Genomic DNA, 48,754 nt, shown 5'->3' with positions numbered 1-48,754 from the left:
CCGGATAACGCTTGCACCCTCCGTATTACCGCGGCTGCTGGCACGGAGTTAGCCGGTGCTTATTCCTCTGGTACCGTCAACCACATAAGAATATATGGATTTCTTCCCAGATAAAAGGAGTTTACAACCCAGAGGGCCTTAATCCTCCACGCGGCATGGCTGGTTCAGACTTGCGTCCATTGACCAATATTCCTTACTGCTGCCTCCCGTAGGAGTCGGACCCGTGTCTCAGTGCCCGTGTGACTGGTCGTGCTCTCACACCAGTTACTGATCGAAGGCTTGGTGGGCCGTTACCCCGCCAACTACCTAATCAGGCGCACGCCCATCTTTAACCGCCGGAGCTATAATATTAATAAGATGCCTTATCAATATGTTACGGAGTATTAATCCCTCTTTCGAGGGGCTATTCTCCAGTTAAAGGAAGGTTGCGTACGTGTTCCGCACCCGTTTGCCGGTCGCCAGCATGTATTGCTACACCTGCTGCCCCACGACTTGCATGTATTAAGCCTGCCGCTAGCGTTCATCCTGAGCCAGGATCAAACTCTCCATTGTAAATGTTGTTTGATCTGACTATAAATTTTCTCATCGAAAATCAACGTCAAAATTCTAATTTGTTACGCTAAACTTTACCTTGTAGAATTTAAAAAATTCTGTGCTGTTACTTCCAAACTTTCAAAGATCTTTTGGCCTTTTTTTGACCACCCATTTTTATTTGGGAGTGCAAAAGTAAGAGCCTTTATTTTACCCACCAAATCTTTCTGTAAAAAATTAGAAATATGTTGGTGATTGATGGTATTTTTTAGAGAAGAACTTTTGCCTTTTTTCAAAAGCGGACCGCAAAGATAGTATGCGATATTGTTTGCTGCAAAATTATTTTAAAGAAATTCTGTTTACATCAACAAAACACAGTAACGACGACAGTTGCAGCAATAATTTTTTTTCAACTTGCCTCAATAAAAAGACGAAAGACGAATCATTTGAAACAAAAAAACTAAAACAACGGATACTTTACCGCTACTCAAAAAAGTGCATACGAGGCAATAGAAAAATCTGCATTATTCATCTTGTGGCTTTCTATGATTGCAATAAATTCCTTCAAGGAGATTTTGATGAGGCAGTTTTAAGCATTGTACCAACCGGCTTCCTTTGCAGCTACCGTTCTAAGGCCAGCATGAGCTCATACCTGCTAATATAAGCATCTTTTCAATACGGCACAAGGTACTATCGTCAACACACAAAGCCAGGCAACCAAACTTTGCGCCAACGCAACTCCCTGTATACCTGGACGAAGATGAGGAGGATGCTTTCATAGTTTCTTTGCAGTGTCAAAACTGGTATTGTCTGAGCATCCGCCAGGTCCATCCAATATAGTGCCTTTTACCCCGGTCGGAGAAGTGAGAGCATATACGACAGCGTTATCTCCGGGATTGGAATCTCCCTGAAAGTGGTAAGCTTCATCTAAATGAAATTCTTCTTCGTATAGCCGCACATCAAGGTTGCTGCAGTAGAGGCAATTTGATTGCGGTCCAAAGTCTGCGTCATAACCTCTTTTTTTAAGGTCATCCAAAGCGTCTACGGGTGATTGATAGTTTTTCATAATGATTGTATTTTTTGATTTTTTAATTGAGTTTATATTTCTTCGGGCAGTTCGGATTCTGTAATGAGTTCTGCTGCCATCCGGTTACGACGCTTTCTTCCATATACAGTAATGGCTGCTCTTTCATTCGAATGGCATCATCAAGAAACTCGCTGCCTTCATTCGTATTATGTTCTTGATTTTGGAGCGGAACGAGTATATGTTTACCTGCTTCGCTTTCTGCATTTTTTGCTGAATGGTATATGAAGAAAAGGTTCATGATGTTTGAATTTGATACATGAATGATTTGTTTTTGCAAGCGATGAAATTTTGATCTGCTACCTGTTGACTTGCCGTGTTGTTGACCGGTTTTCGTAAGGACCACATACGCCGGCGTAGGGATATCCTGGTGCACGAACAGGTGGAAAGTGCATTCCCGTTACAACTGCCCCGGCAAGCTGTCACCCGTCATCTTCGTTCCAACAGGTGGCAGATCATTTGCCGTCAGGCTTTTTGTAATTGATTATCCCACCATTTTTCAAAGTTGATGGCTCCCAACTCTGCCTGCCCGGCCGGTACCAATGCGGTATGCGTAATGGCTCCGCCGTAGTAGGTTGGTTTGTTATTAGCTACCACTTTGCGTGGGTCTTCTGAATGTTGCAGGTAGCGGGCAACAAATTCATACATCCCTAAACGTTCCGGCCCTGCTATTTCTACCCTGCCATTCAGGGGGGCGGCGAGAGCATACTTTGCTACAAAAGCGGCTACATCATCTGCAGCAATTGGCTGAAATTGTACATCCGACAGATGAACTTCGTTTCCCTCGGTAGCCTGGTCGGCAATGCCTTTCAGGAATTCTAAAAATTGTGTGCTGCGGATAATGGTGTAAGGAACGCCTGATTGTTTAATAAGGTCTTCCTGAACTTTTTTTGCACGCATGTAGCCAATATTTCGCATGACGTCTACCCCAACAATGGAAAGTGCGACATGATGTTTTACGCCGGCATTGATCTCCGCTGCCAACAGGTTGTGACCTGCAGTCTGGAAAAATTCCATAACTGCTTTGTCTTCGAACGATGGTGAATTGGCGAGGTCAATAACGATATCCGTGCCCCTCATAGCTTCTGCTAATCCTTCCCCCGTAATAGTATTGATACCCGTGGCCGGAGAGGCGGCGATTACCTGGTTACCTGAACGACGAAGCAGGTTAACTACTTTTGCTCCAATGAGGCCAGAGCCTCCGATTACTACGATCTTCATAATTTGATTTTTTAATTGTGATAGTGTTTGCCCAATATAGGCCAACCAAATGCCAATTGATCAAATTATTGAAAATCAGTACTATACCCGTGAACAGCATAGTTATTTTTCACTGTATTTCGTGAATGCACTTCTTATTTCACTTTATAAAGGGAGAATGCAAAGCCTTGTGAGATTAATTATCAGGCAAAATAATCGCTCTTGCTGATGCGTAACTTTTTCATTTTGGAATGCAAAGTATTGCCGGGGATTTTCAATACTTCAGCAGCGCTGCCGGTGCCTGAAATTTTGCCGGCACAACGTTTCAATGTTTCAATAATATGACCGCGTTCAACTTCTTCCAGCGAACGGTTTAAAAGATACGCCTGCTCTTGTTTTTGCGTATCGGTATTCTCGGGTATATGTACATCATCTAATACATCATTAGTTGTCAATAATATGCTGCGTTCTATTAAATGCTCCAACTCTCTTATATTACCGGGCCAGGTATAGCTGCGCAACTGTTGTATAACTTTTGGTACCACCTTTTTGATTTTGCGACCGGTATTCCTGCCATATTTCTGTACAAAAAAATGAGTAAGTGGTTCAATGTCTTCTGAACGATCACGAAGAGGTGGCAGGATGATAGGAAATACATTCAGCCGGAAATAAAGATCCGCACGAAAACGTCCGGCCTTTACTTCATCTTCCAGGTTGCGATTGGTGGCAACAATTAACCGCACATCTATCTTTATAGTTTGTCTACCTCCCAGCCGTTCCAGTTCACGTTCTTGTATTATACGCAACAACTTTGACTGTGCCTCAAGTGGCAGTTCTCCAATTTCATCAAGGAACAAAGAGCTATGGTTGGCTAATTCAAATTTACCTATGCGCCGGTCAATGGCCCCGGTAAATGCGCCACGTTCATGGCCGAACAATTCACTTTCGATAAGATTTGCCGGTAATGCTGCACAGTTAACCTTCACCATCACCTTGTCTTTACGGGGCGATGCATTGTGGATAGCCCTCGCGATGAGTTCTTTACCTGTGCCGGTTTCGCCCAATACCAACACAGTTGTAGTTGAATCTGCCACCAGGGATATCAGCCGGTATACTTTTTGCATTGCGTCGCCATCACCAATAATTTCCGAGAAATTATAAATGGTCCTGATCTGCTCTTTCAGGTAATCATTTTCTACCTCCAGTTGCTTTTTATAAGCCAGTAGTTTTTCATTAGCCTGTATGTTAGCGATGGCAATAGATATCTGGGCACATATACCTTTTAGCATTAATTGGCTCAGGCGGTTTGCCAGCATCCAGATGGTACCGATATTTTTTTTGCCCACCCGCATAGGCAGGCCGTACATATTTTTCAGGCCGGTTGTTTTCCACAGTTTGGCATATGCATTGCCACTTTTTAATTCTTCTTCCACATTAAATACCATTCCATCCTCACTTGCCAACACCTGCGCTGTATAAGGTTCTTCGATAGTGATCCGGTTGGCGGACATTTTATCAAAATCCGCTTTTGCCTGTGCAAACAAAGTCCTGTCAAACATAAATGTGTTCATATGCAAGCCATCATCATCTACAACCCGGATCATGGCGAGTTGAGTATGCATGGTTTTGTCTATTACTTTCATAATAGCGGCCTCAAGCTCCTGCTTTGTTCTTACCTGTGTAATATCATTACTGAAATCCAGCAGGAAGGCCTGCTCCTCCTGTTTTTTATGAATTTGCTCGTTGGCCATTATATTAGCCATGGCGATGGATATTTGTGCACAAATACCTTGTAACAACGGCACATTGATCTCTTCTATATCGAGGAACAAAATTCCATGATTCGTTTCCCCGTTGCGCAAGCGGATACCTAAAAAGTTTTTGAATCCCATTGTTTTCCAATTCTGCAAATAGGGTGAGGTGATGCCGCGTTGAATTTCTCTCTCTACATTAAACAATAATGGAATGGAGCTATTCAGTACACGGTTCTGTACCCCGTCATTGATGGGATAGCTGGCTTTCTCCAGGGCACTAACTATCTTTTGATCATGCTGCTGTACACCGAGATCGTAAACATAAGGACTCATTGTCGTATTATCTTCATTGATCCTGCGAATGACGTAGCCGCTCTTTTGATTTAATTTTCCTATTGCGGCGCGAACGGCTCGGGCAAGGTCCTCTTTGGTTCTTACCGTTGCGATGTCGCTGCTAAAATCAAGAAGGAATGATTTTTCTTTTTCCTTATTAAGCACCTCCTCATTTTTGATAATATTGGATACGGCGCTCGATAACAGGGGGGCAATCCCCTTCATAATACTTCTGAATTCGTTGATGAAACCGCCCGGCATATCGGTATAAGTATGTATAAAGCCCATTGGCTTACCTTCTTTCATCAGCCGGGTCATTAGAATTTCTCTCACGCCTTTTTCATAATTAACGCGGAGAAAAGCAGGGCTTTGCGGCTTGTCCATTATTTCTTCCAGTATAAAAGATACAGGTTCATCTGCATGCAACACTGCCTGTGCAAAGGGTTCGTTTAGGGGAAAACGAGATTGTACCATTTCTGCATATCTTTCATGCGAACGGATGGGAGAACCGTCGTTATCCAACAAAAAGGGAACATAGGTTTCGTCTTTGTAATCAATCAACGTAACGATCGTATGGGTAATGTGAAATAGTCCTTTGATCCGTTGTTTAAATAGAAGGATAAGGTCATTCTTTTCCCTTACCCTGGTAATGTCATTGCTTAAAGCAAGAAGGATATCTTTTTCTTTTTTGTAAGCATCAAGTTGCCCGGGGAGTGAATTTATACTTTGATCCGGCGGGCCTGGCAGCTTCTGCCTTTTCTTATTTTCTAAGTTTTCGGTTTTTTTCAAGTGAGATTATAAATCGCTCACAAACATACAAAGAATTGGAGGATAAAGGTGTGATAGAGGAACCCTTAAGCGGCTAAGAAGGATACGACGTCATGCACCATTTGTGTCGTTACAAGCCGGAATTATGAGAATTTATATTTACGGCTCATACGTGCTAATATAAGCATCTCTTCAATACGACACGACTTGTCCCGTTCTACGGGAAGTATTGCTAACGCACTTGGCTAGACGACAAAACTAAAGGCCAACGCAACTTTCTTTATGACACAACCAAGAGAGTGGTGATACCTTGCGCCATGATGGGGGCTAAGTTTATGCTGATGATAGGATGCGCTTGCACCAACAGTGGGAAATACAACCTTCTAAATACTGGACGAAGAAGGGAACTGATATGAGTAAAAATTATTCAAACTATATTTACTGTTCTTACCTTTAACAAAAACTTTTTAGCCATGATGTTAAAAAATGACAATCTCGGAAAACTTTTCCTTCGTATTGCTGTGGCAGTAATCATTCTGTTTCACGGATGGTTTAAATTGACACATGGCGTAGGATGGATACAAAGTATGCTAGGAGGAATGGGCTTTCTGGCCTACGGCATAACAGATTTCCTGACGGTGAAGATAAAAAAGAACAAACCAATTCTAGAATACACATAGCTACTGCTATAGGGGCCGGTACATCAAATCCTTGGGGAAAATGAGTGATGGCTTTTTAAACTTTAAAAAAGAAGCTGTTGATATTAATAAACACTATGAGAAGTTAACGTTTATAGAAGTCGAAGGTGGAGCGCCATATATTGCTGGGGAACTAGAATTAAAGGATGAGGGAGGTATATTAATTGATAGTTACTTTATACGAATACTGCCAACGCCTAATTATCCACTTCGCTTTCCTCACGTGTTTGAAACAAACGGAAGAATTCCCATTAATATCGACTGGCATGTATTTCATGATGGGCATTGTTGCGTAAAAGCTATTCCTGAAGAAATATCTATTTGCAGGCAAGGCATAACTCTCCTGCAGTTTATAGCAACTCAACTCATTCCTTACTTTTTTAATCAGAAGTACAGAGAACTTCATGGCTTTTTTTTACATGAGCGCTCACATAACATTGAGGGAAATATTGAGTTTTTTAACGATCTATTTAAGACTGATAATTTAGATATAATTGCAAGAGGTTTACTTTTTATCAAAGAACGGAGTGAGCCTAATCGAGTACAAAAATGTTTTTGTGGAAATGGAGCTAAGTATAGGAATTGTCATAAGGTTGCATATAGATTATTAAGCACATTTTCCGATGAAGAACTATATGATTATTTAAAATTAATTATGTATTATAATGCTACATTGAAGCCAACCTCTTTTTAAGTATTTCTATTAGAGATTCAAATATATTGAATTAACAATAAAATATTAAAGCTGGAGTTACATACGAATTATGGGGCTATGATTCTAATTGTGAGATTACCCCTTCCTTCCCTTCGATATACTCAGGGTAAACTTGCTCAGGATAAACTAGCAGGGAGTCTCTAAAACTTTAAAGGGTATTCGTGTGCCCCGCAATGGCGTAACGATGGCGACAATAGTAATCCCGCACTATTTGCTTATGTCCATTTACGATATGTTGCCGCTATGTATTCGATATGTATCCGATCTATAGGAGCGAACTGATTACGTAATAAATAAGCTTTCTTTTCGTTTATTGATATAAGCAATTATTATAAAATCAGTTGGCAATCTATTGACCAATCAATCTAAACAATAACTATGGCACGAATTATTAACGGCATTAATGGCGGCTTCACCGGCAAGGTGGGCACCGTAACCGGCTATATAAGAAATGGTGGAAGCTTTATGCGCAGCAGAACCAGGAGAAAAGATACCGTTACAAGTGAAAAGAGGGCGGTGCAACAGCAAAAAATAAAAGTTTGTAATGAATTTACGAAACCATTTTCCGGCTCAGGCTTTTTTAATACCAGCTTCCCCCCAAACGGAGCTACCAGCACCGGCTACAACAGGGCTACCAGCGCCATCATGAACCGGGCAATTGTAAAAGAACCTGCAGTATCGCTGCAGTACCCGTTGATCCTGGTCTCTATGGGTATGTTGCCAGGCGCCGTGTATGCGTCTGCGTTAGCTAACGATGATGGTGATGTAGTATTTAGCTGGGTTGATAATACCGGGACCGGCACCGCTAAAGAGGAAGATAAAGTATTGATGGTTGCTTATTTTCCGGAAAGCAAAGAAGCCATGTATGAAATAAGCGCCTTCATAAGAAAAGACGGCAAGGCTATGCTGCCAATGAAATCAATGAAGGGCAATGCGGAAACATGGATAGGCTTCGTAAGCGCCAATGAAACGCTTGCTGCAGATAGTGTATATACGGGAAGGATAATTTTATAAACCCGGGAATTATTTTTTAAAAATATTTTGCTGCAGCGATGTAAACATTAAAAACCGGGATACTTTACTTCCACTAAAAAAAGTGCGTGTGAAGGAACAGAAAAATTGGCATTGTGCACATTTTTGCTTTCTACGATAGTAATAAATTCATCCATGGAGATTTTCCCGGTGCCTGCCTTAAGCATGGTACCCACCAGGCCCTTCACCATTCCGCGTAAAAAACGATTGGCTGCCACATTATATATTAAAAGATCATTTTCGAATATCCATTCACTTTTGAAAATTGAACAGAAAAAATTATTCACCTGGGTGTTTTTTTTGGAGAATGAGGTAAAATCCTTTGTATGTAGGATAATGGCTGCTGCCTTTTGCAGTTTTTCAAAATCAAGGGTATAGGGATAGAAGTAAGCCCTGTCGTTGTAAAACGGATTTTTCTTACGGCAGATATAATATTTATACTCACGGCTTATGGCATCGAAACGGCAATGAAGCCCTTCATCCACTTCCATAATATTCTTAATAACAATATCTTCATCCAACATAGAATTTAAAGAATAAAGGATCTTCTGCATGGCAGTTTCGCTGTTGCCATTTTCATTAAATAAATCTACGTCTGTGTCAAAATGAAAATAGTTCTGTAAAGCATGAACCCCTGCATCTGTTCGCGAAGCACCGGTAAGTTGAAATGGTTTGCCGAATTTGATTGCCAGGGCTTTTTCTACTTCTGATTGTATAGTGATTCCATTCTTTTGCACCTGGAAACCCGAATACCTGGTGCCTTTGTACGCAACTTCAATAAAATATCGTGGCATGTAAAGCGATGGATTATTTATGAATCATAGCCTTAAACCTGTTAATGTAATAGCTGTCGGTTAACTGGGACTGAAGTGTTATGTATTGATTAGAATCTGAAACAAATGCGTATGCCTCATCGAAAAACTTATATTTTCCTTCGTCAGTAAGAAATAAAAACGATAGGTTTTTAATCTGCTCTGTACTAAAGCATTTGGAATGAAACACTTTCTTCGCAGCCTTGATCATGTTATCATCAGAACTTTCGGATGCCATTTTTTTACGCAATTTTAAAAAGTCTCCATTATCGGCAAATGCTTTGCAATCAGAATTAGTTGCAGATGATTTAACCACTTCGGGCAATACTTCGAAGCTTGCATTTTTTGTCTCTGCGGGTTTTATAGCTTCTTTTGTTGTTGAATCCTGCTGAATAAATGAGGGTGGCGGTGGTTTTACTTCATCCGCCTGCTGCTTAATTTCTTCGTCCTTTTTCACCAAATTGCTATCGTTATTTCCCACGGGATTTTTGTTTTCAGATACTAAAGGTGGCACAGGCGCAGTTGTATCAGAATCAATCTTTGTAGCACTTGCGGACTTGTTTACCAATGCCGTGTCTTTCGTCCCAACGCTATCATTCATCGCGGTACTCTTTTTAAGATCAGACGTATCCCTAATAAGAGTAGTGTCCTCACGCGGAGATTCGATGGGCTTTTGGGTAAGATCAACTGTTTTAGGCGTTTCATTTTTTGCCATTTCTTTTTCCGCCGGAATAAAAATTCTTATCGTATCATTTCCATTTTCAAAAGGATCTATATACACCATTTCCATTCCGTCTTTATTCTTCTCACTTAAAAGCTTTTTTGCAGGGGAAAGTGAGATCGGTTGGGGTTCAATAACTGCAGCGACGGAATCTTTTTTGGTTGGAGAAACTACTTCTTTTGTTGGTTCTTCTTTTGGTTCGTTTCGCTGCAGAATAGATGAATCTTTTACAACATTTGCCAGCATCTTCGCAAACGGGTCGCTTTGGAGATTTTTCGCAACGGTATCCGGGGCATTGGTACCTCCACCCATTACAATGCCAAATGATTGCATATTAAACAGCCCCCATCCTTTTTCACCAAAATTCTTTAATAAGAACCCCTCGTTTTTTTTATCCACAACAATTTGGAAATCTTCTTCGGGGAATTCTTTTTTAGGAAAGCCAACACTCAGTTTATAATTACCATCAGTCAATTTTGGGATGATCAGATAACCCGCTGCCGAAGAGCTCACCACTTGTTTATCCATTTTAACGTAAAAGGGCTGGCCATTTTCTGTTTGTAAATAAACAAAATGAACTTGTTGGGCTTTAACAAAAAGCGACGAGTTGACAATAAAAACTAATAAAAGAATCCGTTTTAAAGTAGTGATAACCATATTCAGCAAATCTATTTAATAAAACAACAAATTTTGCCATCTATCCAAATTTTGATTTCTTTTTACAATATCAATTTACTTTTGCCGCCACTAAAAATTCAATATGAAAAAACTTTTGTTTGCTATTGTATTGGCCGGCTCTTTTGTAACTGCCATGTCACAGGATGATGATCAACCACAGGATACCGCATGGAAACATTTATACAGAGCTACCGCCACACGCATTAACGATCTTGTGCATACGAAGCTTGATGTTAGCTTTGATTATGATAAGGCCTGGATGTACGGAAAAGAATGGGTTACCCTACATCCGCATTTTTACCCAACCGATTCCTTAACCTTGGATGCGAAGGGAATGGAAATTAAAGAAATTGCTTTAATGAAAGGCAATTCGAAAGTCCCGCTAAAATATTCTTATGACAGCCTGCAACTAAAAATTACACTCGATAAAACATATAAGGCAGGCGAGAACTACACTATTTATATTAATTATGTCTCAAGGCCAAATGAACTGAAAGAACAAGGCAGCGAAGCGATTACTGATGCGAAGGGTTTATATTTTATTAATCCAAAAGGGGAGGATAAAAACAAGCCCATTGAAATCTGGACACAGGGCGAAACGGAATCCAACAGCGCCTGGTTTCCCACAATAGATAAACCCAACCAGAAAACAACCGAGGAAATCTCAATGACTGTTCCATCAAAATATGTGACGTTAAGTAATGGCCTGCTTAAGAGTCAAAAGAAAAATGCGGATGGAACGCGAACGGATTATTGGAGAATGGATTTGCCGCACGCCCCTTACTTGTTCTTTATGGGAGTTGGTGATTATGTAATTGTAAAAGATCATTATAAAACTTTACCGGTTGACTATTATGTTGAAAAAGAATATGCACCTTTCGCTAAAAAAATATTTGGAGAAACACCTGCGATGATCGGCTTTTATGAAAAAATAACGGGTGTGCCTTTCGCATGGCCAAAATACGACCAGATAGTTGGAAGAGATTATGTAAGCGGCGCTATGGAGAACACAACTGCTACTTTGCACCAGGAAAGTGCGTACCAAAATGGAAGACAACTGATAGACGGCAACAGGTGGGAAGAAACTATAGCTCATGAATTATTTCATCAATGGTTTGGCGATTTGGTAACTACTGAAAGCTGGAGCAACATAACTTTAAATGAATCTTTTGCCGATTATAGTGAAACACTTTGGGATACCTACCGGCATGGTGTAGACGCAGGAGATGCGCATATAGAAGAAAACAGGGAAACCTACCTCCGCAATCCTGCTGATGAATTAAAAGACCTGGTAAGGTTTTATTACCAGGACAAGGAAGATGTTTTCGACCAGGTCAGCTACCCTAAAGGAGGCGCCATATTACACATGCTGCATAATTATGTTGGCGATAGTGCCTTTTTCAAATCACTACATCTTTATTTAAATACCTATAAATTCAAAAGTGCCGAAGTACCGGAATTAAGGCTCGCTTTTGAAGCAGTCACCGGCCAGGATTTAAACTGGTTCTTTAATGAATGGTATTACGGTAACGGACAACCAGACATTACGATCAACTATGATTATAACAATAAAGCGGAAAGAGTAATTATTGATCAAACTCAAACTAACAGCGGCATTTTTAAATTTCCATTAGCAATAGATGTGTACAGCAGCGGAACAAATAAAACGAGATACAAAGTTTGGGTGCAGGATAAATCAGATACATTTTATTTCCCAAGCGACAACAAGCCCTCATTGGTAAATGTGGATGCAGATAAAGTTTTGCTTTGCAAAAAAACGGATAATAAGACAGCCGATGAATTTGAACAGCAATACAAATATGCCGGCAACTACATGGACCGTAAAGAGGCTTTGGAATATTTTGCAGACAATAAACTAAGCAACCTGGCAATAGGCCTTAATGATAAATATCATGGATTGAGATTATATACCTTACAAAAAATAGACCAGGCGAAAAGCTCTAGTGTGCCTGCTGTTTTAAGTGTGATAGAACAAATTGCAGATAAGGATCCCAACAAATTAGTTCAGGCCAAAGCACTTGAGATATTGGTAAAACTCAACGATAAAAAATATGAACCATTATTTACAAAATACGTAAATGATTCATCTTATTCAGTTTCAGGTGCGGCACTTGACGGACTAACCAAACTTGAACCTGAGCAAGCCTATAACCTCGCAAAAAAATATAGTAATGATGCAAAAGGAAAATTAGGAGAAGTGGTTGGAAAAATTATAATGAAAAATCCAACCGAAGATGATTTTGATTTGATACTGGAAAATTATAAAAGCCCTATAACCTCGCAGGAAGAAGCAACGGATAAAATACGTGGTACGACGACATTTGCGGACTATCTTTCTAAACTCAGGAATAATGAACATGTTAGACAGGGGGTAGACGAAATTATGAATTTCAGAAACCAGATACCTCCAAAATACAGAGGTTATATTGACCCCATGTTTAAAAAAGCACTCGATAAAATAAGCACTGCAAAGCGTTCTGAGGGAAATACTCAATTAGCAGATTATATAGATGGACTTTTGAAGTAAAATCATTTCGTCAAAATAAAAAAGCAGGAAAATTAATCCTGCTTTTTTTATGAAATTTTAAAAGTTACCAACCACCACTGGCTCCGCCGCCGCCGCCGCTTCCACCGCCGAAGCCGCCGAATCCACCTCCGCCACCGCCAAAACCACCACCCCCAAATCCACCACCTCTTCCACCACCACCCAAGCCACCACCTAACAGATTACCCATAAGAAACCAAGGCAAGCCTCCAAGACCAGTTGAACCGCGACGACTCATATAGTTGCCGCCTCCACCACCACCTCTGAAGAAAGATAGCAGGATGATAAAAAGTACAACGAGAATGATAATAGTTTTAACCGGTGGTCCTGTTTTTTTGTTTGACGGCGTGGCCTTATACTCGCCGGCTGCAGCCTGAATTACCGCATTTACTGCATTATCAAATCCACGGTAATAGTCATTTTCCTTAAAGGCCGGTATCATCTTGTTATCAATAATATCTTTGCAGGTTATATCCGGCAATACTCCTTCCATTCCATAGCCGGTTTCAATTCTTGCTTTATGGTCTTCTTTAGAAACAAGAATTACAACACCATTATTTTTTTCTTTTGTGCCTACGCCCCAATCTCTTAAATATTTTAAAGAAACATCCGCTATATCGTAGCCGTCAAGATTGTTAACTGTGATAATAACTATGGCTGAAGATGTGCTATCATTATAAGCATCCAGTTTTTGTTCTAACTCATCCCGCTGAAAGGGCGCCAGCATATTCCCAAAATCATTTACAGCTCTTGGTGGCACCGGTCTCTTCTCAATATTTTGGGCAAACACAGAGTGAAAGGAAAAAACAAAAAACAGTACTATGATTTTTTTCATGAATAGTCGCAGATATTACTTTCCAAAAATGATTTCATCAGGAAGCTCATTTTTGTCAATATTGTTGTCGTAAGGGAAATTATTTTTCAACGCCTCTCCTATTTTTGTAATGCACTCTTTAATACCAAGTGCATAATTTTCTTTATTGAAGAATGTAAGAATATGCTTCACAACATCTTTCCAGTATTGTTCACCAACAGCCTCGTGTATGCCGCTATCAGCAAATATTGCCAACTGTTTGTCTTTTAACGCAACATAAAACAAAACACCATTCCTGTGTTCTGTCTCGTTCATCTTAAGTTGAGTGAAAATTTCATAAGCCCTGTCCAACGGATCAATAAACCGGCATTTACTTTCAATGAAAACCCTTATTTCTCCGCTGGTTTGCTTTTCAGCGTCCCGAATGGATTGGACAATTAACTCATTTTCTTTTTCAGAAAAAAAAGGTTTCTTTTTAAAAAAGTGGAACATTTGTTTTCCCGATTTATTTTATATCAAAATTTATATCGGGATTCTTTTCGCTCCCGGCATCTGCTTTATAGTAAGCCCTTACATGATAGCCAAGGATGCCCGCGAATAAATTGTTTGGAAATAATTTTACCTTGAGGTTATAACTATTTACGGCGGTATTGTAATCCCGTCTTGCTACATTTATACGATTTTCAGTTCCCTCGATCTGTGCCTGAAAATCCTGAAAACTCTTAGTGGTTTTCAAATCCGGGTAGGCTTCTGCCACAGCCATTAATCGACTAAACGAACCTTGCAACTGAGCCTGAGCCTGTTGATATTGCTGAAGACTTGTGCTGTCGTTAATATCAACATGTACAGAAGTTGCTTTTGATCTTGCTTCTATTACTGCTGTTAAAGTTGACTTTTCGAAATTGGCTGAACCCTGGATGGTTTTAACAACGCTGCTATACAGGTCGGTTCTACGTTGATAATTTGTTTCAACATTGCTCCATGCGGTTTGCACATTTTGGTCAGCAGTTGCTAATCCTCTTTGCTGATTGCATCCCCAAAAAAACAGGATAACAATAACGCCAATAACTATCAAAAGAACAGGACTACGTTTCATTTTTTTAAAGTTTAATTTATAAAAGTATAGTTTCTCAAAACCGATACCAAAGCATTTATCACTGCTAATTTGTCTATTTATAATTTATTTAGAAATAATTAAGACTGAATGGCTGCAATTCCGGGCAGGACTTTTCCTTCAAAATACTCCAGCAATGCTCCACCGCCGGTTGAAACGTAACTTACTTTGTCTGCCAAATTAAATTCGTTTACGGCTGCTACGCTATCACCTCCACCAACCAGGCTAAACGCACCGTTAGTAGTTGCTTCGGCGATAGCTTCAGCTACAACCCTGGTGCCATGTTGAAATTTTTTCATTTCGAAAACACCCATCGGCCCATTCCATAAAATGGTCTTGGAATGATGAATCACTGCCGAAAAAGTCTCGCACGCAATTTCACCAATATCAAGTCCCATCCAGCCATCGGGTATATCATTGCTTAATGCACCGGAGACATTTGCAGCATTATCAAATTTATCAGCAATAATTGAATCAGCAGGCAAATGGATACAAACGCCTTTTTTTTCGGCCTTCTTAAGCAACTCATTAGCTTTATCTAACCTGTCGTCTTCGCAAAGAGAACTTCCGACTTTGCCGCCCATCGCTTTCATAAATGTATATGCCATCCCTCCGCCAATTATAATATCAGTGGCTCTCTCCAGCAAATTCTCAATTATGAGAATTTTATCTGAAACCTTTGCACCGCCTATAATTGCAAGGAATGGTTTATTGGAGTTATGCATCACTTTTTCGGCGCTTGCAACTTCTCCTTCCATCAATAATCCAAACATTTTTTTATCAGCAGGAAAAAATTTAGCAATAACTGCTGTGGAAGCGTGTGCCCTATGAGCTGTGCCAAATGCATCATTTACATATACATCTCCCAGCTTACTTAATTTTTCTGCAAATGCTTCATCACCTTTTTCTTCTTCTTTATAAAAGCGAAGATTCTCCAATAATAAAACCTCGCCCGATTGTAAAGCTTTAGATTTCTCTACTGCATCGGCGCCAATGCAATCATCTGCAAATAAGATTTTCGTATTGCCCAATAATTCCTGCAAATGGTTCACAAGATGTTTAAGGGAATATTTTTCTTCGGGTCCACCCTTTGGCCTTCCCAGGTGCGACATCAGAATTACACTTCCGCCATCAGAAAGAATTTTTTTTATAGTTGGCAATGCCGCACGAATTCGGTTATCATCGGTAATGTTGTACTCTTTATCAAGTGGAACATTGAAGTCAACTCTTATTAAGGCCTTTTCATTTTTAAAATTGTGTTCTGTGAATTTGTTCATACCAGATAATTTATTTTTTGCAAAAGTCGGGTTTTCCTGTGAAGAAGTGATTGAATGCCGATTGTGATATGATACAAAGAAGGAAAATCGTTTGAAGCTTATAAAACAGGCGGACAGGATCTAAATAACCAAACATTTTATTTTGTGTCAATTTCAGAATTGCTCAATATTATTTTGCAAATTCAATTGCCCCCGCTACCGGGTGGTTAGCAATAAAATTATATCCAAGTAAATTTGAAATAGTTGCCGCAATCTGCTTTTGAAAGAATTTGCCAGGTATTTCAATTTCTCCTTCTGCCTTTGTATCCGGACCAATAATAGCCAGCCATGCATTGCCCGAGCCTTTAATTAAAACATCGTGATCCTTCCAGTTATTAGCTTTTTTCCCGCGGCCATGATCTGTTGTAATTATTAAAGTTGTCTTATCCTTATATTCTGGTGTTGATTGAATGTAATACCAGAGCTGCTGAATCATTTTATCATCAGCATTTAAATGTTGAAGGTATTTGTCATATGATCCTCTGTGCGCATCTTCATCGCATTCGCCAAAACCTATAAATACCACTTTAGGCTTGTTGGCTATTATATACTCAGATGCTGCAATAAACGTGAGAACATCACGGCGGGTGCCCGTTTTATTCCGAATAAGATTTTGTTGTACTTTATTAAATATCGCCAAATCTGCATCTCCGTTTGCTTCTATTGAATCATAGCAACTATAGACCGGCATTGCATTTCGTTCTTTATTGAGAATATAAGGAAAGATATTCCAGGATGTAAACGCAACGACATTGTTTCTGAACTCGTCGAACGTATTAAGATATTCAAGTACATTAACGTTCGGGTTATTTTTTGCTGCATTAGAATTAACATATAGATCAGGATAACCTGTAAATATCTCGTTATATCCCGGATACGAAAATTTATAGCTGTTAGAAACATTTACTTTGTTGCCATACAACCTGTTTCCATACAGCTGGCCTTTTTGCTGAATTACATTCCAAAAAAAAGGAAGTAATTTTTTACGGTTCTGTAAAGTTGAAGAATCCAGGTAAATCAATTTTGCCAGGTCAACATCAGAAGTATAACGGTGATTATTGATGACATCGACATCGGCACCCTCAAAGATTTCCTGCCATCTTATACCATCAATAGTAACTATGAAAATGTTTTTAGTTTTAGGAGCTAACTGTCCACTTGTGGTAACAAAAGAAAATAAGTACAGTGCGATCAAGCTGTGTTTCATGCCTGGAGGTTTTGCAAAGAAACATATCCAGTATAACCTTTATACAACTAAATCATTAACAAATTGTAAACGGATTTTTTATCCCGTGCACTTATTATATTATTAATTTTATACCCCCCATAACTGAAGAAGGGTTACTTTTAAAAAAGATTTGATTATATGACTAAAACCCTACTATATTTGTGGGGTAACTAAAATGGCAAATACTACTACCATAATTTTTCAAGCTCTTGTACCCACAAATATGATTATGTGCGGACGTTGTATGCCGTAAGGCATCATTCAATCTATATTACCATTCGGGGCTTTGCCTTTCTATCCTTAGGAAAACATTCTTAATTATTCATTTTAAAACAAAAGTTATGAGCAATTTACATTTCGAAACGCTGCAGCTTCATGCAGGACAACAAGCCGACCCTTCCACAAAATCAAGAGCAGTTCCTATTTATCAAACCACCTCTTATGTTTTTAATAATTCTGAACATGCTGCTAATTTATTTGGACTGAAAGAATTTGGAAATATATATACTAGAATAATGAATCCTACCACTGATGTTTTTGAGCAACGCATGGCAGCATTGGAAGGCGGCGTTGCAGCGTTGGCAACATCTTCAGGACAGGCAGCACAGTTTTTAGCACTGAATAATATTATGCAGTCGGGCGATAATTTTGTTTCAACAACATTTCTGTACGGCGGCACGTATAACCAGTTTAAAGTTGCCTTTAAACGTTTAGGAATTGAGGCAAGATTTGCCGATGGAGACGATGTAGAAAGCTTTGTGAAACATATTGATAAAAATACAAAAGCCATCTATTTGGAAACAATCGGAAACCCAAGGTTAAACATTCCTGATTTTAAGAAGTTTGCAGACCTGGCCAGGGAATATGACCTTCCTTTAATTGTTGATAATACTTTCGGTGCAGCAGGTTACTTATTCCGCCCGATTGAACATGGAGCAAATATAGTTGTTGAATCAGCAACCAAATGGATCGGTGGGCACGGAACATCCATTGGCGGCGTAATTGTAGATGGCGGAAATTATAATTGGGCAAATGGAAAATTCCCTCAATTTACCGAACCGTCCGAAGGGTACCATGGTTTAAAATTCTGGGACGTATTTGGAGAAGGTAATCCGCTCGGCTTGCCAAACATCGCCTTTGCTATACGTGCAAGAGTGGAAGGCCTTCGCGACTTTGGACCCGCTCAAAGTCCATTTAATTCGTTTTTATTATTACAGGGATTAGAAACATTATCTCTTCGTGTACAGCGCCATGTTGACAATGCATTGGATCTGGCACAATGGCTCGAGAAACATGAATCGGTGGAATTTGTTGAGTATCCCGGGTTAAAGAGCAGCCCTTACAATGCTTTGGCAAACGAATATCTGGGCCATGGATTTGGCGGTATTTTAAACTTTGGTGTAAAAGGAGGAAAAGAAAATGCCAGCAAATTTATTGATTCATTAAAACTAGTTAGTCATTTGGCCAACGTTGGGGATGCCAAAACATTAGCTATACATCCTGCGTCAACAACTCATGAACAACTGGATGAAGCTGCACAAAAAGCGGCAGGTGTTCAACCAAACCAGGTTCGCATTAGTGTTGGCATTGAACATATAGACGACATTAAAGCCGATCTTCAACAGGCTTTTAATAAAGTCTTCTCGAAAGAATTAGTAGGGTAAATTCCTGGCTGGCAATTGTTTATACCGACATAAAATATTATTTAGTGATTTTATTTTATGTCGGTATACATTTGCATTTTTTTTAAATAGCTGAACATATTATTTTGTCTTATAGTATCTACAAGTCCGATCAATCCTTTACGCTGGAATCGGGAAAAATATTACAGGGATATCATTTAGCATACACTACTTATGGTGTGCTCAGTGCTGCAAAAGATAATGTTGTGTGGATCTTTCATGCACTTACGGCAAACAGTAACCCAACCGAGTGGTGGCCAGGCCTAGTGGGTGAAGGAAAATTATTTGATCCCGAAAATTATTTTATTATTTGCGTAAATATGCCTGGCAGTTGTTACGGAAGCATTGGGCCACTTGATATAAATAAAGAAACCGGCAAACCCTTCTATCACGATTTCCCATTTTTTACGCCGCGTGATATGGTTCGTTCTTATCGCCCTTTGAAAGACTTTTTAGGAATAAAAAAAATAAAGATAGGCATTGGTGGTTCAATGGGTGGGCAACAATTATTAGAATGGGCTATCGAGGAACCCGGTTTATTTGAATATATTTTTCCTGTTGCAACTAATGCGATACATTCTGCGTGGGGTGTTGCATTTAATGCTTCACAACGTATGTGCATAGACGCAGATGAAACATGGAAGACTAAAAATGAACACGCCGGTGTAGAAGGAATGAAAGCTGCAAGAAGTGTTGCACTGATCTCGTATCGGCATTATGATACCTACCATGCCAGCCAAAGTGAAAACGAAAATGAAAGAATTGACAACTTCAAAAGTGAATCCTATCAAAAATACCAGGGAGAAAAACTGGCACGAAGATTTAATGCCTTCAGCTACTATTTTTTAAGTAAAGGAATGGACTCCCATAATGTTGGTCGTGGAAGGGGAAGCGTTGAAATTGCTTTAGGTGAAATTAAAGCGAAAACGTTGGCAATAGGTATTGAAACTGATATTCTTTTTCCTTTGAATGAGCAGCAGTCTATTGCAAAAAACGTTCGTAACGGAAAATTTATTTCTATCAGTTCGTTGTATGGTCATGATGGCTTTCTATTAGAAGCAGAACAAATTCAAAAGATCATCACAGGTTTTATTACAAAAACAAAACAATCTAAAATTCTGACTTAATAATATAACTATGACAGCACACCGCAGATTAACCATCGGGTTATTTGGATTTGGGGTAGTAGGCGAAGGCTTATATAAAGTTTTGCATCAAACTTCTTCTTTAAATGCCACTATTAAAAAAGTATGTATTAAAGATCCCGGGAAAAAAAGAAATGCACCAGCTGAACTATTCACAGTTGACAGGGATGAGTTATTAAATGATGAAACTATAAATGTAATAGTAGAGGTTATTAACGAATCTGACGCCGCATTTGAAATAATTTCAAAAGCACTAACAAACGGAAAGGCCGTAGTAAGCGCCAGTAAAAAAATGATTGCCGAACATTTACCACAAATATTGCAACTCCAGCAGGACACCGGGATGCCATTTCTTTGCGAGTCTTCTGCGTGTGCGTCCATCCCCGTTATACGCAACCTGGAGGAATATTATGATAATGACCTTTTGCATTCCATGCGTGCAATTGTAAATGGCTCTACTAACTATATTCTCACCAAAATGTTTGAAGACAAACTTGATTTCAAAACTGCATTGTTACAGGCGCAGCAGCTCGGCTTCGCAGAAGCCAATCCTACATTGGATGTAGATGGTTGGGATGCCGTTCATAAATGGGTGATATTGCTATGCCATGCTTACGGCATTGTTGCTACTACCGATGATATTTTATTTACAGGTATACAAAACGTAAATGAAAATGATGCTAATGTTGGCAGAGAAAAAAATTATGAAATAAGATTGGTGGCGCAAGCTAAAAAATTAGTGAATGGAAAAATAGCCGCATTCGTTTTTCCACAATTTGTAAAACAAGATGATCATTTATCGTTTGTAAAAAATGAATACAACGGTGTTGTTATTGAGAGTTCTTTTGCAGACAAACAATTTTTTTATGGGAAAGGCGCAGGCAGCTTTCCTACCGCATCTGCAGTGTTAAGTGATATATCAGCGCTCCGGTACGACTATAAATACGAATACAAGAAACTGTATCATCACACACCCAATCAACTTACCAACGATTTTTATGTACGTATTTATGTAAGTTTTGATGATTGGAATTTTATACCGCGTGATAAATTTGAATGGATAGAAGAATGGCACGCCCAGGAAAAAAGAAATTATTTAATTGGCGTAATAAACTTCAACCATCTCACTGAAAATAACTGGTGGAAAGAAAATAATACATCTGTTATTTTAGCACCTGATGCCATTATTGAAGACATGGATCTGAGAAAATTAAAAAAGAAAAGTTTAGAACTCGCAGGAATTAGTTGAAATCGTTAAAAATAAGGTGACCTGATAATGACCTTCTTCGTGTACTGGTCATCGGTTAGTTTCGTAATAATTTTCAGAGAAAAAACTCCTTTTCAATAAAAGACAGGCCATTATTTTTACCTGCAGCTATTTTGTTGTGCATTGGTAAAATTTTATGGATTTGCCGAAAAAGACATTGATATGCGAAAGCATTTAGTCTGCAAAAAACCTTAATTTGTCGATAATATTTGATCGAATAAACAAGTTGAAAGAAATTTTTCCCTTTACTTTGCATCGTGCAAAAAAATACTAAAATTATAACACAGCTTATATGTTAAATGCTTCAACATTGCAAAAACAGGAATTCGTCTTTATAAAATCAGAATATAAAATCGTGAAAATTAGATTTGACGATATTCTTTTTTGCAAGGGAATGAAGGATTATATTCAAATATATCTTGACGGAAAAAGTAACCCGGTTGTAACGCTCAAGAGCCTGAATGCGTTTGAGACAAAATTACCCGCTGATAAATTCATAAGGGTTCACAGATCGTACATAGTATCCCTGAATCATATTGACACTATTTCCAAGAACGAGATTTCGATAGGAAAATTTATGGTACCAATAGGGAATATTTTTAAGCCAGACTTTTTTAATCTTATTGAGCTTAATTCGTAGTCTAATAATTTATTTGTAAAGAATCCAGTTCCCTTTTTGTTACAGCAGGCAACAGCCTATTAGTAATTTTGTGAACAATAAGATTTGAGGTTTTTTCCGCATCGATTTTGCTCGCAAATGCCTTATTTCCCTCTACTGCAGGTATAATTTGCTGGTGAATAAAAATTCTATGATCCACCAGTATATTATATCCCCAGCCTCCCGGAACTTCGAAAGTAGCTGATTCCACCAATAGCATATTTTCGCGATCACTATTACCTGGCTTGGCGGAAAAACCAATTATCGCAATGGCAAGTATTAATGATGCCATTAGAAGTATGTAAGACTTCTTAGTCATTTGCGTTATATTCCTTATCAGGGAAGAATTGATTAACATCATCGTATGATAAGGTACTGCTTAAACCCGTCATAACATATCCTCCTTTTGTTACGCTAAAACCTACAGCTCCTGTTCTTGCGGGGCGTTCAAAATCCTGTTTAGCAACCCAAAGATCTGTTGCAAAATCATATTCCCACGTAGAAGCCAAAAGCGAAGGGTTTTCGCCTGTACTTAAATAGGCTTTATCGCCAATAACGAACGACACTGCATTTGCCCTGTCTATGGGGCCATACGCATCATCGTAACTTTCTGTACTATTTGTATTTGCCGTATTGCGCAATTGAGTCCATTTAGAAGTTGACGGATCGTACGACCAGAAATCGCTTTGGTAACTTCCGTTGTTTACGCCCGTGGCAACATAGGCCTTATTTTGGTATACAAAAGCAACAGCCTGTTTGCGTTTGTTTCCACCATAACCAATATTTAATGTCCACGTATCAGATGTTGGGTCATATTGATAAAAATCTTTTAGATAAGTACCATCAAAACCGGTACCTACATAGCCTTTATCGCCAATACCAAAAGCAACTGCGTCATATCTTGGCGAACCCGCAAAATCTGCTTTTTTTGTCCATTTATTTGCTATCGGATTAAATTCCCAGGTATCGTTTAACATATTAACACCATCATATCCTGTAGTTATATAGCCTTTCCCTGCAGCGGCAAATGCAACAGCCGAATTTCGTGGAGTGCCCGGCATGTCTGCTTTTTGATACCACGAATCTCCGTCAGCGTTATAAGCCCAAATATCAGTTAATCTATTATTGCCATCGTAGCCGGTGCCAACATAAGCTGTGTCGTTAATTACAAAAGAAACTGCTTCGCTTCGCACAACGCCGTTAAACTCTCCTTTACTTACCCAGTTCCCCGTAATAGTAGTAGTGTTTTTTGATTTATGACACGAGACGATTGTAGTAAAAATAAGACCAGCAAATAGTAATGGCATGAATGTTTTCATCTTTAAAAAATTATTTTTTGCGAATGTAATCTTACGCCCATCGCACAAATCGTTAAAATGGCTTTGCAATATTGTTTTATCGACAAACTCTTTATTTTCTTCTGCAAAACAATTTTGAAAAACGTTTATTACGTTTTTTATACATTAATAAAACACATTAACAGATAAATTAAATGTTTTTGCAGATAACAATGTAATGTTAAGCCATAGTAACAAAATGCTAACAATGCAAACTATAATATTGCAACCTTCAATTTTAAGCATGAAAAAAATTAGTATTGATTATTTTAAATACTGGGCTCAAATATTAATACTTCCGGCGTTTATTTTTTCTGCTTGCGACAAACCTCAAATTAAATTTGGCCAGGCTTATGTGAACGATACCTATACTAATATCGTATTGGTCGATACCCTTTCCGCTAATCTTTCAACTGTATACAGGGATTCTATTAGTACTTCGGGTTCAGCTACTATCTTGATTGGTAGCTATATAGATAATAATTTCGGGAAAATCACGGCTAGTTCGTTTGTTGAATTATCCCCACCCGCACTTGCACCCCTCGACAAAAAATCAGTTTATGACTCCTTGGTTTTAATTTTGAGACCAAATAAGACATATTATGGTGATACAACCCTAATTTCACAACTTTCCGTTTACCAGTTAACAAACCCAATAACTTTTCCCCTCTATCAAACTACATTCTATAATAATACCGATTTTCCTGTTGATCCGACGCCTTTAGGAACATTGACAACTTTGATTTATCCTCACATAACTGATAGTGTTTTTATCAGGTTATCTGATGCCAAGGGAAAAGAATTATTTAATCTCTACAACTCCGGCGATTATACAATACAAAACACCACAAGTTTTATAAATTATTTCAAAGGTCTTAAGATAACGCCCTCAGCTAATGGAATGCATGCTATTTACGGATTTAAGGACACAGTAACCATGCGGCTTTACTATCATGTAAATGGCCTTTTTACAACACCCAAAGTGCTTGATTTCAAGTATTACAATGGGGATAACAAACAATTCAACCAGGTTCTTTCCGATAGGTCTGGTACGCCTTTGTCAGCTTTTGGTGGTGCTGACAGGGAAATAAGTTCCACAAATACCAATGGAAGTGCCTATTTACAATATATAACAGGATTTATACCTAAAATACAATTTCCGACAATTCGACGTTTGCTTTTACGACCTGATTATTTAAAAATTGTCAGAGCAGAATTAATCGTTACGCCCGTCAACCAAACTTATTCGGGTTTCACTCCATTGCCTCCCCAACTTTATGCGTATACAACAGATCGTTTAAATAATTTAGGCTCACCATTAGTTTCTACAACTTCAAACGGATATCAAACCGGCAATCTTGTGATTGATCCCTTATATAATTCAAATACCACCTATGTGTATGATGTAACTTCTTATCTTCAACAGCAAATTTCAATTAACTATGCCAATCAAAATGGTTTATTGCTTATACCACCTTCCCCTGCGTCAACAACAACCTTCAACCGGCTTGTAATTGGAGATAAGAATAATTCAGGAGGTGCATTACAATTAAAAGTTTATTATGTTTCCAGTAACCTATAGTACTTTTCGTAAAAAATTACATCTTACTATACTTTCGTCTGTACTTTTCGGTTGTTTAGGAGTGTACGCTCAAAATGTAACTTCTCCTTATTCAATTATTGGAATTGGTGACCTGGAACAATCTTATTTTAACCGTACCTCAGGGATGGCAAATACCGGTATAGCGTACAGTAACAATAGTTTCGTTACTATTAATAATCCTGCTTCCTTAAGCAGTCTTACCAATCAGTTATTTCTGGTTGAGCTTTCAGGCCGGGGAAAATTTGTAAAATATTCAGGAACGGGGGTAACACCGGGATTATCGGCCCAGGATTTTAGTGTTGAAAAAATGTCATTGGGTATAAGAATAAATAAATGGTGGGGTGCAGCCGCGGGACTAATGCCATACAGCACCAGTAACTATTCATTTTCAGGAAATCAAAATCTACAAGGCTCAAATTTGACAGTACCTGTTGATTATGATGGAAGCGGAGGCGTAAACCGATTTTTCTTTGCGAGCGGTTTTAAAATAACTAAGAATCTGTCTTTAGGTTTTAATGCCTCTTATCTTGGTGGCTCTTTGTTGCAACAAGATTCTCTATTTTCTTCCGATGTTTCTTCAAATATTTACACTAAAAAAAATATCTATATACGCGATCTATACCTTGATTACGGGTTGCAATACCATGTAAAACTCTCCAAAAAATGGAATGTAAATCTTGGTTTCACCTATGCCCCTGAAACACCGTTGAACGCACAATACACTGCACTTATAAAAGATGGAATAGGTGACACTTTATCTAATAAAACTATCAGTAATACAATTTTTACCTTACCAACTAATACTGGTTTTGGAATTTCCATAGTAAAAGATAATAAATTGACTTTTTTGGCGGATTACAGATTTCAAAACTGGTCGCCGTTAAATCAAAGCGGGCCTAACTACAGGTTGATAAATAGCAACAGATATTCTGCCGGAGTCGAATATTCTAAACAGAAAGAATACCTCGGCGCAAAGTATGAAATTTTAAATCTCCAGGCTGGCGTTTTTTATAATGATTCTTATTTGCAAATAAACAATCAACAGGTTAATGACAAAGGCTTTACCATGGGTGTTGGGATAAATAGCAAACGAAGTACGATGAGTTATCATCTTGCTTTTGAATATGGAGTGCGAGGCTCGCAATACACCCCGGTAAAAGAGAATTATGCAAGCTTTACAATCGGTATTTCCTATAAAGACTTCTGGTACACGAAAGGAAAAAAATTCGATTAAAGCGAGGGCTTAGCATGTTAAGATACTGACTGCTCAAATTTCCAGCGGCTAAATTGTAAGCTAAAATTTCTTCTATAGCTGTATAAACATCGTCGTCACATTTAGTTCTATTTATTTGCTTTCTAACTATATATATAGAACAGCCGAAAAATTGATTTGATAATTCAGGGGTCAGTGCTGATTAGTCTTGCGTCAATTTTATCATGCAATTTATCACACGAAAATTGATATTTTTTGCAGGCTAAAAAAGAAAAAAGCCCGTAAACAAAGAGTTTAACGAGCTTTTACCTTTGAAAAAATCAACTTGGTCGGGGCGGCAAGATTCGAACTTGCGACCTCCACATCCCAAATGTGGCGCGATAACCGGGCTACGCTACGCCCCGAAAAACTTTCTCCTTACAATATTCAATGCCCGGTTGAGCGGAGAGGGTGGGATTCGAACCCACGGTACAGTTTAACCCGTACGACGATTTAGCAAACCGTTCCTTTCGGCCACTCAGGCACCTCTCCTTTTATATTATAAGGGCTGCAAAAGTAACATTTGCAATTCGAAATTTAAAATAAATAATTAATGCGAATGCCCTATAAAATTGTTGGAAATTACATTGCAGCAAGTTGTACTTTTTGCTGGAGTTCAATTACACTTTCTTTGAATAAAGTATCGGTGTCCATAAGATCCTTTACTGTTTGGCAGCTATGAATGACTGTAGTATGATCCCGACCACCAAAATGTTCACCTATTGTTTTGAGAGAATTTTTAGTAAAGGCCTTGGCAAGAAACATAGAAATTTGTCTTGCCTGAACAATTTCTCTTTTACGCGTTTTTTGCAGTAGCTTTTCATAAGGAACATCAAAGTAATCACACACCATTTTCTGTATGGTATCTATGGTTATTTCCTTTGATGATGATTTGATAAAATTTCTCAACACTTTTTTGGCTAATTCAAGATCAATTTCACGCTTATTAAGCGAAGATTGTGCCAACAGGGAAATTAAAGCTCCTTCCAGTTCACGAATGTTATTTTGGATATTATAAGCAATGTATTTTACAACCTCTTTGGGCATATCCAACCCATCATTTTTCATCTTTCTTTCGAGAATTTCAATCTTGGTATCATAGTCAGGAATTTGTAGGTCGGCACTAAGCCCCCAGCGAAACCGGCTTAATAATCTTTCCTGAACACCTTCTAAATCTTTCGGAGGTTTATCTGATGTAAGGATTAATTGTTTCCCGCTTTGATGTAAATGATTGAAAATGGCAAAGAAAGCGTCCTGTGATTTTTCGGCACGATTAAAAAATTGCACATCATCAATTATCAGCACATCTATTAACTGGTAAAAATGTATAAAATCATTTATAGCATTATTGCGACTATGGTCAACAAACTGGTTAATAAATTTTTCAGAGCTTACATACAATACAACCTTGTTGTTGTTTAGCCTTTTCACTTCATTTCCTATCGCCTGGGCAAGGTGTGTTTTGCCTAATCCTACACCACCGTAAATTACCAAAGGATTAAATGAAGTTGAGCCGGGTTTTTCTGCAACAGTTTTTCCGGCACGCCTTGCTACGCGATTGCAATCGCCTTCTATAAATGCATCAAATACATACACAGGATTTAACTGTGCATCTATTTGCATTTTTTTAAGTCCCGGAATTACAAAGGGATTTTTAACAGGGTTATTTATTACTAAAGGAAAATCCATTTCGTTATTTGAATATGATTTGTAACCTTGCCCTGGCACATCCATCATCAAGGGCAAGTTATTTCCGTTCCCACTGTCAACCATTATTCTATATTCAAGTCTTGCTTCTTTACCCAATTCCCGTTTCAACGTTTTAGCAAGAAGATTTACATAATGTTCTTCAATATACTCATAAAAAAACTGACTTGGTACCTGAATCGTTAAAATATTATTCTTTAATAATACCGGGGTAATTGGCTCGAACCAGGTTTTGTAATGTTGCCACTCCACTATATCCTTTATAATATTGAGACAATTATGCCAAACTGTTTCGCAAGCCTTATCCATTTTTCCGTAAGCCGTTTATTTAATTTAGTAATATTCCTTGTTTTTCCGGGGATCTCTGAGAAAATTTATAAAAAAAAATTTCATAAATATTTTCTGAGCAGACAGCGAATATCAAAATAATTTGTTGAAAAAAAAATTTTTTATTCTTTGTTTTTGTGCTCATGAAAACAGTATAGCTGTTTAAAAAAAAGTTATGAATTTTAAAAAAAATTATTGTCGGATTTTATAGATAAGCCCACATTGACTTACAGAAAAAAAGTTGCTTTTATAAGTCGGTTATTAAAAAAATATTTCCTTATTATAAATTTAAAAAAAAATATTTCGCACAAAAAAAAGATGTGCAAAAGATTTTTTGCGGTTTAAGATAATTGAATATTTTTTTTAAGTAAATGACTATATCTTTAAAGACTAAATTTTTTAAAATGAGTTATGAATTAACAGGAAAACTATTGGAAAAATTCAACATATTGCAACGTAGCGAAACTTTTAAGGTACGTGAATTTGTTGTGGAAAAATCTGAAGAAATAAATGGAAAAACAATTACCAATTATATAAAGTTTCAATGCGTACAGGACCGAACCAATATTGTTGACCGTGTAAATACAGGTGATGAAATAAAAGTGTATTTTAATATTAGAGGAACCAAGTGGGAAAAGGACGGACGGACGTCTTATTTTAGCAATCTTGATGCCTGGCGTATTGAGCAAATTTTACAAGCCGGTAAAGAGGCTTCATCCGATGATGATCATCTTGAACCTTTGGACACATTTACTTCTTCATCGCAGGATGCTATTGATGATCTTCCGTTTTAAGTAAATCAGAACTCACTATCCATAGATGTTTCAAAAGTTTTCAGGATGAATACCTGATCTTTCTATGCAAATAAAAATATCCTTAAAATTACTTCCGCGGGAAGCCGCTGATTCGCATTTGGTACTATATGCCATAGCACAATCTACCGGATCAAAAATTAAAGAGATTACCGGCTATTCTATACTAAAAAAATCTATAGATGCAAGAGGCAAAACAGTTTGGATAAATATGACTGTAATTGCATCAATTAATGAACCATCTATTCAAACAGTAATTACTGAATTTGAATTTAAGGATGTAACCTTATCTAAAGATAAAATTGTTATTATAGGAGGAGGTCCGGCAGGATTATTCGCCGCCTTACAATTGATTGAAATTGGAATCAGGCCGATAATAATTGAGAGAGGAAAAGATGTAAAAGAGCGAAGACGCGATCTTGCTTTATTAAACAAAAAAGGAATTATAAATCCGAACAGCAATTATTGTTTTGGAGAAGGAGGCGCAGGAACTTATAGCGATGGAAAATTATATACAAGAAGTACAAAGCGGGGAAATATTGACCGCATACTAAATTTGTTTGTTCATTTTGGAGCGCAAGAAAATATTTTATACGAAGCACATCCACATATTGGAACGAATAAACTGCCACATATTATAACTGCCATGCGTAAACGCATTTTAGCATGTGGAGGCGAATTTCACTTCAATAAAAAAGTTATCGATTTTAAAATAGAAAAGGATTTTCTGAAAGCAATACAAACTGAAGATGGAGACTTGTATAAGGCGGATTCTTTTATATTGGCAACCGGCCATTCAGCCAGGGATATTTATAGTCTGTTAGAGGCCAGGAAAATTATAATAACTGCGAAGCCTTTCGCATTAGGTGTAAGAGTGGAACATCCGCAGGAATTAATAAATAACATTCAATACGGAAATGGCGGCAATTATGCCTCATCTAAAGGTGATGACGGGATGATTTTACCACCCGCGTCCTATAGCCTTGTTGAACAGGTAGATGGCCGCGGTGTATTTTCTTTTTGCATGTGCCCCGGTGGAATTATTGCACCGGCATCTACTAACAATAATGAACTGGTGGTTAACGGATGGAGCCCTTCCAAAAGAAATAACCCTTTTGCCAACAGCGGGTTAGTAGTACAGGTAGAAATTGACGATGTAATTAAATCAGGCCTCAATTTACAGTCGGCCCAAAACAGGGATTCGCCTTTAATAATGATGGAATTTCAAAAACTAGTTGAGCAAAAAGCTTTCAATGCAGGTGGCGGAAAATTTGTTGCTCCTGCGCAACGATTGGTTGACTTTACCAAAAATAAATATTCATCAACACTGCCCAAATGCTCATACATTCCGGGTATTCAATCATCAGAATTAAAAGACATCCTGCCGGATTTTATCAGTACCCGATTAAAAAAAGCATTGCGATCTTTCGGAAAAAAAATGCCAGCAAGAAATGGCAGCCCTGGATATTTCACTAATGAAGCTGTATTGGTTGCAGCGGAAAGCCGAACATCTTCCCCTGTCCGAATACCCCGCGACCCTGAATTTCTGTATCATCCTCAAATAAAAAATCTATTCCCTTGCGGTGAAGGCGCAGGCTACGCGGGAGGAATTGTTAGCGCTGCAATGGATGGTGAGAGAGTGGCTAAAGCTGCCGGCCTTTTATTAAACGCTTAATTGCTGCGCCTTTCATAAAATAATTTTTTGACGTGAAGATGTTCTTAATACATTTACAAAATACCAAAAATCATATTTGTCCATAATATTTCAGAATAATTTATTTAACTTTTTACAATGAACATACTGGAATTACAAAATCTCAAGAAATATTATGCTACACAAAAAGCGGTTGATGATATAAGCTTTTCTATTCCACAGGGAAGTGTATTCGGTTTGCTCGGCCCTAACGGTGCCGGCAAAACGACCTTATTAAGAATGATAACAGGAATTTTCTATCCTGATAGTGGAAACATTTTATTTGAAGGTAAAAAGTTTGATCCGGTTGAAGATATTCCGTTGATTGGTTACATGCCGGAAGAGAGAGGGTTATATAAAAAAATGAAAATCGGCGAACAAGCTTTATATCTTGCTATGCTCAAAGGAATGAACCGTCAGGATGCCATGAAGAAGATAAAAGATTGGTTTGTGAAATTTGAAATGCAGAGCTGGTGGAATAAAAAAGTAGATGATTTAAGTAAAGGAATGAGTCAAAAATTGCAATTTGTGATAACCGTATTGCATGAACCAAAACTTTTAATTCTCGATGAACCATTTAGTGGGCTTGATCCGGTAAACAGTAATTTAATAAAGGATGAAATTTATATGCTCTCCCAAAAAGGGACTACCATTATCTTCAGCACGCACCGTATGGAACAAGTAGAAGAAATCTGCGACAGAATTGTGCTGGTAAATAAAGGAAAAAAAATATTGGATGGAAGTGTGAAACAGGTAAAGATTGATAATAAGGAAAATATTTTCAAAGTAGGTTTCAACGAATTGCCTTCGCGTTTTGAAAGCGATATATTTGAAATAGTTGATGCAAAAGATAATTACCTGGTTGTAAAAATTAATGAAGAATATACCCCGTCAGACGTTTTGCAGCAGTTCCTGGCGAATAAAGCAAGCATTATTTCATTTAACGAAATAATGCCATCGCTCAATGATATTTTTATAAAGAAAGTTGAAGACACCAAACTGGCAAGGCAATTTGAAAACGTGTAAGTAATTCTCATCAATTAACTTTAAAAACTAATTTTCTTCCATGAATAAAATATGGTTGGTTATAAAACGGGAATATTTAACGAGAGTAAAAAATAAAACTTTTATTCTCTCTACTATTTTACTTCCCTTGTTTTTTATCGGGTTTATTGTTGCATCCGCATATTTCTCTATAAAAAGCACAGAGCACCAAAAAATTGCGGTTGAAGATAATAATGGCATTTTTAAAAGTAGTTTCCAAAGTGATAAGATGATCACTTATGAATTTCCTACTGGTATAAATGCAGATAATTTTAAAGAAAAGGGGTATTCAGCTTTCTTATTTATTCCCGAGAAATATAGTTCTCCACATGATTCCATTTCGCTTATCGCCAACAAACAGTTAGGCGTAGACGCAGAAGAAAAAGTGAAGGACCAGATAAATGCCGCGATTCGAAATAAAGCATTTCTCGAAAATAATATTAATAAAAAAGTATTGGATTCAATTAATGCAATAAATGAAGATGATCTTTACAAATTCAGCACGGTTATAAAACAGGGAGATAAAACACAGCGATCTAATTCGGGCTTATCTTCTGCGATTGGCTATGGCAGTGGTATCTTAATATATATTACATTGTTTATTTACGGGGCTGCGGTAATGCGTGGTGTTATGGAAGAAAAAATGAATCGTATTGCCGAAGTTATAATAAGCTCTGTGAAGCCCTTTCAATTAATGGCAGGAAAAATTATCGGGATAGCTGCTGTAGGTATTACTCAATTGTTAATATGGATTGTTTTAATCATAGGCCTAACTACAATCGCATCTTCATTTATATCTCACGATATGTTGCAACATGCGCAAGACGTTAGCAATTCTATGCCTAATGGCGCCGGCAATTCAGCGGCTGCAAATTTCATGAATGCCAAAAACACTTTTTTGGAGGCGGCTCCCTGGGGCCTTATAATTCCATGTTTCCTGTTTTATTTTATTGGTGGTTACCTGTTTTATGCTGCTTTGTTCGCAGCAGTTGGCAGTGTCGTAAACGAAGATCCACAGGAAGCTCAATCTTTAATGCTGCCTATAACAATGCCCATCATTTTATCATTCGTAATTATGACGACTGCAGCAGGAAGGCCGGACGCACCGATTTCAGTATGGGGAAGCATGATACCTTTTTCATCGCCAATTGTTATGATGGCACGCATACCTTCAGGCAGCGTTCCGGCATGGCAAATTGCAGTATCAATGATTTCCTTAATTGCCGGTTTTATATTAACTACCATGCTTGCGGCAAAAATTTATCGCACCGGTATTTTGTTGTATGGCAAGAAGGTAACTTTTAAAGAAATGGGAAAATGGCTATTTAGAAAATCATAAAGCGGATGCTATTTTCCCACCTGGGTTTGTAGTGGTTTTTGAAGCGCCCGATCCAAATATTGCTTTATTAAATTCGCCTTTCGTAAACTTTAATATAATACCGCTTACGAAAAACAATGACGTCAGGATTAATCCGGCTAAGAGCCCAATTACGCCATATAACACTGCGGATTTATTTTCAACATCATAAGGTGGTTCTGGCCTGTCAAGCACTTTAATTAGAGGTGTTGCTTTTTGAAGTTTATACGCCGCATTTTGCTGGTTGGCCACAGCCTGCGCATACTGCTGGCGGATCATTTGTTTATCTGCGATTAAGTTTTCAGTCGGCACCCTAAACTCAAGTTTGTTAGTATTCGTAAACAAGGTCTTTTTATCAATTTCTATTAACTGGTTATCCTTTGAATTCATTACAGCCCTTAGCGAATCGACTTTGCTTGTTGCAAATTCAAAATCCCTTCTTGCTTTTTCCTGTTTCAATTGAATATAGAACATGGAAATCTTATTGATAAACCCATAACTGATTGTCCTTACCAAGTCAGGGCTGCGGCCGGTGTAAGAAAGCACCAGCATATTATTTTTATTTACGATAGCTGTAAGGCCATCTCTTAAAATTTCGCCAGCCCAGACTATGAGGGCATATTGATTGGGTGGCATTTTTACTTTTTCCTCAAACAGGCCCCGATGATTATTAATATCATCTATTAATAATTCGGCAATAGTTTTATTACCCATAGATGAATCGCGGATAGCTGCCACTTCTTCCCGTGTGGTGCGGCTTTGAGCAAGTTCAATAATGTTGATAGAAGCATCGTCCGTAAAACTCTTGGGTGTTTCGGACCCTAACAATGCACTAAGGGTAGACGAGGACGCATTATTATCATTACCACTGGTTAACGGAAAGACAGTTGCTCTTGAAGTATAAGTAACCGGCTTTTGTTTTGCATATAGAATCATGGCTATTGCCACCACCACCGCAACAGTAACGACGGCTACCCTTACTCTTCTAAGCCGCTGATATATTGCTGTGGTTAATTCATGGGTTGACATAACTATAATTTTATAATCTTGTAATTATATATACCAGTAATAACGGCAAAGAAGTTACAATGGTTTGTGTAGCAAATTCTCCAAAGTTCTTCCCTTCCGGCCTTGAAGGAACTATGACGATACTGCCTGCTTCCACTTTAGGATAAAAATGAAAGAATCCGAAATTGTGCGTACGCCTGCTTCTGCCGTTGGCATAAGTTACAAAAATTCTTTTCCGCCATGGCCTTACGCCATAACCGCCGGCTTTATCGATGTAATATCCCAGTTTGGTATGTTCTTTATCAAAATAAATTTTTAGTTCAGATTGAACAACACCTTTAATGGTTACGATTGGGTTTATTTCAGGAATATAAATAATATCGCCCTCTCTTAAAACCATATCATATTTAGAGTCTTTATTTTTTAAAGCTTTGTCCAGATCAATACTTATTGGTTCAGCAGGATCAGCAACAATGCTGTCGGTGATTTTACCGGAAGAATCTTTTATATAAGTTGTTTCAATCTTTTTAGCAAGCGGGTTTCCTTCCGCTGTTTTATCGTGCAGCCTGTATAAAACTGCGCCATCTGTATTAGAATTTTCTTTTAGTCCGCCCGCTCTTTCAATAAATGAGGAAAGACGTTCATCGTTTTCAAGTTTTGAATAGGTTCCAGGGTATTTGACCTGGCCTTCAATCTTTACATTTTCCTGCAAATGAAATGTAGGATTTTTCCTTACAAAAACCTGGTCGTAAGGTTTTAGTTTCACATTCTCTGTTACCGAGTCCAGTTCAAGATTCGTTTTGATGGCATATGTCTTTATAACAGTTTTGGTGGGCTTCATACCCTCCTGCGATGAGTCAATATTGACAATGCTCGATACCACTATTTGCCCAAATTCAGCCGAAGGCTTTAAACCATTGGCAAAATATAAGAGGTCCTTTAATGACATACCACCAAACCTTTGAAATTTACCCGGTTTGCGAACCTCTCCTTCTATACTTACGAACTGTCTATCAGAAAACTGGTTCCTGTTAAATACCTCGATAACATCGTTAGGCTCAATCGGTATATTGTAACTACTGTTTATATTCTTATTGAAATCGGCAAGGCTAACTACAATTTTATCCGATTTTAAGTTAGTAGAATCGCCGGCGCCTTTATACACATATGCACGGTCAACATAAGAATTCGGAGTAATGCCGCCCGCCCTATTAATGACATCAAACAAACGATCACCTTTTCTTATTTCATAAACATTAGGATAAGCAACCTCACCCTTTACAATCACTTTATTATTAAACCCAGCGTTGATTGGGCTCACCACAACAACATCGCCATCATATAATGGTTCGTCAACAATTACATCATTAGCTTTTAAACCAATAGCATTGAAATTGACATTTTTTATGGTTTGCTTCTCGTTGACATTTCTTATAATAACACCCCCTGACTGATAAGCCTCGGTAGCAAAACCACCGGTATATTTTAACAGCGCTATCATCCCCTCGTCTTTTTTTAGTTGGTAATACATCGGCCTTTTAAACTGGCCGGAAGCAAGTACTTGTTTATCATAAAAAGGCACTATTACAAAATCGTTATTTTCCAGGTAAAGATGCTTTCCATAATCGCCCGATGTTAGATATTTATATACGTCTACCGAATCAATAATTTTTCCGTTGCGGGATATTAAGATGTTGCGCATATTGCCAAATTTAGTAAGGCCTCCCGCAAGTGCCACAACGTTCAATGCATTGGTAAATGCTGATACAACCTGCGGACCCGGGTTTTCAACTTCACCCGATGTCTGAACAACTATGCTTCGCGGTTGTCCTAAAGTCACAGAAACATTTGTAGAGGGCGGTATTACTTTTTTAAATCTTTCATAAACAATTTTACGGGCATTATCGAAGGTTAATCCCTGCACTGTTATTTTGCCTATCCCTTGCGGAAAAATAGATCCATCACGTGCAACTTCGTAATTTTCTTCGAAGTCAGCACCGCCCCAAAGTGAAACTACAATGTGATCGCCAACGCCTATTGGGTAGTCCAAAGGTGGCGTTGATAGCTGAGACAGTTCCATAATTTGACTACTTCTAAAAAGATCTGATCCATATAATGCATCGGGGCTATATAACTTTTTCTTGAAGTCATCCCGCTGGGTGCTGTCCTTTGCAATCACAGTTTTATTTTTTAGCGCATCGAGATCCTTATGTACATCTTCCCCCGGCTTTTGCTGTGTATTGTTATTATCCCTAAGAAAATCCTGCAACTCTGATGGAGATGCATTTTTTAGAGCATTTGGATCAATTGGCAGATCCGGCACATCGGTTGGGATCTGTGCATAAATAATATTATTAGTAAAAAGAGTAAAAACGACTGAAAATAAGACAAGCAGGCAAGCCCTTTTACAGGCAAACGTTTCTTTGGAAAAAATCATTTTTTATGGATTAATGGATAATCTTCTTCTAAACGAACAAATATATGATTTTATTTCAGTGGCTTTTGTAATGCCTCATTGAATTCCAGCCATATGTGTTCTATAATTTCTTCAGCAGGCAAAATTTCTCTTAACAGCGCACTCACCTGGCCTATTTCAAGTTCCCCGTTTTTTAAATCTCCTTCAAACATGCCTCTTTTCGCCCGTCCCTTGCCCAGTAAAGCTTTTAGTTCATCGACGGTGGCCCTGTTTTTTTCGGCGGCAATTATTTCGCTATAAAAATTGTTTTTAATAAGCCGAACCGGCGTGATCTCCTTCAGCGTAACTATGGTATCCCCTTCTTTTGAGTTAATTATTTCATTTTTGAAATCAGGATGCAATGATGCTTCTTCGGACGCGGCAAAACGGCTCCCTATTTGCACACCTTCGGCACCCAACACCATAGCAGCCAGCATTTGCCTGCCGGTTGCAATGCCACCCGCGGCTATCACTGGTATTTGCACAGATTCGCAAACCAACGGCAACAATACCATTGTAGTAGTTTCTTCTCTTCCGTTATGACCACCTGCCTCAAAGCCTTCGGCAACTACCGCGTCGCAACCGGAGGATTCTGCTTTTTTTGCAAACCGGCTACTACTTACAACATGTACCACTTTAATTCCCTGTTGTTTCAAAAAAGGGGTGAACGTTGCAGGATTGCCGGCTGAGGTAATAACTATCTCAACCCCGTTACTTACGATCACCTCAAGTTGTTTTTCAACACCGGAATATAACAATGGAACGTTTACACCAAAAGGCTTATTCGTTGCAGTTTTGCATTTTTTAATATGCTCATCAAGCAGCTGCGGATCCATGCTCCCGGCACCAATTACACCAAGAGCGCCGGCATTGCTAGTGGCGCTGGCTAATCGCCACCCGCTTGTCCACACCATACCAGCCTGGACAATCGGGTACTCAACATTAAATAGTTTAGTAATGCGGTTAGAAAACATATGACGATTTGCTGATGGACTACTGGCTAATTTACGACCCCAAGTCAATTTCGGTATTATCACCAATGTTAAGCGATCTTTTTTCGCCCCTGATTTCTGTATCACTTCCAATGAGAGAATCATCGAGGACAACATCATACAATTTTGAAAAAGATCCAATGATAGAAGCGGTTATAATAGAATAGTTAACAATTGTATTTTCTCCCATGGCAACATGAGGGCCAATAATAGAATTTTTAATATCGCATCCTTCTGCAATACTAACGGGTGGAATGAAGATCGTATTTTCAAACTTATTTCCTTCAGATATGGAGCCGCCGAATTTTTGCAGCAGGATGGCATTCGATTGAAGTAACGTTTCTTTCTTCCCACAATCGAACCAGTTCTCCACTTTAAAACATTTGAACTTTTCCCCTCCTTCAATCATGCATTCCAACGCATCTGTAAGATTAAATTCATTATTAGTCCTAATGTTATTAATGATAATTTTTTCGAGGCATTGGAATAAAATTTTCGAATCTTTTATTTTATAAAGCCCAACAAGCGCCATGTTGGATTTTGGAATAGCAGGCTTCTCAACAACTCTCGTAATAAAACCTTCTTCGTCAATTTCTGCCACCCCAAAATTTCGTGGGTCATCCACTTTTTTAACGCCGAGTATTGACCAGGGAGATGCTAATACAGCCTTGATATCATACTCACAAATTGTATCGCCCAGGGCTATAAATAATTCGTCATCGCCTACAATTTTCCTGGTTAGTTCAATAGCATGTGCTGTACCTTTTCGTTCGTTCTGGAAAATAAAATGAGCCGTAAGATCCGGATATTTCTCTTTTACATAATCCTGAATTTTTTCGCCGAGATAACCAACAATAAATATGAACTCATTGATCCCTGCCTCGTGGAGCTGATCAACATTAATACTTAAAATCGTTTTTCCAGCTAATGGAATTAATGCTTTCGGTTGTGTATATGTGTGTGGGCGCAACTTTGTGCCTGCACCTGCTACCGGAATTATGGCCTTCATTATTCTTTATTTGTGATCCAATCGCTTCGAAATGAACGTGAATATAGTAAAAATTACGTTTTATGTACGACGTACACTTTAACCCGGTATGCAAATAAATAAAATAATTGTTCAAAATACATTTATTGCAGGCAGAAAACATTTTTAGGGAATACGCTTCTTATATCTTTTTTGTAGGTTTGCGCAAATTTATTTAATGCAAAGAGATACTCTGGTTTTTGATATTATTAATAAGGAATTAAACAGGCAACGTAACGGCATTGAACTTATAGCATCGGAAAATTTTACTTCGCTCCAGGTAATACAAGCTATGGGAACCGTACTTACCAATAAATATGCAGAAGGTTACCCCGGAAAAAGATATTACGGCGGATGCGAATTTGTAGATGAGACAGAACAATTGGCAATTGACCGCCTTAAACAAATATTTGATTGTGAATATGCCAATGTGCAACCCCACAGCGGTGCACAAGCAAATGCTGCCCTTATGCTGGCAATCCTCAAACCGGGCGATAAAGTTTTAGGGCTTGATCTTAGTATGGGAGGTCATCTTACCCACGGCTCGCCGGTAAATTTTTCAGGCAAATTGTACGAGGCACATTCTTATGGTGTCGTTAGAGAAACGGGTTTGATAGATTATGAAATGCTCGAACAAAAGGCCAGAACTGAAAAGCCAAAATTAATTATTTGCGGCGCATCTGCGTATAGCCGCGACTGGGACTATGAACGTATAAGAAACGTAGCAGATGAAATCGGGGCTTTTGTCTATTGCGATATGGCACACCCTGCCGGACTCATTGCTAAAGGTTTGTTGAACTCGCCTTTTGAACATTGCCATTTTGTAACATCCACCACTCATAAAACTTTACGCGGACCACGCGGTGGCATTATTTTAATGAAAAAGGATTTTGAAAATCCTTTTGGCCAAAAGGACAACAAAGGAAACCTTAAGATGATGAGTAACCTTCTAGATATGGGCGTTTTTCCTGGTACGCAAGGAGGCCCGCTGGAGCATGTTATCGCGGCAAAAGCTATTGCCTTCGGCGAAATTTTATCGGATGAATTCACTGAGTATGCCAAACAAATTCAAGTGAATGCGCAGGCAATGGCCAAAGAATTTAATGCCAGGGGTTACGACTTAATTAGTAACGGTACAGATAATCACCTAATGTTGATTGACCTCCGCAATAAAAATATCACAGGCAAAAAAGCGCAGGAGACTCTCGATAAAGCAGGAATTACTTTAAACAAAAATGCCGTTCCATTTGATGATAAGAGCCCGTTCGTAACTTCGGGTATGCGGGTAGGTGTTCCCGCCATTACTACAAGAGGAATGATGGAAAATGATATGAAAGATGTAGTAAACCTGGTAGATAAAATTCTTATGAACCTGGATGATGAAAAAATGATTGCATCGGTAAAAATTGAGGTGGAGGAGCTAGTGCAGAAATTTCCGTTGTATCCTGAGCTAGGCTAACCCGGGGACCTTTTTTAATAAATCCGGATTATTAATTCGCACGGATTAATTTTGCAATAAATTAAATTCATGATACAGAGAGTACAAACTGTCTGGATGCTTTTAGCAGCATTAGCAGTTTTCCTTACAATGAAGTTCTTATTTTATAGTGGTACACTCATTTCAGACAATCAATACCATCCTCTCTTAGCAACAGATCATTTATTGATTCTTATTCTTACGAGTGCTCTGGGTACCGGAATAGTCATCAACATTTTTTTATTTAAAAACAGGAAGGTTCAAAGCCGGATAATTTTGATTGCAATAATTTTGGAATGCCTGATTATTTTTTTATACATCAAACAAACCGAACAATATTCGGCAGGAAGCTATAGCCTTTGGTCAGCACTACACATCTTAATAATTATATTTCTTTTTCTTTCGGCGAGAGGAATTTATAAAGACTCAAAACTTATAAGAGATAGCAACAGGTTACGGTAACCTATCTTATCACTTGATACCAAATACTTAAATATATTTTCCGGTATAACTTTCCTTAACTTTTTTTAAACCAGAAGGAATGCCGGCATATACTAGATTTCCGCCTCCATCCCCAGCCTCAGGCCCCAGATCAATAACCCAATCTGCCGATTTTATTACATCAGTATTGTGTTCGATTACAATAATAGAGTGTCCTTGTTCGATTAATGCGTTAAAGGAGCGCAATAATTTTTTGATATCATGAAAATGCAAACCCGTTGTTGGTTCATCAAAAATAAACAGGAGGTTCCCCTGCCCCTTTCCTTTTCCCAAAAAAGAAGCGAGTTTTACACGCTGTGCTTCGCCACCACTTAATGTATCCGACGATTGGCCCAGTTTTATATAACCCAGTCCAACATCACTTAAGGGTTGAATTTTTTTTGCAACATCCAGCCCGGGTTCTTCCTTTTTCTTATTGGCAATTCCGCCACTAAAAAATTCAATCGCCTCATCAACACTCATTTCAAGCACATCATAAATATTTTTTTCACGATAAGTTACCTCAAGCACTTCCTGTTTAAATCGTTTGCCGCCACAAACATCACAAACCAAATGAACATCAGCAAGAAATTGCATCTCTACCACCTGCTCCCCTTCCCCTTTGCATGCATCACAGCGTCCACCGTCAACATTAAAAGAAAAATGCTTTGGTTGATAGCCACGCATTTTACTTAATGGTTGTTTGCTGAAAAGATCTCTTATTTCATCGTAGGCTTTTATATAAGTTACGGGGTTGCTTCGCGAAGATTTGCCAATTGGATTCTGATCAATCATTTCAATTTCTGAGATATAATCGACATCGCCCGTAAGCCCTTTACTCAATCCGGCCTTCTCTGCAAACTCGCCTTTTAATTTTTTAAGTGAGGGGTATAAAATCTGTTTTACCAATGTTGTTTTACCGCTTCCGCTCACGCCACTTACCACACATAAAACATTTAATGGAAATACTATATCAATATCCTGCAGGTTATTTTGGCGTGCACCCTTTACCGTTATAGACCGGTTCCACTTCCGAGTATGTTTTGGCGGTTCAACAGATAATTGTCCACTTAAATATTTTCCGGTGAGACTGTCGGGATTACTTACTATATCATCGTAGTTACCTTCTGCAATTACTTCACCGCCCAAATGACTGGCCAAAGGTCCCATATCAATTATATGATCGGCCTCACGCATTATCATTTCATCATGCTCAACCACCACAACCGTATTGCCCAGGTCCCTGAGATTTTTTAAAACAACAATTAATCTTTCCGTATCTCTTGAATGAAGGCCTATTGAAGGTTCATCTAATATATATAAAGAATTGGTGAGATTGCTGCCGAGGCTACGGGTTAATTGAATGCGCTGGCTTTCTCCACCGCTTAAGGAATTGGCTAACCTGTTTAAGGTTAAATAACCCAAACCAACATCAAGCAAAGTATCAAGCCTGTTATTAATTTCTATCAAAATTCGTTTTGCAACTGTTTTTTGATATTCAGATAATTCAATTTCATCAAACCATTTCTTGAGATCTTTAACCGGCATCTCACATAGCTCTCCAATATTCTTATGATTTACCTGGACATACAGTGCTTCCTTCCTTAAACGATAACCATGGCATTCGGGGCAAAGTGTTCTTCCACGATATCGGCTTAATAAAACCCGGTATTGCACCTTATATAAATTTTGTTCTACTTCTTTAAAAAATTCATCAAGGCCAGAAAAATATGCATTACCGGTCCACAATAGATTGTACTGTGCGGAAGTAAGATCTATAATTGGCTTATGAATTGGAAAGTCAAAATGCCTTGCTGAGCGAATTAATTTTTCTTTCCATAGTCCGAGCTTCTCTCCACGCCAGGGAGCGATAGCGTTTTCAAAAACGCTTAATCTCTTATCGGGAATTACAAGGTCAGGATCAATACCAAGCACCAAAGAAAATCCGCCACACACCGGGCACGCGCCATAAGGATTATTGAATGAAAATAAATTGGGTACAGGTTCCTCGAACTTTATCCCATCAAGCTCAAACTTATTGGAGAAATGCAAAGTTTCCGAGTTGTTGATCTCAAGAGTCACCTCTCCTTCGCCTTCATAAAAAGCAGTGGTAACGGAGTCGCTTATACGATGTTTATCATCTTCGTCGAAATCTTTAACGATCAGCCGATCGATAAGTACATAAGTTGTGGCATGTGTAAACAGGGAAGCTAGATTTTTCTTTTCCTGGATATCTTCTATCCTCATGATTTCACCATTTGAATAAATTCTGGAAAATCCTTTTTGCATTAAAATGTTCAGTTCTTCCTTTACATCCCTGTTATGATGTTGTCTGAAGTTGACTAAAAGTAATATTTTATCTCCCGTTTTAAAACCTTCGATAGCTTTCACCACGTCATTAACATCATCCTTATTTACTTCTCTCCCGCTTACGGGGGAAATTGTTTTTCCAACTCTCGCGAATAACAAACGTAGATAATCATAAATCTCCGTCATGCTGCCCACCGTGGAACGCGGTGTCCGTGTGATCACTTTCTGTTCGATAGCAATTGCCGGACACAATCCTTTTATATAATCCACATCAGGTTTATTCATACGCGCCATAAACTGCCTTGCATAAGCGCTAAGGCTTTCCGCATATCGTCTTTGTCCTTCTGCAAATAATGTATCAATAGTAAGAGAAGATTTGCCGGAGCCTGAAACTCCCGTAACTACTATAAATTTATTACGTGGAATTTCGACCGTTATATTTTTGAGATTATGTACCCTTGCACCCTTAATATAAATATTATTAGAGGGAACTACTACTTGCTCAGGCTTCTTACTTTTGGAAATTTTACTTGTCTTCATTTTACGGATTGCAAAAATAACGAATCGTAATTTTACGAATACATCCCGAGTACTATTGCCCTAATTTGCGCTTTTACCAAAATAATTTAGCAAAACATTTGGAAGTTTTGTTTTATGTCATAATTTAGGTCTTCCAATTATCCAGAAAGAAATGAAGAACCTTCTGCACTCCGCATTTGATTCCCACATTTATTTTTCTTCTTAATTGGATTAAGACTTACACAATATCCTAAACCAAAAATTGTAAACAGTTTATGAAATCCATGTCCACTTTATCCGACCAACAATTGATCCACCTTTACCTTGATGGTGATGTTGAAGCACTAACAAATCTTGTACATCGTTACAAAGACAAAATTTATACGTCCATCTATTTGTTAGTGAAGGACAAATATCTTGCAGAAGATATTTTCCAGGATGCCTTTATCAGGGTGATTGATACCATTAATGGCGGCCGCTACACAGACGAAGGAAAATTTTTACCATGGGCAATGCGCATCGCTCATAATTTATGTGTAGATCATTTCAGAAAAATTAAGCGTAGCCCATCCATCAAAACAAGCGATGACCGCGACATTTTCGAAGTAATTAATTTTTCAGAAGCAGGTGCCGACGAAAGAATGATGCAGGTTCAAAGTCATGAAAGAGTGAGAAAATTATTGGAAATGTTACCCGAAGATCAAAGAGAAGTTATTGTTATGAGGCACTATGCCGAACTTAGCTTTAAAGAAATTGCCAAGCTAACCAATTGCAGCATTAACACGGCTTTGGGACGTATGCGTTATGGTCTTATTAATTTAAGAAAAATGATGACTGAAAAGCAAATTGCTTTATAATATATTTTGTAACCCCCAAATTACAAAGCCTGATCCCTTTCAAGAATTTGAAAGGGATTTTTATTGAATGAGATCTCCTGTTTGACGAATGTCTTTCAATTAATTTTTTTTAAAATAGTTCTGAAGAGAACAGTAAAACCAGCAGCATTTTATTCCGTCAGTTATTCTTAAGATAATATTTTATGAATAAATACTTATTTGCTTCCTTAGTTTTGGTTTTTTGTTTGTCTTCTGTCGCCGATGCGCAAGTGGGCGTTTACATTGGTCCACGATTCGGCTATGGCCCCGGCTACGGAAGAGGTCCACGTTATCCCAGAAGACGGCGGCCACAGAACCTTCCACCTTTTCAACCAACCGTTAATCTTTCATTCGGGTATGGATTTCCCAATCTTGATAAAAACGAACTTCCCGAATTTTCAAATCTTTACAAAGGAACGACCACTTCGCAAACCGGCCCTGTTACAGGTGCAATTGATTACCGGTTTTCCCGCGGGATGAGCATTGGTGTGCTCGTTATTCACGGTAAAATAACAACTCCTTATTATAATTACAACGATGCTTCAACGCCGGCACTGCAAGGCTCGTTAGACAACTGGAGCGTTATGCTTAATTTTATGCATTATATACCGGCGGGCGAAAAAATAACCCCCTATTTACGAACCGCGATTGGCATTAATACATGGAATTAGAATTATGTTGATCCACAGGGAAATAAAATTAGTTTGGATGGAACGCCTTCAGAGCTGGCTTACCAGGTCGGTCTGGGAGCAGACTTTTATCTTTCTAAGAATGCGGGAATCTTTTTAGAAGGAAGCTATGGCAAATATATATTGCATGGAGGTCTCAGTTTTAAATTCTAATTTTTAACCCAACAACCCCCAATTAGCGATCATCAAAAAATTTTGTTGCTCATTGCATAATAAATAAATAAAATTCCTGTTCAATCGTTGTTATTAGACAAAGTGCATATTAAAGCGAAATGATTGTCAATTTCACATTTCTATTACATTTGCAGATATTTTAAAAAGAAGAACTAATCTATTTGAAAGGATTTTGTTTTAAGAACTTAAATTTGTGCAGTGAGCAAAAATCTCAATAAAGTAACCGCAGCAGGGTTACTTATTGCTTTAGGGATCATTTATGGCGACATCGGTACTTCCCCTCTCTACGTTCTAAATGCCATCATAAGAGATAGAATAATTTCAAAAGAACTCATATTAGGAGGACTGTCTTGTATTATTTGGACGCTCACTTTACAAACTACTGTAAAGTATGTAATACTCACGTTAAAGGCCGATAACAGGGGTGAAGGTGGAATATTTTCGTTGTATGCATTGGTGAGAAGACAAAGAAAGTGGCTGGTATTTCCAGCTATTATTGGCGGCGCCTCACTTCTGGCTGATGGAATGATTACACCTCCGATATCAGTTACGGCAGCTATAGAAGGTTTGAAACAGATTCAACTCTTTAACGATATAGGTGATTCTACTGTCGTTTATATTGTATTGGCAATATTGGTAGTTTTATTTTTTGCGCAGCAATTTGGTACAGCTTCAATAGGCAAAATGTTTGGACCTATTATGTTTACCTGGTTTTTAATGTTAACTATTTTAGGATTTTCACACATCTTCGATGACCTCTATATTTTCAATGCTTTTAACCCATATTATGCAATAAAATTATTGACCATTTACCCAGGCGGTTTCTGGATACTCGGCGCCGTATTTCTCTGTACTACAGGAGCTGAAGCATTGTACAGTGATCTTGGACATTGTGGCCGCGATAACATCCGTTTTTCATGGATATATGTAAAGTCGGCATTAATTATAAATTATCTTGGCCAGGGAGCATGGCTTTTATCAAACCACACGGGCAAAACTTTTACCAAAGATATTATTGATAAAGGGTTCAATCCCTTTTACGGCATTATGCCTGAAAGTTTTAAAATTATCGGGATAGTAATTGCGACAGTCGCTGCCATTATTGCCAGCCAGGCGTTAATAAGCGGTTCGTTTACGCTTATCAGTGAGAGCATGCGTTTGAATCTTTGGCCCAAAATGAAAATTAATTATCCGACTGAAGAAAGAGGCCAACTATTTATCCCGGGCATAAATACTGTTTTGTTCATCGGCTGCGTCGGCATCACACTCTATTTCAGAACGTCGTCTAATATGGAAGCAGCTTACGGACTCGCCATAACGCTTTGTATGCTTGCCACGTCCATCCTCTTTGCCAATTTTCTTGTTTCGCGACGAACGTCTAAGTTTTTTATTTACTTGTATCTCGTGGTTTATCTTACTATTGAACTTGGCTTTTTGTTTGCAAATCTTAATAAGTTTCCCCACGGCGGCTTTGTTACACTAATTGTTGGGGGCGCCCTTTTTTCGATAATGTATGTATGGTTCAGGGCACGAAAGGTTAAAAACCGTTATGTAGAATTTGTACGGCTTGAGCAATACCTGCCCACCATCCAGGAACTCAGCAACGACCATTCCATACCGAAGTATGCTACTCACCTCGTTTATTTAACCAGCGCTAATAACCCAAAAGAAATTGAACATAAAATAATTTATTCCATTTTAAATCGGAAGCCGAAACGTGCAGATATTTATTGGTTCGTTCATGTGGATACACAAGATGATCCATATACCTGTGAATATTCCGTAGAAACCATAATTCCCAATGAGATTATACGTGTAGAATTCCGCCTTGGCTTTAGAATGGAGCCCAGGATAAATTTAATGTTCAGGAAAGTAGTGGAAGATATGGTGAACAATAAAGAAGTAAATATTACCAGCCGATACGAAAGCCTGCAGCGCAATAATGTAGTCGGCGATTTCCAATTTATTGTAATGGAAAAATTTCTCTCGCAAGACAATGAATTACCCTTCTTCGAAAAATTAATTATGAAATTATATTTCTGGGTGAAAGAGATCAGCTTAAGCGAAGAAAGAGGTTTTGGGTTGGAACAAAATAATGTCACGGTGGAAAAATTTCCTCTTATTGTTGCACCGGTAAGTAAATTAAAACTAAGCCGCATTTTTACCGATGAAAAGTGATAGGTAAGCAATACTGATGATCACCAGGCATTGAACAAATCCTGTTTTTATTATTTAATCCATTTCAATTTTTCTTGTACATTGCTACTAGTTATAGTCAATTGCGTTTTGCAAAAACGCCCATACTTCATTGCCAATCGTTAGCTATTTGTCTTCAACTTTCATTTATATTATTTCAGGATATGCGCTCATAATTATTATTATTTATCTAATCCAGGAAAAATTAATTTTTAAACCAGAAAAATTAAAACAGGATTTTCTTTACAAATACGATGCGCCGTTTAAAGAATTATTTATTGATGTTGAGCCAGGGGTGAGAATTAATGGACTGCACTTTTATGTTGAAGATCCATATGGACTCATTCTTTATTTGCATGGAAATACAAGGAGCATAAAAGGATGGGCTAAATATGCAAAAGATTTTTACAGGTATAAATATGATGTGGTGTTGGTCGACTATCGAGGCTTTGGAAAAAGCACCGGCAAACGCGGTGAAAAAGCTATGTTCAAGGACATGCAGGTGGTGTACGATTCTCTTGCAAAACAATACAGCCAAAACCAGATCATTATTTATGGAAGAAGTCTTGGAAGCGGCTTCGCAGCCAAACTCGCCAGCGATAATTCACCCAGGTATCTAATTTTGGACGCACCATTTTATAGTTTCGAAAAAGCCGTGCAGCGCTTTTTACCGATACTCCCGGTTAAGTTTGTTTTACGTTTTCAATTACAAACCAATAAGTGGATACTGAAAGTAAGATGCCATACTTATATTTTGCATGGAACGAAAGATTGGCTTATTCCTATAAAGCAAAGTGAACATCTTCAAAAACTGAATCCAAATAAAATAACATTAATTCGTATTGAAGGTGGAGGGCATAACAATCTTCCTTCATTTCCTCAATACCATAATTTCGTCCGGGATATCTTAGCTCCATGACATAATTAAGTTACATCGACTTTAATAAAAGTTAACAGTGAAAAAAGACAAAATTACAAGAACGCCAAAGCAAAAATTTCTGAGATGGACAAAGATCATCATTTTCATTTACGGCTCAGCCGGAATTGCTTTGTATTACCTGCAGGAGAAATTATTGCTTCGGTCAACACCACTTTCTGCTGACTACCAGTTTAAATTTAATGTTCCATTTAAAGAAGTGAATATCCCTTTAAATGCCACTGACAACCTGAACCTTGTTCAGTTTTTTCCCGGAGATTCAACACGTAAAGGCGTTGTACTTTATTTTCACGGCAACCGTGAAAATATAAATCACTATGCCGAATACGCTGCCAATTTTACAAAACACGATTATGAAGTGTGGATG

At 38.2% G+C, this 48,754-nt stretch carries 39 protein-coding genes, 2 tRNA genes, 1 rRNA gene and 1 pseudogene; 20 read left to right on the top strand and 23 right to left on the bottom strand.

Annotated elements, in window-relative coordinates:
• The 6 genes from ACO1O5_RS16485 to ACO1O5_RS16460 form a co-directional block, all read right to left on the bottom strand.
• Positions 1-552, bottom strand: a 16S ribosomal RNA gene (locus ACO1O5_RS16485); the annotation flags it as partial.
• Positions 553-1,160: 608 nt separating this feature from the next.
• Positions 1,161-1,310 carry a hypothetical protein gene (locus ACO1O5_RS16480; RefSeq protein ID WP_486272147.1) on the bottom strand — a complete coding sequence of 50 codons (150 nt, stop codon included), beginning with the start codon at positions 1,308-1,310 and terminating at the stop codon, positions 1,161-1,163.
• Positions 1,307-1,597, bottom strand: coding sequence for a phosphoribosylpyrophosphate synthetase (locus ACO1O5_RS16475; RefSeq protein ID WP_486272145.1), 291 nt, complete (start codon positions 1,595-1,597; stop codon positions 1,307-1,309). Before ACO1O5_RS16475 ends, ACO1O5_RS16480 begins: the two co-directional genes overlap by 4 nt.
• Before the next feature lie 22 nt (positions 1,598-1,619).
• Positions 1,620-1,856 (bottom strand): hypothetical protein, encoded by a 237-nt coding sequence (locus tag ACO1O5_RS16470; RefSeq protein WP_486272143.1) that lies wholly within the window; start codon positions 1,854-1,856, stop codon positions 1,620-1,622.
• Positions 1,857-2,080: 224 nt separating this feature from the next.
• Complete coding sequence (locus ACO1O5_RS16465; protein WP_486272142.1) at positions 2,081-2,836, bottom strand: SDR family oxidoreductase; 756 nt, start codon at positions 2,834-2,836, stop codon at positions 2,081-2,083.
• Between the two features lie 182 nt (positions 2,837-3,018).
• Complete coding sequence (locus tag ACO1O5_RS16460) at positions 3,019-5,691, bottom strand: sigma 54-interacting transcriptional regulator (protein ID WP_486272139.1); 2,673 nt, start codon at positions 5,689-5,691, stop codon at positions 3,019-3,021.
• 699 nt (positions 5,692-6,390) lie between these two features.
• Here ACO1O5_RS16460 and ACO1O5_RS16455 point away from each other — a divergent pair.
• Positions 6,391-7,062, top strand: coding sequence for a hypothetical protein (locus tag ACO1O5_RS16455; RefSeq protein WP_486272137.1), 672 nt, complete (start codon positions 6,391-6,393; stop codon positions 7,060-7,062).
• 399 nt (positions 7,063-7,461) lie between these two features.
• Entirely contained in the window at positions 7,462-8,097 is a 636-nt protein-coding gene (locus ACO1O5_RS16450) for a DUF6266 family protein (RefSeq protein ID WP_486272135.1), read from the top strand.
• 47 nt (positions 8,098-8,144) lie between these two features.
• On the opposite strand, the gene truA is transcribed toward ACO1O5_RS16450, so the two are convergent.
• Positions 8,145-8,909, bottom strand: coding sequence for a tRNA pseudouridine(38-40) synthase TruA (gene truA / locus ACO1O5_RS16445; protein ID WP_486272134.1), 765 nt, complete (start codon positions 8,907-8,909; stop codon positions 8,145-8,147).
• A 13-nt stretch (positions 8,910-8,922) separates the two neighbouring features.
• Positions 8,923-10,176 carry a proline and serine-rich protein 1 family protein gene (locus ACO1O5_RS16440; RefSeq protein WP_486272132.1) on the bottom strand — a complete coding sequence of 418 codons (1,254 nt, stop codon included), beginning with the start codon at positions 10,174-10,176 and terminating at the stop codon, positions 8,923-8,925.
• 232 nt (positions 10,177-10,408) lie between these two features.
• On the opposite strand from ACO1O5_RS16440, the gene ACO1O5_RS16435 reads away from it, so the two are divergent.
• Positions 10,409-12,874 carry a M1 family aminopeptidase gene (locus ACO1O5_RS16435; RefSeq protein WP_486272130.1) on the top strand — a complete coding sequence of 822 codons (2,466 nt, stop codon included), beginning with the start codon at positions 10,409-10,411 and terminating at the stop codon, positions 12,872-12,874.
• Between the two features lie 64 nt (positions 12,875-12,938).
• On the opposite strand, the gene ACO1O5_RS16430 is transcribed toward ACO1O5_RS16435, so the two are convergent.
• From ACO1O5_RS16430 to ACO1O5_RS16410, 5 genes are all read right to left on the bottom strand, one after another.
• Complete coding sequence (locus ACO1O5_RS16430) at positions 12,939-13,727, bottom strand: TPM domain-containing protein (RefSeq protein WP_486272128.1); 789 nt, start codon at positions 13,725-13,727, stop codon at positions 12,939-12,941.
• A gap of 15 nt (positions 13,728-13,742) precedes the next feature.
• Complete coding sequence (locus ACO1O5_RS16425) at positions 13,743-14,198, bottom strand: TPM domain-containing protein (RefSeq protein WP_486272126.1); 456 nt, start codon at positions 14,196-14,198, stop codon at positions 13,743-13,745.
• Between the two features lie 13 nt (positions 14,199-14,211).
• Complete coding sequence (locus tag ACO1O5_RS16420; RefSeq protein WP_486272124.1) at positions 14,212-14,802, bottom strand: LemA family protein; 591 nt, start codon at positions 14,800-14,802, stop codon at positions 14,212-14,214.
• A gap of 98 nt (positions 14,803-14,900) precedes the next feature.
• Positions 14,901-16,097, bottom strand: a complete 1,197-nt coding sequence (locus tag ACO1O5_RS16415) for a phosphoglycerate kinase (protein WP_486272122.1) — start codon at positions 16,095-16,097, stop codon at positions 14,901-14,903.
• Between the two features lie 169 nt (positions 16,098-16,266).
• The gene (locus tag ACO1O5_RS16410; protein WP_486272120.1) at positions 16,267-17,343 is read right to left on the bottom strand and encodes an alkaline phosphatase family protein; all 1,077 of its coding nucleotides are present in this window, start codon (positions 17,341-17,343) and stop codon (positions 16,267-16,269) included.
• A gap of 362 nt (positions 17,344-17,705) precedes the next feature.
• Here ACO1O5_RS16410 and ACO1O5_RS16405 point away from each other — a divergent pair, with 362 nt between their 5' ends.
• From ACO1O5_RS16405 to ACO1O5_RS16390, 4 genes are all read left to right on the top strand, one after another.
• Positions 17,706-19,028, top strand: a complete 1,323-nt coding sequence (locus ACO1O5_RS16405; protein WP_486272118.1) for an O-acetylhomoserine aminocarboxypropyltransferase/cysteine synthase family protein — start codon at positions 17,706-17,708, stop codon at positions 19,026-19,028.
• A 104-nt stretch (positions 19,029-19,132) separates the two neighbouring features.
• Complete coding sequence (locus tag ACO1O5_RS16400; protein WP_486272116.1) at positions 19,133-20,173, top strand: homoserine O-acetyltransferase family protein; 1,041 nt, start codon at positions 19,133-19,135, stop codon at positions 20,171-20,173.
• Between the two features lie 10 nt (positions 20,174-20,183).
• On the top strand, positions 20,184-21,440 hold the full coding sequence (locus ACO1O5_RS16395; protein WP_486272114.1) for a homoserine dehydrogenase: 1,257 nt from the start codon (positions 20,184-20,186) through the stop codon (positions 21,438-21,440).
• A gap of 373 nt (positions 21,441-21,813) precedes the next feature.
• Complete coding sequence (locus ACO1O5_RS16390; protein ID WP_486272112.1) at positions 21,814-22,098, top strand: LytR/AlgR family response regulator transcription factor; 285 nt, start codon at positions 21,814-21,816, stop codon at positions 22,096-22,098.
• A 1-nt stretch (position 22,099) separates the two neighbouring features.
• Here ACO1O5_RS16390 and ACO1O5_RS16385 read toward each other — a convergent pair whose 3' ends face one another.
• Together ACO1O5_RS16385 and ACO1O5_RS16380 are read right to left on the bottom strand one after the other, a co-directional pair.
• Positions 22,100-22,408, bottom strand: a complete 309-nt coding sequence (locus ACO1O5_RS16385) for a DUF4907 domain-containing protein (protein WP_486272110.1) — start codon at positions 22,406-22,408, stop codon at positions 22,100-22,102.
• A gap of 19 nt (positions 22,409-22,427) precedes the next feature.
• Positions 22,428-23,435 (bottom strand): Kelch repeat-containing protein, encoded by a 1,008-nt coding sequence (locus tag ACO1O5_RS16380; protein ID WP_486272108.1) that lies wholly within the window; start codon positions 23,433-23,435, stop codon positions 22,428-22,430.
• A gap of 226 nt (positions 23,436-23,661) precedes the next feature.
• On the opposite strand from ACO1O5_RS16380, the gene ACO1O5_RS16375 reads away from it, so the two are divergent.
• On the top strand, positions 23,662-25,035 hold the full coding sequence (locus tag ACO1O5_RS16375; protein WP_486272106.1) for a DUF4270 family protein: 1,374 nt from the start codon (positions 23,662-23,664) through the stop codon (positions 25,033-25,035).
• A complete protein-coding gene (gene bamG / locus ACO1O5_RS16370) occupies positions 25,016-26,290 on the top strand; it encodes a BamG family beta-barrel-assembly machinery protein (RefSeq protein ID WP_486272104.1) in 1,275 nt (424 codons plus the stop codon). Before ACO1O5_RS16375 ends, bamG begins: the two co-directional genes overlap by 20 nt.
• Before the next feature lie 305 nt (positions 26,291-26,595).
• Here the strand turns inward: bamG and ACO1O5_RS16365 are convergent.
• The 3 genes from ACO1O5_RS16365 to dnaA all read right to left on the bottom strand — a co-directional run bounded on the left by ACO1O5_RS16365 (position 26,596) and on the right by dnaA (position 28,324).
• Positions 26,596-26,673, bottom strand: a tRNA-Pro gene (locus ACO1O5_RS16365).
• Between the two features lie 38 nt (positions 26,674-26,711).
• Positions 26,712-26,800: transfer RNA gene (locus ACO1O5_RS16360), tRNA-Ser, on the bottom strand.
• A gap of 90 nt (positions 26,801-26,890) precedes the next feature.
• Positions 26,891-28,324 carry a chromosomal replication initiator protein DnaA gene (gene dnaA / locus ACO1O5_RS16355; protein ID WP_486272102.1) on the bottom strand — a complete coding sequence of 478 codons (1,434 nt, stop codon included), beginning with the start codon at positions 28,322-28,324 and terminating at the stop codon, positions 26,891-26,893.
• A gap of 422 nt (positions 28,325-28,746) precedes the next feature.
• On the opposite strand from dnaA, the gene ACO1O5_RS16350 reads away from it, so the two are divergent.
• The 4 genes from ACO1O5_RS16350 to ACO1O5_RS16335 all read left to right on the top strand — a co-directional run bounded on the left by ACO1O5_RS16350 (position 28,747) and on the right by ACO1O5_RS16335 (position 33,230).
• Entirely contained in the window at positions 28,747-29,136 is a 390-nt protein-coding gene (locus ACO1O5_RS16350; protein ID WP_486272100.1) for a DUF3127 domain-containing protein, read from the top strand.
• Positions 29,137-29,200: 64 nt separating this feature from the next.
• A complete protein-coding gene (locus tag ACO1O5_RS16345) occupies positions 29,201-30,829 on the top strand; it encodes an NAD(P)/FAD-dependent oxidoreductase (RefSeq protein ID WP_486272098.1) in 1,629 nt (542 codons plus the stop codon).
• 117 nt (positions 30,830-30,946) lie between these two features.
• Positions 30,947-31,873: an ABC transporter ATP-binding protein gene (locus tag ACO1O5_RS16340; RefSeq protein ID WP_486272097.1), complete on the top strand. Its 927-nt coding sequence runs from the start codon at positions 30,947-30,949 to the stop codon at positions 31,871-31,873.
• 40 nt (positions 31,874-31,913) lie between these two features.
• Positions 31,914-33,230: an ABC transporter permease gene (locus ACO1O5_RS16335; RefSeq protein ID WP_486272095.1), complete on the top strand. Its 1,317-nt coding sequence runs from the start codon at positions 31,914-31,916 to the stop codon at positions 33,228-33,230.
• On the opposite strand, the gene ACO1O5_RS16330 is transcribed toward ACO1O5_RS16335, so the two are convergent.
• Genes ACO1O5_RS16330 through ACO1O5_RS16315 form a run of 4 tightly spaced genes read right to left on the bottom strand, consistent with a single transcriptional unit; the run spans position 33,225 to position 38,712 of the window.
• Positions 33,225-34,277 carry a Wzz/FepE/Etk N-terminal domain-containing protein gene (locus ACO1O5_RS16330; RefSeq protein ID WP_486272093.1) on the bottom strand — a complete coding sequence of 351 codons (1,053 nt, stop codon included), beginning with the start codon at positions 34,275-34,277 and terminating at the stop codon, positions 33,225-33,227. The genes ACO1O5_RS16335 and ACO1O5_RS16330 overlap by 6 nt on opposite strands.
• 10 nt (positions 34,278-34,287) lie before the next feature.
• Positions 34,288-36,693 carry a polysaccharide biosynthesis/export family protein gene (locus tag ACO1O5_RS16325; RefSeq protein ID WP_486272091.1) on the bottom strand — a complete coding sequence of 802 codons (2,406 nt, stop codon included), beginning with the start codon at positions 36,691-36,693 and terminating at the stop codon, positions 34,288-34,290.
• A gap of 50 nt (positions 36,694-36,743) precedes the next feature.
• Entirely contained in the window at positions 36,744-37,685 is a 942-nt protein-coding gene (locus ACO1O5_RS16320) for an NAD(P)H-dependent flavin oxidoreductase (RefSeq protein WP_486272089.1), read from the bottom strand.
• Positions 37,686-37,716: 31 nt separating this feature from the next.
• Complete coding sequence (locus ACO1O5_RS16315) at positions 37,717-38,712, bottom strand: sugar nucleotidyltransferase (RefSeq protein WP_486272087.1); 996 nt, start codon at positions 38,710-38,712, stop codon at positions 37,717-37,719.
• Between the two features lie 196 nt (positions 38,713-38,908).
• On the opposite strand from ACO1O5_RS16315, the gene ACO1O5_RS16310 reads away from it, so the two are divergent.
• Entirely contained in the window at positions 38,909-40,189 is a 1,281-nt protein-coding gene (locus ACO1O5_RS16310; protein WP_486272085.1) for a serine hydroxymethyltransferase, read from the top strand.
• Between the two features lie 69 nt (positions 40,190-40,258).
• The gene (locus ACO1O5_RS16305) at positions 40,259-40,669 is read left to right on the top strand and encodes a DUF4293 family protein (RefSeq protein WP_486272083.1); all 411 of its coding nucleotides are present in this window, start codon (positions 40,259-40,261) and stop codon (positions 40,667-40,669) included.
• A gap of 27 nt (positions 40,670-40,696) precedes the next feature.
• Here ACO1O5_RS16305 and uvrA read toward each other — a convergent pair whose 3' ends face one another.
• Complete coding sequence (gene uvrA / locus ACO1O5_RS16300) at positions 40,697-43,537, bottom strand: excinuclease ABC subunit UvrA (RefSeq protein ID WP_486272081.1); 2,841 nt, start codon at positions 43,535-43,537, stop codon at positions 40,697-40,699.
• 263 nt (positions 43,538-43,800) lie between these two features.
• Here uvrA and ACO1O5_RS16295 point away from each other — a divergent pair, with 263 nt between their 5' ends.
• The 5 genes and pseudogenes from ACO1O5_RS16295 to ACO1O5_RS16275 form a co-directional block, all read left to right on the top strand.
• On the top strand, positions 43,801-44,373 hold the full coding sequence (locus ACO1O5_RS16295) for an RNA polymerase sigma factor (protein WP_486272079.1): 573 nt from the start codon (positions 43,801-43,803) through the stop codon (positions 44,371-44,373).
• Between the two features lie 182 nt (positions 44,374-44,555).
• The gene (locus ACO1O5_RS16290; protein ID WP_486272077.1) at positions 44,556-45,062 is read left to right on the top strand and encodes a hypothetical protein; all 507 of its coding nucleotides are present in this window, start codon (positions 44,556-44,558) and stop codon (positions 45,060-45,062) included.
• Between the two features lie 390 nt (positions 45,063-45,452).
• Positions 45,453-47,432, top strand: coding sequence for a KUP/HAK/KT family potassium transporter (locus tag ACO1O5_RS16285; protein ID WP_486272075.1), 1,980 nt, complete (start codon positions 45,453-45,455; stop codon positions 47,430-47,432).
• Positions 47,433-47,580: 148 nt separating this feature from the next.
• Complete coding sequence (locus ACO1O5_RS16280; protein ID WP_486272073.1) at positions 47,581-48,369, top strand: alpha/beta hydrolase; 789 nt, start codon at positions 47,581-47,583, stop codon at positions 48,367-48,369.
• A gap of 37 nt (positions 48,370-48,406) precedes the next feature.
• Positions 48,407-48,754, top strand: a pseudogene (locus ACO1O5_RS16275) (hypothetical protein); the annotation flags it as partial.

It is taken from the genome of Ginsengibacter sp. (assembly GCF_057362405.1).
The sequence above is the reverse complement of the archived record's forward strand: the minus strand, read 5'-3'. Positions and strand labels throughout refer to the sequence as shown.

Excerpts from the sequence above, each read along its gene's own strand:
- ACO1O5_RS16480 (WP_486272147.1), bottom strand. The coding sequence starts at position 1,310 with ATGAAAGCATCCTCCTCATCTTCGTCCAGGTATACAGGGAGTTGCGTT.
- ACO1O5_RS16475 (WP_486272145.1), bottom strand. The coding sequence starts at position 1,597 with ATGAAAAACTATCAATCACCCGTAGACGCTTTGGATGACCTTAAAAAA.
- ACO1O5_RS16470 (WP_486272143.1), bottom strand. The coding sequence starts at position 1,856 with ATGAACCTTTTCTTCATATACCATTCAGCAAAAAATGCAGAAAGCGAA.
- ACO1O5_RS16465 (WP_486272142.1), bottom strand. The coding sequence starts at position 2,836 with ATGAAGATCGTAGTAATCGGAGGCTCTGGCCTCATTGGAGCAAAAGTA.
- ACO1O5_RS16455 (WP_486272137.1), top strand. The coding sequence starts at position 6,391 with ATGAGTGATGGCTTTTTAAACTTTAAAAAAGAAGCTGTTGATATTAAT.
- ACO1O5_RS16450 (WP_486272135.1), top strand. The coding sequence starts at position 7,462 with ATGGCACGAATTATTAACGGCATTAATGGCGGCTTCACCGGCAAGGTG.
- truA (WP_486272134.1), bottom strand. The coding sequence starts at position 8,909 with ATGCCACGATATTTTATTGAAGTTGCGTACAAAGGCACCAGGTATTCG.
- ACO1O5_RS16440 (WP_486272132.1), bottom strand. The coding sequence starts at position 10,176 with ATGGATAAACAAGTGGTGAGCTCTTCGGCAGCGGGTTATCTGATCATC.
- ACO1O5_RS16435 (WP_486272130.1), top strand. The coding sequence starts at position 10,409 with ATGAAAAAACTTTTGTTTGCTATTGTATTGGCCGGCTCTTTTGTAACT.
- ACO1O5_RS16430 (WP_486272128.1), bottom strand. The coding sequence starts at position 13,727 with ATGAAAAAAATCATAGTACTGTTTTTTGTTTTTTCCTTTCACTCTGTG.
- ACO1O5_RS16425 (WP_486272126.1), bottom strand. The coding sequence starts at position 14,198 with ATGTTCCACTTTTTTAAAAAGAAACCTTTTTTTTCTGAAAAAGAAAAT.
- ACO1O5_RS16420 (WP_486272124.1), bottom strand. The coding sequence starts at position 14,802 with ATGAAACGTAGTCCTGTTCTTTTGATAGTTATTGGCGTTATTGTTATC.
- ACO1O5_RS16415 (WP_486272122.1), bottom strand. The coding sequence starts at position 16,097 with ATGAACAAATTCACAGAACACAATTTTAAAAATGAAAAGGCCTTAATA.
- ACO1O5_RS16410 (WP_486272120.1), bottom strand. The coding sequence starts at position 17,343 with ATGAAACACAGCTTGATCGCACTGTACTTATTTTCTTTTGTTACCACA.
- ACO1O5_RS16405 (WP_486272118.1), top strand. The coding sequence starts at position 17,706 with ATGAGCAATTTACATTTCGAAACGCTGCAGCTTCATGCAGGACAACAA.
- ACO1O5_RS16395 (WP_486272114.1), top strand. The coding sequence starts at position 20,184 with ATGACAGCACACCGCAGATTAACCATCGGGTTATTTGGATTTGGGGTA.
- ACO1O5_RS16385 (WP_486272110.1), bottom strand. The coding sequence starts at position 22,408 with ATGGCATCATTAATACTTGCCATTGCGATAATTGGTTTTTCCGCCAAG.
- ACO1O5_RS16380 (WP_486272108.1), bottom strand. The coding sequence starts at position 23,435 with ATGAAAACATTCATGCCATTACTATTTGCTGGTCTTATTTTTACTACA.
- ACO1O5_RS16375 (WP_486272106.1), top strand. The coding sequence starts at position 23,662 with ATGCAAACTATAATATTGCAACCTTCAATTTTAAGCATGAAAAAAATT.
- bamG (WP_486272104.1), top strand. The coding sequence starts at position 25,016 with ATGTTTCCAGTAACCTATAGTACTTTTCGTAAAAAATTACATCTTACT.
- dnaA (WP_486272102.1), bottom strand. The coding sequence starts at position 28,324 with ATGGATAAGGCTTGCGAAACAGTTTGGCATAATTGTCTCAATATTATA.
- ACO1O5_RS16350 (WP_486272100.1), top strand. The coding sequence starts at position 28,747 with ATGAGTTATGAATTAACAGGAAAACTATTGGAAAAATTCAACATATTG.
- ACO1O5_RS16345 (WP_486272098.1), top strand. The coding sequence starts at position 29,201 with ATGCAAATAAAAATATCCTTAAAATTACTTCCGCGGGAAGCCGCTGAT.
- ACO1O5_RS16340 (WP_486272097.1), top strand. The coding sequence starts at position 30,947 with ATGAACATACTGGAATTACAAAATCTCAAGAAATATTATGCTACACAA.
- ACO1O5_RS16335 (WP_486272095.1), top strand. The coding sequence starts at position 31,914 with ATGAATAAAATATGGTTGGTTATAAAACGGGAATATTTAACGAGAGTA.
- ACO1O5_RS16330 (WP_486272093.1), bottom strand. The coding sequence starts at position 34,277 with ATGTCAACCCATGAATTAACCACAGCAATATATCAGCGGCTTAGAAGA.
- ACO1O5_RS16325 (WP_486272091.1), bottom strand. The coding sequence starts at position 36,693 with ATGATTTTTTCCAAAGAAACGTTTGCCTGTAAAAGGGCTTGCCTGCTT.
- ACO1O5_RS16320 (WP_486272089.1), bottom strand. The coding sequence starts at position 37,685 with ATGTTTTCTAACCGCATTACTAAACTATTTAATGTTGAGTACCCGATT.
- ACO1O5_RS16315 (WP_486272087.1), bottom strand. The coding sequence starts at position 38,712 with ATGAAGGCCATAATTCCGGTAGCAGGTGCAGGCACAAAGTTGCGCCCA.
- ACO1O5_RS16310 (WP_486272085.1), top strand. The coding sequence starts at position 38,909 with ATGCAAAGAGATACTCTGGTTTTTGATATTATTAATAAGGAATTAAAC.
- ACO1O5_RS16305 (WP_486272083.1), top strand. The coding sequence starts at position 40,259 with ATGATACAGAGAGTACAAACTGTCTGGATGCTTTTAGCAGCATTAGCA.
- uvrA (WP_486272081.1), bottom strand. The coding sequence starts at position 43,537 with ATGAAGACAAGTAAAATTTCCAAAAGTAAGAAGCCTGAGCAAGTAGTA.
- ACO1O5_RS16295 (WP_486272079.1), top strand. The coding sequence starts at position 43,801 with ATGTCCACTTTATCCGACCAACAATTGATCCACCTTTACCTTGATGGT.
- ACO1O5_RS16290 (WP_486272077.1), top strand. The coding sequence starts at position 44,556 with ATGAATAAATACTTATTTGCTTCCTTAGTTTTGGTTTTTTGTTTGTCT.